Annotated in this window: 34 protein-coding genes and 3 pseudogenes (2 of these 37 cut by a window edge); 20 read left to right on the top strand and 17 right to left on the bottom strand. The window is 71.3% G+C overall.

Annotated features, from left to right (window positions below; translation table 11 throughout):
* Window positions 1–4,464 (bottom strand): annotated as a pseudogene (locus OHA11_RS47370) (beta-ketoacyl synthase N-terminal-like domain-containing protein) (its annotated part extends 3,759 nt beyond the left edge of the window); the annotation flags it as partial.
* Window positions 4,465–4,636: 172 nt separating this feature from the next.
* Between OHA11_RS47370 and OHA11_RS47365 the strand changes: the two are divergent.
* From OHA11_RS47365 to OHA11_RS47350, 4 genes are read left to right on the top strand one after another with little or no spacing between them, the layout of a single operon-like run.
* A complete protein-coding gene (locus OHA11_RS47365) occupies window positions 4,637–5,614 on the top strand; it encodes an FkbO/Hyg5 family chorismatase (protein ID WP_266508793.1) in 978 nt (325 codons plus the stop codon).
* A gap of 11 nt (window positions 5,615–5,625) precedes the next feature.
* Window positions 5,626–10,086, top strand: a complete 4,461-nt coding sequence (locus OHA11_RS47360) for an amino acid adenylation domain-containing protein (RefSeq protein WP_266508792.1) — start codon at window positions 5,626–5,628, stop codon at window positions 10,084–10,086.
* Window position 10,087: 1 nt separating this feature from the next.
* The gene (locus OHA11_RS47355) at window positions 10,088–18,955 is read left to right on the top strand and encodes a type I polyketide synthase (RefSeq protein WP_266508791.1); all 8,868 of its coding nucleotides are present in this window, start codon (window positions 10,088–10,090) and stop codon (window positions 18,953–18,955) included.
* Window positions 18,952–20,121: a cytochrome P450 gene (locus OHA11_RS47350; RefSeq protein ID WP_266508790.1), complete on the top strand. Its 1,170-nt coding sequence runs from the start codon at window positions 18,952–18,954 to the stop codon at window positions 20,119–20,121. Before OHA11_RS47355 ends, OHA11_RS47350 begins: the two co-directional genes overlap by 4 nt.
* On the opposite strand, the gene OHA11_RS47345 is transcribed toward OHA11_RS47350, so the two are convergent.
* Complete coding sequence (locus tag OHA11_RS47345; protein ID WP_266508789.1) at window positions 20,088–22,982, bottom strand: LuxR family transcriptional regulator; 2,895 nt, start codon at window positions 22,980–22,982, stop codon at window positions 20,088–20,090. The genes OHA11_RS47350 and OHA11_RS47345 overlap by 34 nt on opposite strands.
* A 382-nt stretch (window positions 22,983–23,364) precedes the next feature.
* Here OHA11_RS47345 and ccrA point away from each other — a divergent pair, with 382 nt between their 5' ends.
* Together ccrA and OHA11_RS47335 are read left to right on the top strand one after the other, a co-directional pair.
* Entirely contained in the window at window positions 23,365–24,777 is a 1,413-nt protein-coding gene (gene ccrA / locus OHA11_RS47340) for a crotonyl-CoA carboxylase/reductase (RefSeq protein WP_266508787.1), read from the top strand.
* 361 nt (window positions 24,778–25,138) lie between these two features.
* Entirely contained in the window at window positions 25,139–26,818 is a 1,680-nt protein-coding gene (locus tag OHA11_RS47335) for an ISAzo13 family transposase (RefSeq protein ID WP_266494512.1), read from the top strand.
* Window positions 26,819–26,966: 148 nt separating this feature from the next.
* Here the strand turns inward: OHA11_RS47335 and OHA11_RS47330 are convergent.
* A pseudogene (locus tag OHA11_RS47330) lies at window positions 26,967–27,275 on the bottom strand (IS701 family transposase); the annotation flags it as partial.
* Window positions 27,276–27,520: 245 nt separating this feature from the next.
* On the opposite strand from OHA11_RS47330, the pseudogene OHA11_RS47325 reads away from it, so the two are divergent.
* Window positions 27,521–27,907 (top strand): annotated as a pseudogene (locus OHA11_RS47325) (DNA polymerase III subunit alpha); the annotation flags it as partial.
* Window positions 27,908–28,006: 99 nt separating this feature from the next.
* On the opposite strand, the gene OHA11_RS47320 reads toward OHA11_RS47325, so the two are convergent.
* Window positions 28,007–28,813, bottom strand: a complete 807-nt coding sequence (locus tag OHA11_RS47320; protein WP_266508785.1) for a DeoR/GlpR family DNA-binding transcription regulator — start codon at window positions 28,811–28,813, stop codon at window positions 28,007–28,009.
* A 309-nt stretch (window positions 28,814–29,122) separates the two neighbouring features.
* Between OHA11_RS47320 and OHA11_RS47315 the strand changes: the two genes are divergently transcribed.
* From OHA11_RS47315 to OHA11_RS47285, 7 genes are all read left to right on the top strand, one after another.
* On the top strand, window positions 29,123–30,199 hold the full coding sequence (locus OHA11_RS47315) for a sugar ABC transporter substrate-binding protein (protein WP_266508784.1): 1,077 nt from the start codon (window positions 29,123–29,125) through the stop codon (window positions 30,197–30,199).
* Between the two features lie 32 nt (window positions 30,200–30,231).
* On the top strand, window positions 30,232–31,059 hold the full coding sequence (locus OHA11_RS47310) for an ATP-binding cassette domain-containing protein (RefSeq protein WP_266508782.1): 828 nt from the start codon (window positions 30,232–30,234) through the stop codon (window positions 31,057–31,059).
* 122 nt (window positions 31,060–31,181) lie between these two features.
* A complete protein-coding gene (locus tag OHA11_RS47305; RefSeq protein ID WP_266508808.1) occupies window positions 31,182–32,306 on the top strand; it encodes a sugar ABC transporter permease in 1,125 nt (374 codons plus the stop codon).
* A gap of 5 nt (window positions 32,307–32,311) precedes the next feature.
* Window positions 32,312–33,820 carry an FGGY-family carbohydrate kinase gene (locus tag OHA11_RS47300; protein ID WP_266508781.1) on the top strand — a complete coding sequence of 503 codons (1,509 nt, stop codon included), beginning with the start codon at window positions 32,312–32,314 and terminating at the stop codon, window positions 33,818–33,820.
* Window positions 33,817–35,304, top strand: coding sequence for an FGGY-family carbohydrate kinase (locus OHA11_RS47295; RefSeq protein WP_266508779.1), 1,488 nt, complete (start codon window positions 33,817–33,819; stop codon window positions 35,302–35,304). Before OHA11_RS47300 ends, OHA11_RS47295 begins: the two co-directional genes overlap by 4 nt.
* A complete protein-coding gene (locus OHA11_RS47290; protein ID WP_266508777.1) occupies window positions 35,301–35,924 on the top strand; it encodes a histidine phosphatase family protein in 624 nt (207 codons plus the stop codon). The genes OHA11_RS47295 and OHA11_RS47290 overlap by 4 nt, the downstream gene beginning before the upstream one ends.
* On the top strand, window positions 35,921–36,955 hold the full coding sequence (locus OHA11_RS47285) for a 2-hydroxyacid dehydrogenase (RefSeq protein ID WP_266508775.1): 1,035 nt from the start codon (window positions 35,921–35,923) through the stop codon (window positions 36,953–36,955). Before OHA11_RS47290 ends, OHA11_RS47285 begins: the two co-directional genes overlap by 4 nt.
* Before the next feature lie 168 nt (window positions 36,956–37,123).
* Here the strand turns inward: OHA11_RS47285 and OHA11_RS47280 are convergent, their stop codons facing one another.
* Window positions 37,124–39,349, bottom strand: a complete 2,226-nt coding sequence (locus tag OHA11_RS47280) for an MMPL family transporter (RefSeq protein WP_266508774.1) — start codon at window positions 39,347–39,349, stop codon at window positions 37,124–37,126.
* Window positions 39,350–39,944: 595 nt separating this feature from the next.
* Window positions 39,945–40,082: a hypothetical protein gene (locus tag OHA11_RS47275; protein ID WP_266508772.1), complete on the bottom strand. Its 138-nt coding sequence runs from the start codon at window positions 40,080–40,082 to the stop codon at window positions 39,945–39,947.
* A 235-nt stretch (window positions 40,083–40,317) separates the two neighbouring features.
* Between OHA11_RS47275 and OHA11_RS47270 the strand changes: the two genes are divergently transcribed.
* Window positions 40,318–41,079, top strand: a complete 762-nt coding sequence (locus tag OHA11_RS47270; RefSeq protein ID WP_266508770.1) for a MerR family transcriptional regulator — start codon at window positions 40,318–40,320, stop codon at window positions 41,077–41,079.
* A complete protein-coding gene (locus tag OHA11_RS47265; protein ID WP_266508769.1) occupies window positions 41,076–41,723 on the top strand; it encodes a hypothetical protein in 648 nt (215 codons plus the stop codon). Before OHA11_RS47270 ends, OHA11_RS47265 begins: the two co-directional genes overlap by 4 nt.
* Before the next feature lie 105 nt (window positions 41,724–41,828).
* On the opposite strand, the gene OHA11_RS47260 is transcribed toward OHA11_RS47265, so the two are convergent.
* The 4 genes from OHA11_RS47260 to OHA11_RS47245 form a co-directional block, all read right to left on the bottom strand.
* Window positions 41,829–42,830: a serine/threonine-protein kinase gene (locus OHA11_RS47260; RefSeq protein WP_266508767.1), complete on the bottom strand. Its 1,002-nt coding sequence runs from the start codon at window positions 42,828–42,830 to the stop codon at window positions 41,829–41,831.
* The gene (locus tag OHA11_RS47255) at window positions 42,830–43,591 is read right to left on the bottom strand and encodes a hypothetical protein (protein ID WP_266508763.1); all 762 of its coding nucleotides are present in this window, start codon (window positions 43,589–43,591) and stop codon (window positions 42,830–42,832) included. The genes OHA11_RS47260 and OHA11_RS47255 overlap by 1 nt, the downstream gene beginning before the upstream one ends.
* Before the next feature lie 19 nt (window positions 43,592–43,610).
* On the bottom strand, window positions 43,611–45,947 hold the full coding sequence (locus OHA11_RS47250) for an FHA domain-containing protein (protein ID WP_266508761.1): 2,337 nt from the start codon (window positions 45,945–45,947) through the stop codon (window positions 43,611–43,613).
* Window positions 45,948–46,044: 97 nt separating this feature from the next.
* Window positions 46,045–46,455, bottom strand: a complete 411-nt coding sequence (locus tag OHA11_RS47245) for a hypothetical protein (RefSeq protein WP_266508760.1) — start codon at window positions 46,453–46,455, stop codon at window positions 46,045–46,047.
* 395 nt (window positions 46,456–46,850) lie between these two features.
* Here OHA11_RS47245 and OHA11_RS47240 point away from each other — a divergent pair, with 395 nt between their 5' ends.
* Complete coding sequence (locus tag OHA11_RS47240) at window positions 46,851–47,138, top strand: DUF1905 domain-containing protein (RefSeq protein ID WP_266508759.1); 288 nt, start codon at window positions 46,851–46,853, stop codon at window positions 47,136–47,138.
* Between the two features lie 40 nt (window positions 47,139–47,178).
* Here OHA11_RS47240 and mgrA read toward each other — a convergent pair whose 3' ends face one another.
* A complete protein-coding gene (mgrA, locus tag OHA11_RS47235) occupies window positions 47,179–48,183 on the bottom strand; it encodes an L-glyceraldehyde 3-phosphate reductase (RefSeq protein WP_323186806.1) in 1,005 nt (334 codons plus the stop codon).
* A 112-nt stretch (window positions 48,184–48,295) separates the two neighbouring features.
* Here mgrA and OHA11_RS47230 point away from each other — a divergent pair, with 112 nt between their 5' ends.
* Together OHA11_RS47230 and OHA11_RS47225 are read left to right on the top strand one after the other, a co-directional pair.
* Window positions 48,296–49,207: a LysR family transcriptional regulator gene (locus tag OHA11_RS47230; protein WP_266508755.1), complete on the top strand. Its 912-nt coding sequence runs from the start codon at window positions 48,296–48,298 to the stop codon at window positions 49,205–49,207.
* A 68-nt stretch (window positions 49,208–49,275) separates the two neighbouring features.
* A complete protein-coding gene (locus OHA11_RS47225; RefSeq protein WP_266508754.1) occupies window positions 49,276–50,772 on the top strand; it encodes a carotenoid oxygenase family protein in 1,497 nt (498 codons plus the stop codon).
* 54 nt (window positions 50,773–50,826) lie between these two features.
* Here the strand turns inward: OHA11_RS47225 and OHA11_RS47220 are convergent, their stop codons facing one another.
* On the bottom strand, window positions 50,827–51,891 hold the full coding sequence (locus OHA11_RS47220; protein ID WP_266508806.1) for an adenosine deaminase: 1,065 nt from the start codon (window positions 51,889–51,891) through the stop codon (window positions 50,827–50,829).
* Window positions 51,892–51,947: 56 nt separating this feature from the next.
* Window positions 51,948–52,379 carry a VOC family protein gene (locus OHA11_RS47215; protein ID WP_266508753.1) on the bottom strand — a complete coding sequence of 144 codons (432 nt, stop codon included), beginning with the start codon at window positions 52,377–52,379 and terminating at the stop codon, window positions 51,948–51,950.
* A gap of 192 nt (window positions 52,380–52,571) precedes the next feature.
* Here OHA11_RS47215 and OHA11_RS47210 point away from each other — a divergent pair, with 192 nt between their 5' ends.
* On the top strand, window positions 52,572–53,282 hold the full coding sequence (locus OHA11_RS47210; protein WP_266508752.1) for a dienelactone hydrolase family protein: 711 nt from the start codon (window positions 52,572–52,574) through the stop codon (window positions 53,280–53,282).
* 96 nt (window positions 53,283–53,378) lie between these two features.
* Here OHA11_RS47210 and OHA11_RS47205 read toward each other — a convergent pair whose 3' ends face one another.
* From OHA11_RS47205 to OHA11_RS47190, 4 genes are all read right to left on the bottom strand, one after another.
* Window positions 53,379–54,743, bottom strand: coding sequence for an RICIN domain-containing protein (locus OHA11_RS47205; protein WP_266508751.1), 1,365 nt, complete (start codon window positions 54,741–54,743; stop codon window positions 53,379–53,381).
* A 178-nt stretch (window positions 54,744–54,921) separates the two neighbouring features.
* Complete coding sequence (locus OHA11_RS47200) at window positions 54,922–55,815, bottom strand: glycoside hydrolase family 19 protein (protein ID WP_266508750.1); 894 nt, start codon at window positions 55,813–55,815, stop codon at window positions 54,922–54,924.
* A gap of 195 nt (window positions 55,816–56,010) precedes the next feature.
* Window positions 56,011–57,411 (bottom strand): aldehyde dehydrogenase family protein, encoded by a 1,401-nt coding sequence (locus tag OHA11_RS47195; RefSeq protein ID WP_266508748.1) that lies wholly within the window; start codon window positions 57,409–57,411, stop codon window positions 56,011–56,013.
* A gap of 102 nt (window positions 57,412–57,513) precedes the next feature.
* A protein-coding gene (locus OHA11_RS47190) for a MarR family winged helix-turn-helix transcriptional regulator (RefSeq protein ID WP_266508746.1) crosses the window boundary here: on the bottom strand, window positions 57,514–57,671 show its final stretch. Its footprint extends 253 nt past the window's final position; 158 of the gene's 411 nt are visible here — the last part of the coding sequence; the start codon falls outside the window, past its right edge — the gene reads right to left on this strand; its stop codon occupies window positions 57,514–57,516.

Raw genomic sequence — 57,671 nt, 5'->3', positions numbered from 1 at the left:
CGAATGCCCGATCACCGCGGACGGCTGCACACCCGCCGCCTGCCACACCGCCGCCAGCGACACCATCACCGCCCACGACGCCGGCTGCAACCACTCCACCCGGTCGGGGGCATCGATCGCCTCCCAGAGGTCGAGGTAGGGCGACAAAGCGTCGGCGCACTCGTTCATCCGCGCCGCGAACACCGGCGACACGTCCAGCAACGCACGCCCCATCCCCGCCCACTGCGTCCCCTGACCCGGAAACACAAACACCACGTCGGGATCGGCCGAGGCGACTCCCGTCACGGTGGTGTCGCCGACGCGGACCGCCCGGTGGTCCAGCAACGCTCGCGTCGTGGCCAGGGCGAAGGCCACGTCCGTACCGGACTCCGCACGGGCTTGCAGCACGGCGAGGGCCTCGGGGTCCTTCGCGGAGAACACCAGGGGCACGGGCCCGGACACCACGGGAGTGAACGGCACCGCGGCCGGAACCTCCACGGCCGGCGCCTCCTCCACGATCACGTGCGCGTTCGTGCCGCTGATCCCGAACGCGGACACCGCCGCACGCCGGGTCCCGTCCGTCCACGGCCGGTTACCGGTCAGCAGCTCGACCCGGCCCGATGCCCAGTCGACCAGCGGGGACGGTTCTGTGACGTGCAACGTTCGCGGCATGACGCCGTACCGCATGGCCTGCACCACCTTGATCAGGCTCGCGCTGCCGGCGGCCGCCTGGGTGTGGCCGATGTTCGACTTCAGCGACCCCAGCCGCACGGGTTCCCCGCCCGCCCGGCTGCCGTAGGTCGCCAGCAGCGCCTGAGCCTCGATCGGGTCGCCCAGCGCGGTGCCCGTGCCGTGCGCCTCGACCAGGTCGACGTCGGCGACGGACAGCCCGGAGTTGGCCAGTGCCTGCCGGATCACGCCTTGCTGCGAAGGGCCGTTGGGGGCGGTGAGCCCGTTCGAGGCGCCGTCCTGGTTGACCGCCGACCCGCGCACCACGGCCAGGACGCGGTGGCCGTTGCGCCGGGCGTCGGAGAGTCGTTCGACCAGCACCACACCGGCGCCCTCGGACCAGCCGGTCCCGTCGGCGTCGGCGGAGAACGCCTTGCAGCGGCCGTCCGGGGCGAGCCCGCGCTGCCGGGAGAACTCCAGGAACAGCCCCGGCGAGGACATCACGGTGACGCCGCCGACCAGGGCCAGCGACGATTCGCCGTCGCGCAGCGACTGGGCGGCCAGGTGCAGGGCGACCAGGGAGGACGAGCAGGCGGTGTCGACAGTGACCGCGGGTCCCTCAAGCCCGTAGAAGTAGGACAGGCGGCCGGAGAGAATGCTGGCGGCACGGCCGGTCACCTGGTAGCCGCCCGCCTCGGCGGGGCCCACGCCCATCTCGGCGATGTAGTCCTGGCCGCTGAACCCCGCGAACACCCCGACGTCCCGGCCGCGCAGGCTCCCCGGGTCGATGCCCGCGTGCTCGAACGCCTCCCACGAGGTCTCCAGCAGCAGCCGGTGCTGCGGGTCCATCGCCTGTGCCTCGCGCGGGCTGATGCCGAAGAAGGCCGCGTCGAAGTCGGCGGCGCCCGGCAAGAAGCCACCCGACCGGGTGTACGTGCTGCCCGGAGCGTCCGGGTCAGGGTCGTACAGGCCGTCGGCGTCCCAGCCGCGGTCGCCGGGGAACGGGCCGATCGCGTCACCGCCGCCGACGACCAGCCGCCACAGGTCCTCGGCCGAAGCCACCCCGCCGGGCAACCGGCAGGCCATGCCGACGATGGCCAGCGGCTCGTCGGACCGGCCGGGCGTGCCGGCACGCTCCGGCTCCGGCTCGGACTCGGCGCCGATGAGGATCCGCCCCAGCTCCTGGGCGAGCGCCCGGGGCGTGGGGAAGTCGAAGACGACGGTGGCGCTGAGCCGTACGCCGGTCGCGGCCACCAGGCGGTTGCGCAGCTGCACCGAGGTCAGCGAGTCGAACCCGAGCTCCTGGAACGCGCTGTCGGGCGGGCCCGGGACGGTGTCCGCGCCGAGCGTGGCCGCCAGAGCGTCCCGCACCAGTTCGAGGAGGGCCTGGTCCCGGGCCCGGCGGGGCAGCGCGACCAGCCGCCGGACGAGATCCCGCCGCACGGCCGCGTCCGGATCGGGCGCCTCGCCGGTGTCCACCAGCGCGCGGAACGCGGCGGACAGTCGCCCGGCCGTGGCCAGCGCTCGCAGCCCGGCCGAGTTACGGCGGGCCACGACGTAGGACCCGCCCGCCTCCAGCCGGTCGAGCACCTCGGGAAGCAGCACGGCGGCTTCGACCCCGGGCAGGCCGAGCCCGACGGCCACACCGCCGGGGATCCGGCGTACGAGCGCGTCGGCGGTGGCCGGGGTGTCCTCGGCGCACACGACGAACGCGGCCCGGTCCGGGTTGTCCGTTCGCTCCGCCAGGTCCGCCAGCCCGCTCGTGCCGCCCAGGTGCACGACCGCGTGCAGCGGCCGGGCGTCGGGGTCGCCGGTGACGGTGACGCCCCGGGCGCTCAGGTGCCGGGCGACGCGCTCGGTGTGCGTCCCCGTGACGAGCACCGTGCCGTCGAGCCGCAGCGGTGTGCCGGGCTCCTCGTCCGTCGGCGTCAGGCGCGGGACCAGCACCACGTCCTCGCGGATGGCCACCTGCGGCTCGCCAGTCGCGAGCGCCGCGCCGAGGCCGCCGGGCACTCCGTCGGTGTCGACCAGCACATGCCGGCCGGGATTCCGGGCCTGGGCAGCGGTGACGAGATCCCAGGCCGCGGCCGCGGCCTCGGACGGCTGCTCCGCCGGGGAGGTCCGCACGGCCCACGCCGTGACGACGACCAGCGGCCGGTCCCCGTCGAGCAGGCTCGCCAGGGCGGGCTCGCTGTCGGCGTGCACGACGAGCCGCCCGTCGAGACTCACCGGGTCGAGCACGTCGACCGGCGTCCACCTCGTACGCAGCAGGGTCTCGCCACCACCGGCCGTGGCCAGCAGCTCGGCCGGTCCCGCCACCAGCTCGCGCCGCTTGATCTTGCCGGACGGGGTCCGGGGCACGGCCGCGACCCGATAGACCTCCTCGGGCACCTTGAACGACGACAGCCGCTCCCGGCAGATGGTGAACAGCGCGGCCGGGTCCAGCTCGGCGTCGCTCACCACGTACGCGGCAGGCACCTCGCCGAGCACGGCGTGGGACCGGCTGGCGACCGCCGCGTCGGCCACTCCGGGCACGGCGGTCAGCACGGCCTCGATCTCCCGGGGGTGGATGTTCTCCCCGCCCCGGATGATCAGTTCCTTGACCCGTCCGGTGATCGTGAAGTGCCCGGTCTCGGCGCGGACGGCCAGGTCCCCGGTGCGGTACCAGCCGTCGGAGAGCGCCTCGGCGGTCGCTTCCGGCTGCCTGTGGTAGCCGAGCATGAGGCTGGGGCTCGACGCCCAGATCTCGCCCTCGCCGCCGTCGGGCACGTCCTCGCCGGTACGCGGGTCGACCAGGCGCAGCTCCAGGCCCGGCACGGCGGTGCCGCACGACCCGGGCACGCTCGGGCCGTCCAACCGGTTGATGGTCAGCGAGCCGGTCGTCTCCGTGCACCCGTAGGTGTCCAGCAGCGGCGCCCCGAACCGCCGGCCGAACGCGGTGATCAGCGACGCCGGGGTAACGGCACCGGCGACCACGGCCCGGCGCAGCGCCGGCGCCTCGACCTGGCCGTCACCGGCCGCCCCGAGCAGGTAGTGGTACATGGTCGGCACACCGGCGAGCAGCGTGCAGCCCTCCTCGCGCAGCTCCCGCAGCACCTCGTCGGCGGCGAACCCACTCATGATCCGCACGGTCGCACCGCTCACCGTCGCGGCGAGCACGGCCAGGTGGTGGGCGAGGCTGTGGAACAGCGGCGCCGGCCACAGCAGCACGTCGGAGGACGTCAGCTCCAACGCCGGGACGTCACAGTGGTACGCCGACCAGAGCCCGCTGCCCAGGGTGGAGAGCACGCCCTTCGGCGCTCCCGTGGTGCCCGAGGTGTAGAGCATCCACGCGAGCTCGTCCAGGCCCAGGTCGTCCCGGGCCGGCCGGTCGGGTTCGGTGTCGGCCAGCGCCGCCAGCTCGGAGATCGTGATCAGTCGCAGGGCCGGCGCGACGCGGCGTACCTGCTCGGTGTGCTCGTCGTCGGCGAGCACGGCCACGGCCTCGCTGTCGGTCAGGAAATGCGCCAGCTCGGCGTCGCTGGCCTGCGGGTTCAGCGGTACGGCGACGGCCGCCGCGCGCGCCACGGCCAGGTACCCCTCCACCATCTCCACGCGGTTGCCGAGCAGCAGCGCGACCCGGTCACCGCGGGCGGCGACCCCGGCCAGGTGCCCGGCGATCCGGCGGGTGCGTGTCTCCAGCTCGGCGTGCCCGACGGTACGGCGCGCGTCCGCGTACGCCGGCTTGTCGCCCAGACGCGCGGCATTGTCGAGCAGCAACTCGGGCAGCGGCCGTACGTCGTGCGCAGGCGTCACAGAACACACCTCTCGTCGCATCGGGAAAACCGATCGTGACACCGGGAATCGGCTCCGATCCCCCCTGACCATCCCCCTGACCACGCCTCTCTCCACCCCCCTGACCCGGCCCGGTGCGGAACTGGGGTGGTGGCGTCCAGCGGGGGCGTGTTTCGTGATCGGGGATCCGTCGGTGTCGTCGATTGGGGGCCAGGTGCCAGCTATCGCGCCGTTCTGCACATTCGAGAAGATTGGCGCGCCGCGCCCGGTGGACGCGCCCGTCCTGGGCGTCGTCGAGCACACCGTCCGGCAGGCCGACCCGTGCCTCACCGAGGGGCATCCCCTGCTGGCCGTGCACACCGCCACCGATACCGATCAGGAGTTCGCCGAGGTGTGGCGCGCCCGTGGTCCGGTGCGCACCGGCGCCCGCGACGGGATCGCCTTCGGTCACGACGGGCAGCACCTGTTCGGCGCGGCCCGGATCCCCTCCGCCGGCACCTACGCGGAGGCCACCGAGCGGCTGTACGCGGCGGTGTTCGCGCTGGTGCGGGCCGAGGGCTATCCGACGGTGTTCCGGTTCTGGGCGTACATCAACCACATCAACGCGCCGAACGCCGAGGGCCTGGAGACCTACCGCGACTTCTGCGTGGGCCGGGCGCGGGCGGTGCACGCGAACGGGGTGGACCCGGCTACGATGCCGGCCGCGACGGGCATCGGCACCCACGGCGGCGGCATCGTCTGCTACTTCCTGGCCGCACGGGACGGGACCCGGGTCAACCTGGACAACCCGCGGATGGCCACCGCGCACGCCTACCCGGCCGACTACGGACCCCGGCCACCCATCTTCGCCCGCGCGACCGCCCTGGGCGGCCGGCTGTACGTGTCCGCGACGGCGAGCATCCGCGGCCACGAGACCGCCCACCGCGGCGACGTCGCCGCGCAGTGCCGGGTGGCCCTGGAGAACATCGCCGCCGTGATCGGCCGCGACAACCTGGCCCGGCACGGCCTGTCGGCGGGCCACACGCTGGCCGACCTGGACGCCGTGAAGGTATACGTCCGCCACCGCGAGGACCTGGAGCCGGTGCGCCGCATGTGCGTGGCGGCCCTGTCCCCGGCGGCCGGGCTGGGCGTGCTGCAGACCGACATCGCTCGCGAGGACCTGCTCGTCGAGATCGAGGCAATCGTGCCCTGAAGGGGTGGGACATGGAGGAAACGGCCGCGGCCCGGCTGCGGCGGCTGCGTCGGGGCGGTGGCTCCGGGATCCGCCCGGTGGGCCGCGACGGGCCGCTGCCGTTGTCGTTCGCGCAGCGCCGACTGTGGTTCCTGGATCAGCTCGACCCGGCCGGCAGCGCGTACACGATCCCGTTCGCGCAGCGCCTGCGAGGGCCGCTGGACCCGCACCGGCTCGCGAGCGCCCTGACCGAGGTGGTGCGCCGGCACGAGTCGCTGCGAACCGTCTTCACGGCCGGCGACGACACCCCCGCGCAGAAGATCCTCGACCCGTTCCCGGTCGACGTGCCGGTCCTCGACGCTGACCTTGAGCAAGCCCGTGAGCTGGTACGCGCGGAGTTCGCGAGCCCCTTCGACCTGGCCGACGGACCGCTCCTCCGGGCCCTGGTCGTGCGGCTGGCCCCCGACGACCACGTGTTCGCGCTGTCCCTGCACCACATCTGCGGTGACGCCTGGTCGCACGGCGTGCTGCTGCGCGAGATCTCCGCCCGGTACGCCGGCTACGACCTCCCGCGCCTGCCCGTCCAGTACGCCGACTTCGCGGCCTGGGAACGTGGCCTGCCGTTGCGTACCCGCCTGCGCTGGTGGGAGGAACAGCTGCGCGGCGCCCCGGCCGTGCTCGAACTGCCCGCCGACCGGCCACGCCCCGCCACGGCCACCTCGGATGCCGGCCGAGTGCGCTGGGACATCCCCGCCGACCTGGCCGACGCGACCCGGGCGCTGGCCCGCTCGCACGGCGCGACGCTCTACATGGCGCTGCTGGCCGTCCTGCACATCGTGCTCGGCCGCTACGCCCGCACCACCGACGTGCCGGTCGGCACGCCCGTGGCCAACCGCAACCGGGCGGAGCTGGAGGGCCTGATCGGGCTGTTCGTGAACACCGTCGTGCTGCGTGGCGACCTCTCCGGCGACCCGTCGTTCGCCGAACTGCTGACCCGCACCCGCGACACCGCGCTCGACGCGTTCGCCCACGGCGACGTGCCGTTCGACTACCTCACCGAACGCCTCGCCCCGGACCGTGACCTGGCCACCAACCCGCTGGTCCAGGTGCTGTTCCAGGTGCTCGACGGTACGGCCGCCACAGCGGCGCTGCCGGGCGTCACCGCGGCCACGTTCGAGACCGGTCACTTCGACACCCGCATGGACCTCGAGGTGCACGTGTTCGAGCAGCCGGACGGGCTGAGCGGGCATCTGCTGTTCAACCACGCGCTCTTCGACGGCGAGCGCATCGAGCGGCTGGCCCGGCACCTCACGGTCGTGCTGCGCGCGGTCGTCGCCGACCCGGCGCTGCGCCTGTCCCAGGTCCCGCTGCTGGACGAGGCGGAGTTGCGGCAGGTCACCGCCGGCTTCAACGACACCGCGCGCGAGATGACGGCACGGTCGCTGCCCGCGATGCTGGCCGACCGGGCGCGCCGGCATCCGGATCGGCTCGCGGTCGAGGACGACATGGTCTCCCTGACGTACGCGGAACTGCACCGCCGGGCCAACCGGATCGCCCATCGGCTGATCGCCCTCGGGGTGGGCACCGGCGAGCTGGTCGGTCTCTGCCTGGACCGGGGCGCCGACCTGATCGTGGCGATGGTCGGCATCCTGAACGCGGGCGCCGCCTACGTCCCGATCGACCCGGAGCACCCGGCCGAGCGCGTCCGGTTCGTGCTTGAGGACACGCGGCTCCGCACGGTCGTCACGCAGGCGGAGCATCGGCCGCTGTTCGGGGGCGTGGAGCACGTCGTGGAAGCTCCCTTCGACGACGAGCCCGGCGTCATCGCCCCGGACGTGGATCCCGGGCCCGAGGACCTCGCCTACGCGATCTACACGTCCGGGTCGACCGGCCGGCCCAAGGCCGTTCTCATGCCGCACGCCGGCCCGGTCAACCTGCTGCTCTGGCAGGAACGCACGATGCCGCACGAGCCGGAGAGCCGCACCCTGCAGTTCGTGTCGGCCACGTTCGACTACTCGGTCCAGGAGATCCTCTCCACGCTGATGGGCGGCACCCTGGTCGTCCCGCCCGACGGCGTCCGGCTCGATCTGGCCGGGCTCGCCGCCTGGATGGACGAGCACCGGATCACCCGCATCTTCGCGCCGACGACCGTGCTGCGCGGGCTGCTGGAGCACGTCGACCCGGCCGGCCCGCTGTTGCACGGGCTGCGCCGGCTCTGCCAGGGCGGCGAGGCGCTCGTGCTGGACGAACGGCTCCGGTCGTTCTGCCGGCACCGGCCGCGAGTGCGCGTCCACAACCACTACGGGCCCGCCGAGACGCAGCTGGTCACCGGCTGGAGGCTGCCCGAGCGGGTGGACGACTGGCCGGGCACGGCGTCGCCGCTCGGCCCGCCGATCGACAACATCCGGTTGTACGTGCTGGACGACGCGTTGCGGCCGGTGCCGATCGGCGTGCCGGGTCAGCTGTGCATCAGCGGCGTCGGTGTCTCACGCGGCTACCTCGGCCGGCCGGGCATGACCGCACAGCGCCTCGTCAACGCGCCGGTCGAGCCCGAGGGCCGCACGTACCTCAGCGGTGACCTGTGCCGCTGGACCGTCGACGGCAACCTGGAGTTCCTCGGCCGGATCGACCACCAGGTCAAGATCCGGGGGGTGCGGGTCGAGCCCGGCGAGGTGGAGACCGTACTCGCCGGGCATCCGGCCGTCACGCAGACGGTCGTCGTGGCCCGCGAGGACCGACCGGCGGGCCGCCGCCTGGTCGCCTACGTCGTGGCGCCCGGCGCCGGTACCGAACTCGACGCCGAGTTGCGCCGGCTCGCCGAGTCCCGGCTGCCCGCACCGGCCGTGCCCGCCTTGTTTGTCGTGCTGCCCGAACTGCCCCGCAACACCAGCGGCAAGGTGGACCGGCATGCCCTGCCCGCCCCCGGTCGGCGGACCGTCCCCACCGCCGGGGCGCCGCCGCGGGACGCCACCGAGGCCGCCGTGTGCCGGATCTTCGCGGAGGCGCTCGACCTGCCCGGCGTCGGCATCCACGACGACTTCTTCGCGCTCGGCGGACACTCCCTGCTCGCCACCCGGATCACCTCCCGGCTCCGCGCCGAGCTGGGCGTGGACGTCCCGCTGCGGGAGCTGTTCCAGGGGCGCACCCCCGAGACACTTGCCCGCGCCGTGCACGGCGCCTCCCGCGCGGTGCCGCTGACCGCCCGGTCCCGGGACGCCACGGCGCCGCTCTCGCTCGCGCAGGAGCAGATGCTGCTCTGGTACGGCTCGCTGCTCGACGCTTCGACATGGAGCATTCCGCTGGCGTACCGGCTGCGCGGGCCGCTGGACGTGCCCGCGCTGGAGCGCGCGCTGACCGCCGTCGTCGCCCGGCACGAGGCTCTGCGTACGGGCTTCACGCCGGACGGCGGGACCGTTGTCCGTGCTCCATCGGCCGTCCCGGTGCCGGTGGACGATGCGACGCCCGATGACGTCCCGCGACTGACCCGCGAAGAGGTCGCCCGGCCCTTCGACCTGGCCCGCGACGTGCTCGTCCGCCCGCACCTGTGGCGCCTCGGCACGGACGATCACCTGCTCCTGCTGACCAGTCACCACCTGGCCTCTGACGGATGGTCCCTGCGCGTCCTGGCCGACGAGGTGTCCCTCCTGTACGCGGGCGCCGCGCCGCCGCCTCTCGCCGTGCAGTACGCCGACCACGCCCTCTGGGAACGTGACCGTCCCCTGGCCACGGAACACGCCTACTGGCGCGAGCGGCTCGCGGGCTACCGCCCGCTGGAGCTGCCCGCCGGTCGACCCCGGCGCCCCGGCCCCGCCGCGACGCTGCGCTGGACGCTGCCCGCCCCGGCCGCCGACGCGGCCCGCAAGCTGGCCCGGACCGAACGGGCCACCCTGTACGAGACGCTGCTGACCGCCTTCTGCACGGTCGCCGCCGGGCTCACCGGCAACCGTGACGTCACCGTCGCCGCGCCGTTCGCCAACCGCTCCCGGGCCGAGACGGAGCCACTGATCGGCTACTTCGCCAAGATCATCGCGCTGCGGACGGACCTGAGCGGGGAGCCCGGCTTCCGGGAGGCGCTGCGGCGGGTGCACGCCACCATGGTGGCCGCGCACGCCCACCAGGATCTGCCCTTCTACCACGCGCTGGCCCCCGGCCCGCCGCCGCTGAACGTCTCGTTCCAGCTGATCAGCGCGCTGCAGCCGGTGCTCGACCTACCCGGGGTGACGGCCTCGCCGGTGGACGTGAGCGTCGACCAGACCGTGGACATGCCGAGCGAGCTGGCCGTGCATCTGATCGAGAGCGCGGACGGGGCGCTCAGCGGGCTGGCCTCGTACAACGCGGCGACCTTCGACCGGGCCACGATCGAGGCGCTGCTCGCCGCAGTGGGGGACGTGCTCGACCGGGCGATGGACGACCCGGACCGGACGATCGGCGACCTCGCCGCCGGAGTGCTCGATCGGGGCACGGCGGCGTACGAGGCGAGAGGGACGAGCTGACATGGCCGACGAGAAGATCGTCGAATACCTGCGCTGGACCACCGCCGAACTGCACGAGACCCGTCGGCGCCTGGCCGAGACCACCGCCCGCACCGGCGAACCGCTGGCCGTCGTGGGCATGGCCTGCCGCTATCCGGGCGGGGTGGCCTCGGCGGACGACCTGTGGCGGCTGGTCGTCGGCGGCGGTGACGCGATCGGCCCGTTCCCCGGTGACCGCGGCTGGGAGCTGGAGACCCTGGTCGACCCCGACCCGGACGCGGTGGGCCGCTCCACCACCGGGCAGGGCGGTTTCCTGACCGACGCGGCCGGGTTCGACGCGGCGTTCTTCGGGATAAGCCCGCGGGAGGCCACCGCCATGGACCCACAGCAGCGGCTCCTGCTGGAGGTCTCCTGGGAGGCCCTCGAACACGCGGGCCTGCGCGCCGACGAGCTGCGCGGCAGCGCCACCGGCGTCTTCATGGGCAGCAACGGCCAGGACTACGCGGGGCTCCTGGCCGGCGAACCCGACCTGGAAGGCTGGATCGGCACGGGGGTCTCCGCGAGCGTCGTCTCCGGCCGCCTGTCCTACTTCTACGGGCTTGAGGGACCCGCGGTCACCGTCGACACCGCCTGCTCTTCCTCCCTGGTCGCCCTGCACCTGGCCGCCCAGTCGCTGCGCACCGGCGAGTCGTCGCTGGCCCTGGTCGGCGGCGTCACCGTCATGACGTCCCCCACGGTCTTCCGATCGTTCTCGCGGCAGCGCGGGCTCGCCGCGGACGGCCGCTGCAAGGCGTTCGCGGCGTCGGCGGACGGGACGGGCTGGTCCGAGGGCGTCGGCGTGCTCGTGGTCGAACGACTCTCCGACGCCCGGCGCAACGGCCACCCCGTCCTGGCCGTGGTCCGCGGGTCGGCGGTCAACCAGGACGGCGCCTCCAACGGGCTCACCGCCCCCAACGGACCCTCCCAGCAACGCGTCATCCGCGCCGCGCTCGCCGACGCCCGCCTCACCACCGCCGACATCGACCTCGTCGAGGCACACGGCACCGGAACCACCCTCGGCGACCCCATCGAGGCCCAGGGCGTGCTGGCCACGTACGGCGAACGGACCGCCGACGAGCCGGTGCGCCTGGGTTCGGTGAAGTCGAACCTCGGGCACACCCAGGCGGCCGCCGGAGTCGCCGGGGTGATCAAGATGATCCAGGCGATGCGGCACGAGACCATGCCGCGGAGCCTGCACATCGACGCGCCCTCGCCGCACGTGGACTGGACGTCCGGCACGGTCGAGCTGCTGACCTCGAACGTGCCGTGGCCCGGCTCCCCGGGTCGGCCCCGGCGTGCGGCCGTCTCGTCGTTCGGCGTCAGCGGCACGAACGCGCACGTGATCGTGGAGGAGGCGCCGGCCGTGGAGGTTCCGGCCGCGGTGCCGTTCACTCCCGTGGTGTCCGGGCCCGTGCCCCTGGTGTTCTCCGCGAAGGACCCCGAGGCCCTCGCCGTGCTGCAAGCCCGTGCGGAGTCCGGTACGGACGTGGCCTTCGCCCTGGCCACGACGCGAGCGTTGCTGGACCACCGGGCGGTCCGCGTCGGCGACACCACCGTGACGGGAGTCGCCTCGGCCGATCCCGACGTCGTGTTCGTGTTTCCGGGTCAGGGGACGCAGTGGGCGGGGATGGGGCGTGCGTTGCTGGATGCCTCTCCGGTGTTCGCGGCGCGGATGAGTGAGTGTGCGGAGGCGTTGTCGCCGTATCTGGATCTGTGGGAGGCGGTTGATGCTCCGGATCGGGTGGAGTGGTTGCAGCCGGCGTCGTGGGCGGTGATGGTGTCGCTGGCGGCGGTGTGGCAGGCGGCGGGTGTGCAGCCGTCCGCGGTGATCGGGCATTCGCAGGGTGAGATCGCGGCAGCCTGTGTCGCGGGTGCGGTGTCGCTGGCTGATGCGGCGAAGGTGGTGGCGCTGCGCAGTCAGGCGATTGCTTCGACGCTGGCGGGCAAGGGGGCGATGGCGTCGATTCCGTTGCCTGCCGACGGTATCGAGTTGCCTGACGGGGTGTGGGTGGCGGCGTTGAACGGGCCGTCCTCGACGGTCGTGGCGGGTGTGCCGGACGCGGTGGAGGCGGTTCGTGCTCGTTATGGCGGGCGGCGGATCGCGGTGGACTACGCGTCGCACACCCCGCATGTCGAGGCGTTGCGCGGTGCGGTGGTGTCGGTGCCGTCGCAGGCACCGGTGATCCCGTGGCTGTCGACCGTGGACGAGGCGTGGGTCACCGGTGCGCTGGACGATGAGTACTGGTTCCGGAATCTGCGGCAGCAGGTCCGGTTCGCCCCGGCGGCGGCGGGTTTCGACGACGCGGTGTTCATCGAGGTGAGTGCGAGGCCGGTGCTGATCCCCGCCCTCGACGACGCGGTCACCGTCCCCACCCTGCGGCGTGAGGACGGCGGCGGAGAGCGGATGCTGGCGTCGCTGGCGCAGGCGTTCGTGGCCGGTGTGCCGGTCGACTGGACCACGATCATTCCGCCCGCGCCCTTCGCGGAACTACCCACCTATCCCTTCCAGCACCAGCGCCACTGGATCGACGGCGGCGGCAGCGCCGGGGGCACCCTCAAGCACCCCTTCCTGCACACCGCGGTCGAGCTGCCGGGCGACACGACCGTGCTGCTCGGGCGCGTGCGGCCACACGGATGGCTGACGGACCACGCGGTCAACGGCACCGTCCTGTTCCCGGGCACAGCCTTCGTCGAGCTTGCCCTGCACGCCGCCGACGAGGTGGGCGCCGCCGGCGTCGCCGAGCTCGTCATCGAGTCGCCGTTGGCGCTCACGGCCGCCGTCGACCTCCTGATCTCGATCGACCGTACGGCCCTGACCGCGACGATCCACTCGGGGCAGCCGGGCGCCTGGACGCGGCACGCCTCGGTGCTGCTCGCCGCCGAGGGCCCGGCCACGCCGCCCGCGCCGGTCGCGGTGCCCGACGACGCGGAGCCGGTGGACCTGACCGGCTTCTACCCCGCTCTGGAAGCGGCGGGTTACGGCTACGGTCCGTCCTTCCGGGGTCTCAGCACCGCATGGCGTTCCGGCGCCGACGTCTACGCCGAGATCGTCCTGCCGGGCGACGCCGCGGGCTTCGGCGCCCATCCGGCGTTGACCGACGCCGTGCTGCACGCCGCCACCCTGGTGGCCGCCCCGGGCACCGGCGTACACCTGCCGTTCGCATTCGACCAGGTGCACCTGCACGCGGTCGCCGCCACACGTCTGCTGGCCCGGGTCACACCCACCACCGGGCACGGCTTCACGGTCACCGCCGTGGACCCGGCCGGGCGACCGGTGCTGACCATCGCCGGCGTCACCACCCGCCCGCACACCGCGCGGACGGCGGTCCCGGCGCACTCGGTGTTCCGCACCGTGTGGGCACCGGTCGCCCTGCCGGAGGCCAGACCGGACACCGTGCGGGTGATCGGCAGTCCACCGGCCGGTCCGGACCCCGACGCCTGCCGCTCGACCCTGCGCTCGCTGCTCACCGAACTGCGAACCGTTCTCGCCGACGACCTCACGGCACCGGTCCTCGTCACCGCCCGGGCCGACAGCCCCGCCTGGGCCATGGCCGCCGTCGCCCAGAACGAGCACCCCGGCCAGTTCGTGCTGGCCGACACCGACGACACCCTCGCCCCGGCCGTCCTGCTCGCCGCCGGAGAACCTCAACTGCGCTGTCGTGACCGACAGTTGAGCGCGCCGCGCCTGCGACCGGGCACCGATCCCACCGCCCTCACGCCGCCGGCCACCGGCAACTGGCGGCTGGCCGTGCCCGACCCCGGCACCTTCACCAACCTCACTCTCACCCCGGCCGAACCCGAACCGTGCCCGCCGGGACACGTCCGCGTCGCCGTCCACGCCGCCGGGCTCAACTTCCGCGACATCATGCTGGCCCTCGGCCTGACCGCCCACGGCCAGCAGCTGGGCAGCGAAGCCTCCGGCACGATCACCGAGGTCGGCGACGGCGTCACCGGATTCGCCGTCGGCGACCGCGTGCACGGCCTGTTCACCGGTGCCTTCTCCCCCAGCGCCGTCACCGACGCCCGCCTCGTCCACCACATCCCCGACCGGTGGAGCCACGACACCGCCGCGACCGTCCCCATCGCGTACGCCACCGCCCACTACGCCCTCACCCATCTGTCCGGTGTCCAGCCCGGGCAACGGCTGCTCGTCCACGCCGCCACCGGCGGCGTCGGCATGGCCGCCGTCCAACTCGCGAGGCATCTCGGCGCGGACCTCTACACCACCGCCCACCCGTCGAAATGGCCGCTGCTGCGCGCCCTGGGCATCCCCGACGACCACATCGCCTCGTCCCGCGACGCCCGCTTCGCTGAGGTGTTCCCGCCGATGGACGTGGTCCTCAACTCGCTGACCGGCGAGCTGATCGACGCCTCGTACGCGCTGCTCAAGCCCGGCGGCCGGTTCCTGGAGATGGGCAAGACCGACATCCGCGACGCCGCCGACGCGTTCGACCTCATCGACGCCGGCCCCGACCGCCTGCACGACATCCTCGCCGAGTTGCACACCCTGTTCGCCGACGGCGCGCTCACTCCCCTGCCCGTCACCGTCTTCGACGTCCGCCACGCCAAGGACGCCTTCTCGTACATGAGCCAGGCCCGGCATACCGGCAAGATCGCCCTCGCCGTCCCGCAGGCCCTGGACCGCCACGACACCGTGCTGATCACCGGCGGATCGGGCACCCTGGCCGGCATCCTCGCCCGCCACCTGCACGACGCCCACGGCGTGACCGACCTGCTGCTGCTCTCCCGCAGCGGCGCCGTCCCCGACGGGGTCGACGCCACCGGCATCGCCTGCGACCTCACCGACCACGACGCCCTCGGCCGGGTCTTCGCCGACCATCCCGGGATCACCGTCATCGTCAACACCGCCGGGGTCCTGTCCGACGCCACGATCCAGACCTTGACGCCCGACCAGCTCGACGCCGTCCTCGCACCCAAGGTCGACGGCGCCCACCACCTGCACCGCCACGCCGCGACGCTGACGAACCTGAAGCACATCACCCACTACGGCAGCGCCGCCACCACGCTCGCCAATCCGGGCCAGGCCGCCTACGCCGCCGCCAACAATTTCCTCACCCAGCTGGCCTACCACCATCCCCGCACCCGGACGCTCCACTGGGGACTGTGGCAGGACACCAGCACGATGACCGCCGGCATGGCCGGCGACAACCGCTTCGACCGGATCTCCGCCGAGCAGGGCATGGCCCTGCTGGATCTCGCCCTCGCCGCCGCCGACCGGTCCCTCGTGCTGGCCACGATCGATCCCGCCAGGCTGGCCCGTACCGACCCGCCGCCGCTGCTCCGCGAGCTGGCGCCGAGGGCGCGGCGGGCGACACCGCAGGCCGCCACGACCGCGTCCCTGACCACGCGGGTGGGCGCCGCGTCCGGCGCCGAGCGGCTCCGGCTCCTGCTGGAGGTCGTCCTCGCGGAGACCGCCACCGTGCTCGGGCACACCGGCGCGGAGGCGATCCGGCCCGACCGCCCCTTTCAGGAGCTGGGCTTCGACTCGCTGACCTCGGTGGAGCTGCGCAACCGCCTCGCCACGGCCTCCGGGCTCACCCTGCCGAGCACGCTGGTGTTCAACCATCCGACCCCGGAGGCACTGGCGACCCACCTGCTGTCGCTGCTGATCACGGATCACGTGGCGGAGCCGGCGGTGGAGGCCTCCGCCGACAAGGACGAGCCGATCGCGATCGTGGGCATGGCCTGCCGGCTGCCCGGCGACATCAGCTCGCCCGAGGAGCTGTGGCGCCTGGTCGCCGAGGGGCGCGACGCCGTGGGCCCGTTCCCAGCGGACCGGGGCTGGGATCTCGACTCGCTCTTCGACGACGACCCCGACGCGCCCGGGCGCTCGTACGTCAGAGAAGGTGGTTTTCTCTCCGGCGCGGCCCGCTTCGACGCGGCGTTCTTCGGAATCAGCCCGCGGGAGGCGCTGGGCATGGATCCGCAGCAGCGGATCCTGCTGGAGATCGCCTGGGAGGCGCTCGAACGCGCGCGGATCGCGCCGGGCAATCTGCGCGGCAGCGAGACCGGCGTGTACGTGGGCGCCGCGGCCCAGGGGTACGGCGTGGACGCCGCGGTCGAGGGCAACCTGCTGACCGGCGGCTCGACCAGCGCCATGTCGGGCCGGGTCGCGTACTCCCTCGGACTGCACGGACCGGCGGTCACCGTCGACACCGCGTGCTCGTCCTCGCTCGTGGCGCTGCACCTCGCTGCGCAGGCGCTCCGGCACGGCGAGTGCTCGCTGGCCCTCGCCGGTGGCGTCGCGGTGATGGCGTCGCCGGTGCTGTTCACCGAGTTCTCCCGGCAGCGCGGGCTGGCCGCCGACGGCCGGTGCAAGTCGTTCGCCGCGGCCTCCGACGGGACGGGCTGGTCCGAGGGCGCCGGGCTGGTGGTACTGGAACGGCTGTCCGACGCGGAACGCCACGGTCACCGGGTGCTGGCGGTGATCCGGGGCAGCGCCGTCAACTCCGACGGCGCCTCCAACGGGCTCACCGCACCGAACGGCACGGCGCAGCAGCGGGTGATCCGATCCGCCCTGCGGGCCGCCGGACTGGCGACCGGTGACGTCGACGTGGTGGAGGCGCACGGCACCGGCACCACGCTCGGCGACCCGGTCGAGGCGGACGCGCTGATCGCCACCTACGGGCAACGCCCGGACGGGCCGCCGGTCCGCATCGGCTCGCTGAAGTCGAACATCGGGCACACCGTCGCGGCCGCCGGGGTCGCCGGTGTGATCAAGATGGTCGAGGCGATGCGGCACGGCACGATGCCACGGACGCTGCACGTGGACGAGCCGACCCCACACGTCGACTGGTCGGCGGGCGCGGTCGAGCTGCTGACCGGCGAACAGCCATGGCCCCGCGGTGATCGCCCGCGGCGGGCCGCGGTGTCCGCCTTCGGGCTCAGCGGCACGAACGCGCATCTGATCCTTGAGGACGCCGCCGCACCGGCCGAACCGCCCGGCGACGGCGACGGCGACGGCGACGGCGACGGCGACGGCGACGAAACAGTGCCGCTGCTGCTGTCGGCCGACGACCTGCCCTCGCTGCGGGAACAGGCCGGCCGACTCCGCGCCCACCTGCTCGCCCGCCCGGAGCAGAAGATGCGCGATGTGGCGTACGCGCTGGCGACCACGCGCACCCCGCTGCCGCGGCGGGCCGCCGTGATGGCGGCCGAACACGAAGGGCTGCTGCGGGAGCTCTCCCTGCTGGCGACCGGTGACCAGGGGCCGGGGACGCAGCTGGGCGAGGCCGTTCCCCACCGGCGGGTCGCGTTCCTGTTCGACGGCCAGGGCACCCAGAGGCACGGCATGGGCCAGGCCCTGTACCGGCGCCATCCCGTGTTCGCCAAGGCGTGGGACGAGGTGTGCGCGGCGCTCGACCCGTATCTGGAGCACGGCGTCGCGCACGTGTACTTCACCGAGGCCGGGCGGGAGCTGACCGACGACACGCTCTACACCCAGGCCGGGCTGTTCGCGCTGGAGGTGGCGCTCCACCGGCTGCTGGCCTCGTGGGGTCTGACGCCCGACGCGGTCGCCGGACACTCCATCGGCGAGGTTGCCGCCGCCCACGTGGCGGGCGTGCTGTCGCTGTCCGACGCGGCGTCGCTGGTGGCCGCGCGCGGTGCCGCGCTGCGGGACCTGCCACCCGGCGCGATGGCGGCGGTACGGGCGTCCGAGAGCGAGACCCGTGCCGTCCTTCCCCCGGACCTGGACGTGGCCGCGGTCAACGGTCCCGAGATGACGGTGGTGTCCGGGCCGGAGGAGGCCGTGGACAGGTTCGTCGGCGGGCAGGCCGCCGCCGGCCGCCAGGCGCGCCGCCTGCAGGTCGGCCGGGCCTTCCACTCCCGCGATGTCGACGCCGTACTGGAGGGGTTCCGCGCGGTGCTCGAAACCCTCACCTTCCGCGAGCCGTCCCTGCCGGTCGTGTCCACGGTGACCGGCGAGCCGGCCGGTCCGGGCGACCTCACCACGCCGGACTACTGGCTGCGGCACGCCCGCCGGCCGGTTCGTTTCGGCGCCGCGCTGACCGCGCTGACCGGCCTCGGGGTGGACACGTTCGTCGAGGTGGGGCCGTCCGGCTCGCTGAGCGCGATGGCGGGCGAGACCGTCGAGGGCACGTTCCATCCGCTGCTCACCCGGCGGGTGCCCGACGAGATCGGCATCCTCGCCGCGGCCGGGGAACTGTTCACCGCCGGGGTGGACCTGCGGTGGCCGGCCGTCCTGGCCGGTGGGCGCCCGGTCGACCTGCCCGTCTACGCGTTCCGCCGGGAGACCTATTGGCTCGCGTCCACCGGCCAGGTCGGCGCCTCGCCGGCCGCGGTGACGCCGGCGCCGGACCCGGAAAGGCAGCGCTACGACCTGATGGCCGCCGCGGCGCGCCGGGACGCGCTGCTCGACCTGGTACGCGTCCAGGTCGCCCTGCTGCTCGGCCGGGCCGACACGATCGGCGTGCGCGACAACACCTCCTTCCTGGAGCTGGGGCTGGACTCGCTGGGCGCCTCCCGGCTGCGCAACCGGCTGACCGCGGCGACGGGCCTGGCCCTCGCGGGCGGCGTGGCGTTCGACCACCCGACGCCGGCCCGGCTCGCCGATCACCTGACCAGCCTGTTCGCGGCCACGACGCCGGAGGAGACGCCGTCGTCCCCGTCTGACGTGCCTTCGCCGTACGCGCCTTCGCCGGACCCCGCGGAGGACGACGAGGACGAGGTCGACACGGTGCTGGCCGTGCTCGGCGACCTGGACGCACTCGACGGCCCGATCCTGGGGCTGCGCCGCGGCAGCCCGGAGCACGAGGCCATCACCGGCCTGCTCGCTCGCATAGCCACGAAATGGGGAGTGAAAGCATGACCGACATCAGTGAGACCCCAGCCGCCGCGCCGCCCCGGCGGTGCCCGTTCGACCCTCAGGACGCCCACCTCGGGCTCCTGCACAGCGGCATGGTCGCGCCGTTCGAGCTGTTCGGCGTACAGCACTGGATGGTGTCGCGCGCAGAGGACGTCAAGGCCGTGACCACGGATCCGCGGTACTCCTCCGCGCTGTCCATCTTCCCGGACGCCCCCGAGGTGCCGCCGGGCTGGTTCTCCGGTATGGACCGCCCCGAGCACACCCGCTACCGGCGGCTGCTCGCCGACGACTTCTCCCTGCGGGCGGCGCGTGCCGCCGAGCCGACCATCACCGAGCTGGCCGACCGGCTGCTCGACGACGTGGTCGCGGCGGGGCCGGGCGCCGACCTCGTCGAGGCGTACGCGAACAAGCTGCCGTCGCTGGTCATCCAGGCGCTCTACGACCTGCCCGACCAGCTTTACGCCGACCTCGACCACGCGGTCTCCACGCTGGTCGCGGCGCAGGACCTGACCACCGCGGCCACGGCACGGCAGACCATCTGGGAGATCTCCGCGCGGATCGCCGCCGACAAGCGCTCGGCGCCCGGCGACGACCCGATCTCCCGCCTGGTCTCCGCCGACCGGGCTGACGCGCTGACCGCCGAGGAGGCCACGGGCGCGATCGCCACGCTGGCCATCGCCGGGCACGAGGCGGTGGACCGGCTGATCGCGTACGGCATCCATGCCTTCCTCGTGTACCCGGAGCAACTGGCGGCCACGCGGTCGGGACCGGCCGGCTGGGACGGGGCTGTCGAGGAGCTGCTGCGGTACCTCCCGGTGAACCAGGGCGGCATCCTCCGCGTGGCGGCCGAGGACATCGAGCTGCGCGGGCAGCGCATCGCGGCCGGCGACCGGGTGCTCCCCTTGTTCTCGACGGCGAACCGGGACCCCGAGCGGTACGCCGAGCCCGACCGGTTCGACGTCACCCGCGACGCGAGCGGCAACTTCGCGTTCGGCGGCGGCGTGCACAAGTGCCTCGGGCAGCACCTGGCCCGCGTCGAGATGAAGGTCGCCTACTCGCGGCTCTTGGACCGGCTTCCCGGGCTGCGGCTCGCGGACCCGGACGCCACCGTGCCGATGGCCGAGACGATCGGCTTCTACAGCCCCGCCCGCCTGATCGTCACCTGGTAGCCGGCGGCGAGATCGGTCGGCAGGTCACGCCGGTTGCGGACGCCGAGCTTGCGGAAGATCTTCGTGAGGTGCTGCTCGACGGTGCTCGCCGTGACGAACAACCGCATGGCGATCTCGCGGTTCGTGCAGCCCGCCGCCGCCAGCGAGGCCACCCTGGCCTCGGCGTCGGTCAGCGCGGCCACGCGCTGCGCCGGGGAGCCGTCGGCTTCGGCGGCTTCGGCGGCTTCGGCGCCGAGCCGGTTGAGCAGCGGCACGGCGCCGCATGCCTGGGCCAGCAGGCGGGCGCTACCGAACGCCTGCCGGGCCCTGACGTGCTGCTTCAGCAAGGTGTAGGTGTCGCCCAGGTCGGCATGGGCGCGGGCCCGGGCGTACCGGTCACCGGCCAGCAACTCCACGGCCTGCTCCAGCAGTTCGACGCGTCTGCCGATCGCGCTGTAGCCGGCCATCGCGAGCAGGGCAAGCCCCCGTACCCGGCCGGTGGGCGCCCGGTCCAGCTCCTCACGCAGCAGCCGCCGGCCTTCCATGCACGGACCGTCCTGCGCCAGCAGGGTCTCGGCGACCCCGACCCGCCACGTCAGCAGGTCGGACACGTCCATGCGCCAGCGCTGCATCCGCTCGCCGCAGATGCGCAGATCCGTGTACGCGGCGTGCGCGTGGCCCGTCGCCAGGTGGTACTGCCCGCGCGCCCACAACTGGTGCAGGCCGAAGACGCTCCGATCGGTCGCCTCCGGCACCGCCTCCTCCAGGTAACGTGCCGCCTCGTCGTACCGGCCGATCCTGGTGTGTGCCACGACGAGGCAGCTCAGGGGCAGGCTGGCGACGACGCCCCAGCTCGGCAGGCTCAACGTGCTCAGCGCGGCCCGGCCGGCCTCGACGGCGGCCGGGAAGTCACCGCGCCGCACGGCGAGTTCCGCGCGTACGGCAGCCAGCGCCGCTTCGGCGGAGGCCGATCCCTGGGCGTCAGCGGTGGCGGTGAGCTTCTCGCACCAGAGCTGCGTGCAGTCGGCGTCACCCGCGTACACCAGGGAGAACAGCGCGGTGACGCCGATCGCGGCGTCACCGCCGGGGCAGTGGCTGGAGTCGATCAGGCGCAGCACCTGCTCGGCCTCCTCCACGGCCCGGGCCGAGCGGCCGCGCAGAGCATGGGCGTACGCAGTGACGACCCGCGCCCACGACTCGGCAGACACCGGCAGCGCGACCAGTTCCCCCAGTGCGGTCCCGTCGGACCCGTCGGCTCGGCCGTCCTGCTCCGCTCGGTCGGCTTGGCCGGTCCGCTCGGCTCGGTCGTCCCGGTCGGCCAGATCGCATTGGTCGGCGATGGAGAGCTCCGGATAGAGCACCGACAGCGCCCGGGTCCAGGTGCGCACCTCGACCCGGGCCTGTGCGGGGAACCGGCAGCGCTGGAGCACGGGCAGGGCTTCACGGATCCGGCCGGCCAGCAACAGCCAGGAGGCCAGCAGCACGGCGTGCCAGGGCGGCAGCAGCCCGGCGGCGGACGCGGCAGCGAGTTCGGGAACGTGCCGGGCGACCAGCCCCGGGTCGCGTCGCCACTCGCTCATCGCGAGCCGAAAACGCAGGGCGGCCCGCGACTCGGCGTCCTCGGCCGCGACGTACGCCTCTTCCAGGCGTTCCGCCGCCACGTCGAGCTCGCCGCGGCGGCAGGCCAGGGTGGCCGCGGCGGCGTAGACCTCGGCCGCCCCGGGGCCGCGGTTGCGGCGCGAGCGGGTCTGGTGCACGGCCAGCACGTCGGCCGGCGCGCTCTGCGCAACGAGGGCGTCCAGGGCCAGCCCGTGCAGCCGACGCCGCTCGGCCGGCGACAGGTCGTCGAGCACGGCGCTGCGCGCCTCCGGATGCGGGAAGCTCAGGCCGCGCAGCAGGCCGGACTCCCCCATCATGCACCGCACCCGGCCTATCTGCCCCGCCGCGACGCCGCTGAGCCGGGAGACGAGGCGGTCGTCGGTCGCGTCCCCGAGTACGGCGGCCGCCCGGGCGACGCCCACCGCGGCGGGCCCGCAGCGATGCAGCGAACCGAGGTAGGCGTGGCGGAAGGCGGCGCCGACTACCACGTCACCGGCGATGGGCCAGCCTTGGGCGTCGGCTGCCGTACGCGTCGTGCGCAGGTCGTTGATCAGGCCGCGGACGAGCAACAAATTGCCGCCCGTGGTCCCGAAGAAGTCGGCGGCGAACCCACCGGCGGCGCCGAGCTGGTCCTCGCCGTCGGCGACGCCGAGCTGTTCGCGAACGAACTCGGCCACGTCGCCGGGGCTGAGCGGGCGCAGCCCGATCTCCTCGTAGTAGGACAGTCCCAGCAGGTCGGCGTGGAACGTGGAATGCGAGGTCGGCGGCAGCGGCTGGCGTAACTCGGTGAAGACGAGCGCGACGCGGGCGGCGCCGACGCGGCGAGCGAGGTGCCGGAGGCTGAGCAGCGACTCCGGGTCGGCGCGGTCGACGTCGTCGACGACGACCATGACCGGCCGCTCGGCGGAGAGCCGCAGCACGGCCCGGGTGAATTGGTTGGCGAGCCGGGCAGCGTCCACGCCGCTGGAGGCGTCGGTGGCACGGGCGCCCGGCAGCGGCACGAAACCCGGGGCACGGCTCGCCACGGTCTCGTGATCGGTGAGCTGGTCGAGCACGCCGTAGGGCAGCACGCTCTCCTCGGCCGAGCACAGCGCTCGCAGGACGAGGAAGCCGGGCAGGTCGGTCAGCGCGTCGAGCAGGCTGGTCTTTCCGCAGGCCACCGGCCCGGTGATGGTGACGACGACGCCCTGTCCGGCCGCCACGTCGCGGAGCCGGGGGCGCAGCCGTCCGAGCGCGTCGTCACGAGAGTTGAGTCCGGCGTCGGGTATCGGGTTGCGATCCATGGGCACCACGGCCTCCGTGCTCGTCGACGAGCACGGACCGGCATGGGAAACCGATCGGCTCGCGCCGGTGGGCTGATCAACTGTACATACAAATGCCCACTCGTCGGTTGTCAGAGCGAAAAAAAGGAAACGTTTCCCGGGGGAGACAGGAAGACGTGCGGACCCCCCTATCCCTCGGCGCGGAGAAGGACAGGATTCCTGGGGAGAGACAGGAAGACGTGCGGCACCCCCCTATGCCTGGGCGCGGAGAAGGACAGGAATCCTGGGGAGAGACAGGAAGACGTGCGGCACCCCCTGAACCTCGGCGCGAATCCGATACAGGGGTTGCGCGGGTCCGGCACACCGCCCGATGCTCGGCGCACATCGCAGGAAAGGCGCGCCCGTGGACGCTGCTTTTGTGGAGACGATCGGCACACCGGGGATCGACGGCCGGGAGGTCGCGGCGTTACCCGTACCCGAGGCATACCGGGCGGCGGTGTTGCTGGCCGAGGAGCAGGAGATGTTCGACGGCATCCCCAACGCCGACCGGATGCCGACCAAGTCGTTGCACGTACGTGAGGTGCCCACGCCGGAGCCGGGGCCGGACGAGGTCCTGGTCGCGGTGATGGCCAGCGCCGTCAACTACAACACCGTGTGGAGTGCGCTGTTCGCCCCGGTGCCGACCTTCGCGTTTCTGCGGCGGTACGGGCGTACCGGCGGACTGGCCGCCCGGCACGACCAACCGTGGCACGTCATCGGCTCCGACCTGGCGGGCGTGGTGCTGCGTACCGGCAGCGGCGTACGCCGGTGGGCGCCGGGCGACCGGGTGGTGGCGCACTGCCTGAACGTGGAGCTGGAGGAGCCGGAGGGGCACGACGACACGATGCTCGACCCGGCCCAGCGGATCTGGGGCTACGAGACCAACTACGGTGGCCTGGCCGAGCTCGCCCTGGTCAAAGCCAACCAGCTGATGCCCAAGGCCGGGCATCTCAGCTGGGAGGAGGCCGCATCGCCGGGGCTCGTCAACTCGACCGCGTACCGCCAGCTGGTGTCGCGCAACGGCGCCGCCATGAAGCAGGGCGACAACGTGCTGATCTGGGGCGCGGCCGGCGGGCTCGGCTCGTACGCCACCCAGTACGTGCTCAACGGCGGCGGCAACCCGATCTGCGTGGTCTCCAATGAGGCGCGCGGCCGGGTCTGCCGGGAGATGGGCGCCGAGGCGATCATCGACCGGGGCGCGGACGGCTACCGCTTCTGGCGCGACGAGTTCACCCAGGACCCCAGGGAGTGGCGCCGCTTCGGCCAGCGCATCCGCGACCTGACCGGCGGCGAGGACCCGGATATCGTATTCGAGCACCCGGGCCAGGAGACCTTCGGGGCCTCGGTGTACGTGGCCCGTCGCGGCGGCACGATCGTCACCTGCGCCTCGACCAGCGGATACACCCACCAGTTCGACAACCGCTACCTGTGGATGAACGTCAAGCGGATCATCGGCTCGCACTTCGCCAACTATCGGGAGGCGTCGCTGGCCAACCGTCTCGTCGTACGGGGAAAGATCCACCCGACCCTCTCCCGCAGTTACCGCCTCGACCTGGTCGGCCGAGCGGTGGAGGACGTGCACCGCAACCGTCACCAGGGCAAGGTCGGGGTGCTCTGCCTGGCACCGGCGGAGGGCCAGGGCGTCGACGACCCGGAGCTACGCGCGCGGCACGAGCCCGCCATCAACCGCTTCCAGGACGACGCCTCGTCCCTTCCTGGACAGCCGGGGCACTCGGAGATCGACGGTGGACCGCGGTCCTCTACCCAGATCCGGTGACCATCGACGACGAGCAACCTCCGCTTCCAGGATCGCCGCGTCCCCGGCCTCGAAGCGCGCATCGGCGAGGCGCACGGCTCCCGACTGCCAGCAGTGTCGCCCTGAGCCGCAGCCGTAGCTTGAGCGCCTCACGGCAGTGCCGGACGACCTTGCCCTGGGGCTGCGGTCGCTGATCGAGCGCACCGCGGGCCAGTACGCCCACCACAACCTCGACTGGCTTGCCATCGAACAGGCAACGGCGGATCGAGATGGCACTCAAGTCGACACGGGTACTCGGAGCCGGGTTAGTACCAATGCCGTGTAGTTAGGGCCCGTAAAGAATCAACACGTTGCTTCACGGTCTCACTGTCGTTGGTGTGGTATGCGCATACCGAGCGAGGTTCGTGACCAACTTGCCCTGAGATTCGGGGTGTTGTTCCCTCATCTGAATGAGCGGCAGCAGCGGCTGGCGCTGGCCGCCGAGGCCCGGCTGCTGGGGCACGGCGGGGTCCGGGCCGTCGCGCGTGCCGCGGGGGTGAGCGAGACGACGGTGCGGAAGGGGGTCTTCGAGCTGGAGGGCGGCGAGGGCCCGTTGCCCGATGGCCGGGTCCGCCGGGACGGCGGCGGTCGCAAGAACGCCGAGGAGCTTGACCCGCTGCTGGTTCCGGCATTGCTGGCGCTGGTCGAGCCGGACGAGCGGGGCGATCCGATGTCGCCGCTACGGTGGACGACGAAGTCGCTGCGGTCTCTGGCCGGGGAGCTCACCCGGCAGGGCCATGCCACGTCGGCGCCGACCGTGGGCAGGCTGCTGCGGGAGAACGGTTTCAGCCTGCAGGCCAATGCCAAGACTCTTGAGGGCGCTCAGCACCCCGACCGGGACACGCAGTTCCGGTACATCAACGACCAGGTCAAGGACCATCAGGCGGGTGGCGAGCCGGTGGTCAGCGTGGACACGAAAAAGAAGGAAGTCGTCGGGGAGTTCAAGAATGCCGGACGCGAGTGGCGGCCGGCCGGTGATCCGGTGCGGGTCGACGTCCATGACTTCCCCGGTGACGCACTGGGCAAGGCCCTGCCTTACGGCATCTACGATCTGGCGGCGAACACCGGCTGGGTCAGCGTCGGTACCGATCATGACACCGCGGCCTTCGCGGTCGAATCGATCCGCCGCTGGTGGAGCGGGCAAGGGCGCTTCGACTACCCGCGGGCCACCCGGCTCCTGATCACCGCCGATGCCGGCGGTTCTAACGGCTACCGCACCCGCGCCTGGAAGACCGAACTCGCATCATTCGCCGCCGAGACGGGCCTGGCCGTCACGGTCTGCCACATGCCTCCGGGCACATCGAAATGGAACCGGATCGAGCACCGGCTGTTCTCCGCGATCACGATGAACTGGCGCGGCCGCCCGCTGACCAGCTACGAAGTCATCGTGCAGACCATCACCGCGACCACCACACACACCGGCCTGAGCGTCCACGCCGAACTGGACCCCGGCAGCTACCCCACCGGGGTGAAGGTCAGCGACGTCGAGCTGAACGCGGTGCCGCTGACCGGCCATGCCTTCCACGGGGAATGGAACTACACCGTGCACCCCCGGACCGCCGAGTCGGCGCACTCCGACAGCCCTGCCGCCGGCCTCGACCGCGGGGCACTGTCGCACCCCGCCCTGACCGGCATGACCAGCACCGCACTGACCGCGCTGGCCGAGGCCCTGGCGACCGAATGGCAGGCGCTGCACGCACCGGACCGCACCACCCGGCGCGACGGCGGCGAACGGCGCCGGGCCCCGGGCGGCGGCCGCAGGGCCAAACTGGACCTGGCCGACCGAGTCCTGGCCACTGTGCTGCAACAGCACCTCGCCCTGCCGCCCACCGTGCTCGCCCGCCTGTTCACCGTCAGCAAGGACACCATCCGCGAGGCCACCGGCGAGATCAGACACCTCATGGACCAGCACGGACACACCCATGGCCCCGCAGCGGCACACCTGACCACCCTCACCGGCCTCTTCGTCTACGCCGCGACACACGGCGCCGCCCTCATACCACAGGCAAAACCCTCACCTTGATTCTTTACGGGCCCTAACTACACGGCATTGGGGTTAGTACTCCAGCAGCGGTTCGTTTCCTGAGCTGCGTTTTCGGTGGTGGCAGCGGCGGGCGATGGCTTGGCGTCGTCTTCTCCAGGCCGACCCCTTCAGTGCGTGGGTGACGGGGTTACGGTCGGCTCGTGGGTGGGGCAGGAGACGTCCAGGAGCCGTCGTGTCTCTGCCACGGTGAGCGGCACGAGGGCTGATCCGTTTCTGCAGCCCCCTTTGCGCCCACGTCGGCCTGAGCTGCGAGCGCGGGGTGGAAGGCGTGGGCGAGCATCGCCAGGGTGATGTGCCGGTGGCAGCCGATGTAGCGGCGGGCCTCGTACTGGTCGAGGCCGCATTCGTTCTTCGCGGCCTGGAAGCACTCCTCGATCGCCCAGCGGGAGCCGGCGATCCGGACCGGCTCGGCCAACTCGATACCGACTGGCGCGTAGGCGACACGCCACCACCCTTGCAACCAGCCAGCTCAACTCCCGCGCCAAACCCTGGGTCTGGGGCAGACCAGCACCACCAACCCGCCTGCTATGGCGCCGAAATGTGTACACCGTTTGAGGAACCCAGCGCTAAGCGCTTGGCCGCAGGTTCGAGTCCTGCCGGGGGCGGCAACAGCATCTGTACGTGCTGTGACCCTCGGAGCTGCTTCTGGCTTCGAAGTGACCGGCATGACGTCTTGCACGCGTGGAGTCCGAGCGGCGCCTGGAGGTGTACGACGCAATCGTCAGACGGTTCGGCACGGAGCGGACCGCGGTCACCGGAATGCCCGAGGCCTACCGGGCCCGGCACGCGCTGAGGGACACCGGGCTCGCCCTCGGGATTTCGCCACAGGTCGTGGGCGAGATCGCCAAGAGCTTTCCGCACATCCGCGTCCGGGACATCCGCAGCGCGTCGGCCGAACTCCCGGAACTGCGGCAACTCGCCGCCAGTTCGGGCCATTTCGGACCGCTGTGGGAGCTGGCCGAGGGCCTGGGCGCGCTGCCGCGCGGCTACGACATGCACCCGTGTGGGGTGATCCTGTCGAACGCGTCGCTGCTGGACCGGCTTCCGGTGCAGCCGGCACCGGTCGGCAATCGCAGCCATGAGCTGCACAGACGGCACCGCGAAAGAGCCCGCGCACGACGCCGGTAGCGGCCGCGGGCCGCTCCGCCACCGCACGCGAACCGGCTTTCACTCCGAGTCGGCGACAAGAACTTCCACGCCGCCGGCCTGCAGCGTGTCGAGCTGTGACGCCGATATGCCGGCGTCGACGATGACGAGGTCGAACGCGGTGACGGGTGCGAGCTGGTAGAGCCCGCGGCGTTGGAACTTGGTGTGGTCGACCAGCAGGATCTTGCGGTCGCAGGCTTCCATCAGGGCTCGTTTCACTCCCACGGTCTCTTGGGACTGGTGGTAGCAGTGGCCGCGGGTGATGGCGGTCGTCGAGGCGAACAGCGTGTCGGCACGCAGGCTGTTGACCGCGTCGATGGTCCGGATGCCGAGGAACGCGTCGTAGGCCGGGTAGTACGCGCCGCCGAGTGAGATGAGCTCGATCCCCGGACCGCCGGCGAGAACCTGGATCACGGGTACGAAGTTGGTGATGACCGTCAGCGGTGCGCGCTGCGAGAGCAGTCCCGCGAGCGCGAGGGCGGTGGTGCTGTCGTCGACAATGAGGGACTGCCCGGGCTTGACGAGGGGAAGTGCCGCACGGGCGAGTGCACTCTTCGCCGCCGCCATGGACTGGGTGCGGTGCCGGATGTCGCCGTGGAACGCCGTCGACGGTTGTGCGGTGGCCCCGCCGCGGACTTTTCTCAACCACCCCTTGCCTTGCAGGTAATCGAGATCGCGACGGATGGTCATCGGTGTCACGCCCAGCTCGTCGGCGAGCCGCTCGATGCGGACGAAGCCTTCGTCGACGACACGGCTCTTGATCCGCTCCCGCCTCTCCCGCGGCCCTCGCCCGCCCTCGTCGGTGGCCGGATCTTTGCCTTCCGCCATGAAGCCCCCTTGTTCCCTTCCTGTTAACAGAACACATACGGGCTGTGTCGGGCTTTCGCCTCGTCCGTTGCGCTCTCTCCGCCTGCTACGAGCGTGTTACAGCTCGGTTTGTGACGCGCTCCCCGAAGCAGCATGGCACACCGATGTTCACCCATGCCAGGAGAACGAACAGGAAGGATGATCAAAGAATCAGACTTCGGTGTTCAGTTCTCAGGATCCGTTGACACCCATGAGCGCCAAGAGTTTCTTGTGCGTTACGTCATGGCGGCCGGCCCGGCAGCTACACGGTCTTGGATCAAGGAGTCGAACATGAGAAGACTGGCCAGTGGTGCTCTCGCCGGCATCCTCGCCCTGGGTGCCCTCACCGCATGCGCTCAGGAACCGAGTGCCGGGAACTCCGGGACCGCCAAGGCGGACGGAGGGTCGGGCAAGGTCGCGTTCCTCATGCCCGACCTGGCCTCCACCCGCTACGAGCAGTACGACGCTCCGCTGTTCAAGAAGCGCATGGCCAAGCTGTGCCCGGACTGCGAGGTGATCTACCAGAACGCCAACAGCGACGCCTCGCTTCAGCAGCAGCAGGCGAATTCCGCGATGGCCCAGGGAGCCAAGGTGATCGTGATCGACCCGGTGGACTCCGCCGGGGCGGCCACGATCGTGCAGACCGCCCAGTCCCAGGGCGTCAAGGTGGTCGCCTACGACCGGCCCATCCCGGACAAGCCCGCGGACTTCTATGTGTCGTTCGACAACGAGGCGATCGGCGAGTCCATCGCCCAGTCGCTGGTCGATCACCTGAAGGAGACCAAGGCCAAGGGGGGTGTGCTCCAGATCAACGGGTCGCCCACCGACGCCGCCGCCGGGCTGATCAAGAAGGGCGTCCACAACGCCGTCGACGACAGCGGGTTCAAACTGCTCGCCGAGTACGACACACCAGGCTGGTCACCGGAGAAGGCCCAGCAGTGGGCGAGCGGGCAGATCGCCCAGTACCGCGGCAGGATCGCCGGCGTGGTGGCGGCCAACGACGGCACCGGCGGCGGAGCGATCGCGGCGTTCAAGGCAGCGGATGTGAAGGTCCCGCCGATCACCGGCAACGACGCGGAGCTGGCGGCGATCCAGCGCATCATCGCGGGAGATCAGTACAACACCATCTCCAAGCCGATCAAGATCGTTGCCGAGGCGGCCGCGGATGTCGCCCAGCAGTTGCTGCAGGGCAAGGAGCCCAAGGCGGACAAGAAGCTGTTCAACACCCCGTCGCAGCTGTTCGAGCCGACCGTCGTGACACAGGAGAACCTCAAGGAGGTCGTCTTCGGCTCCGATGGAGTGCTCAAGGCGAAGGACGTGTGCACCGCTCAGTACGCCGCCGACTGCGGGCGCCTGGGCATCAAGTAGCGGTCCGAGGTCTCTGAGGAACGAGGGTCACCATGACAGGCACCGCGGTTACCGGTGCGGGCACGGACACCGTGTTGTCGCTCAGCGGAATCTGCAAGAACTTCGGCGCGGTCGCCGCGCTGACCGATATCGAGCTCGACGTGGCGGCCGGTGAGGTGGTCGCCATCGTCGGGGACAACGGCGCCGGCAAGTCCACCCTGGTGAAGATCCTGTCCGGGGTGTACACGCCCGACGCGGGAGAAATCTTCTTTCACGGCGAGAAGGTGTCTCTGGGCTCACCGGCCCTTGCCCATGCGATGGGCATAGCCACGGTGTTCCAGGACCTGGCCCTGTGCGAGAACCTCGACGTCAAGGCGAACCTGTTCCTGGGTCAGGAACTCCGTCCCTGGATGCTGGACGACGTCGCCATGGAAAAGCGCTCCTGGGAGTTGCTGCGACAGCTGTCGGCAAAGATCCCCACACTCGGCGTCCCGGTGGCCGCCCTCTCGGGGGGCCAGCGGCAGACGGTCGCGATCGCCCGGTCACTGCTGAGCAACCCGAAGATCGTCCTGCTCGACGAGCCGACGGCCGCCCTGGGTGTCGCGCAGACAGCCGAGGTCCTCAACCTGGTCGAGCGGCTCAAGCACAACGGACTCGGCGTGGTGATGATCAGCCACAACATGGAGGACGTCCGGGCGGTAGCCGACCGCGTCGCGGTGTTGAGGCTGGGCCGCAACAACGGTGTGTACAACGCCAAGGACGTCTCCTCCCAGGAGATCGTCGCCGCGATCACCGGCGCGACCGACAACGTGGTCTCGCGGCGAGCCGCAGGCCGGCTGACTTCCCCGCAGGAAAAGCAGGAAGAGAAGGAACAGCTGTGACCATCACCGAAAACTCGGTGGCAACGGCCACCGACCTACAGGATGAGCGTCTTGTGACGCCGCAAGGCATCACCGACAGCATCAGGGCCACGATCCGCCGTGTGCGGGGCGGAGACCTGGGCATGCTGCCTGTCGTCGGCGGCATCGTGGTGATCTGGACGATCTTCCAGCTGCTGAATCCGACCTTCCTGTCCAGCACCAACCTGGTGAACCTGTCCTTCGACATGGTTCCGGTGGGCGTCCTCGCGCTGGGGATCGTGTGCGTCCTGCTGGCCGGCCAGATCGACCTCTCCGTGGGATCGGTGAGCGGTGTGTCGGCCGCGATCACGGCCGTCGTCATGGTCAAGAACGAGCAGCCCACGTGGCTGGCGGTCCTCGCGGCCGTGGCCGCCGGCTGCCTGATCGGCTGGCTCTACGGCCAGGTGCTCAACCGCTTCGGTGTACCCAGCTTCGTGGTCACGCTGGGAGGGCTGCTGGCCTTCCTCGGCGTACAACTGTGGCTGCTTCGAGGCCAGAACGCGATCAACCTGCCCTACGACTCCAGCCTGGTGAAGTTCGCACAGCTGTGGTTCGTTCCCCACTGGATGGCCTACGCACTGGCCGTGGTGGCCGCGGGCGGATTCCTGGCCACCGGGTGGGTGCGGGCCCGGACCCGCCGCCGCGCCGGGCTGTCGTCCTCGTCGCCGCAGTGGCTTGTCATGCAGTCGCTTCTGCTGCTGGCCGGACTGCTGCTCGTCGTCTTCTACCTGAACCGCACCCGCGGCGTCGCCTGGATGTTCGTGTTCTTCGTCGCCCTGGTGCTGGTGACGCACTACGTGCTCGGCCGCACCAAGTTCGGACGATCCATCTACGCGGTCGGCGGCAACGCCGAGGCGTCCCGCAGGGCCGGCATCAACGTACGGCGCGTATACACCTCGGCGTTCGTCCTGTGTTCCGGCCTGGCCGCGGTCGGCGGCATCCTGGCCGCGTCGCGACTGGCCGCGGCGAACCAGAGCACCGGTACCGGAGACGTCAACCTCAACGCCATCGCCGCGGCGGTGATCGGCGGAACCAGCCTGTTCGGCGGCCGCGGCTCGGCCATCGCCGCCCTGCTCGGCGTCCTGGTCATCCAGTCGATCTCCAGCGGTCTCACGCTGCTGAACCTCGACTCCTCCTACCGGTTCATGATCACCGGTGCGGTCCTGCTCATCGCCGTCGGCCTGGACTCCGTCGCCCGTCGCTCGCGCCAGGCGCACGGTCGGGGGTGAAGCAGATGACTGCGATCGCCATCGACGCGGGCACCACCACCATCAAGGTGGTCGGATACGCCGACGACGGAAAGGAGTTGGCGGTGAGCCGCCGGCCGACCCAGGTGACGCGACCCCGTCCCGGGTGGGCCGAGCAGGACATGACCGAAGTCTGGACCGCGGTTGCCGACGCCGTCCGGGAAGTCGTCGAGGCGCTCCCCGGCGCACCCGGCATGGTCGCCGTCACCGCCCAGGGCGACGGCGCCTGGCTGGTCGACGGCCAGGGGCGTCCCACCGGGCCCGCCGTGCTGTGGAACGACGGACGAGCCACCGCCCAGATCACCGCGTGGGAGCGCGACGGGGTGGCGCGGGAGGCTTTCCGGATCAGCGGGTCGCGGCTGTCCACCGGCATGCCCAACGCCGTACTGGCCTGGTTGCGCGAGAACGATCCCGACCGGGTGGCCCGATCGAGCCATCTGCTGACCTGCGGTGGCTGGCTCCACCTGAAGCTGACGGGCGAGCCCGCCGTCGACGAGTCGGACGCATCGGCACCGTTCATGGACATCAGGCAGCGCGACTGGTCCGACCGGCTGTTCGAGCTCTACGGCCTGCAGTGGGCTCGGCGACTCCTGCCCGAGCTTCGCGACGACGACCACCGAGTCACGACGATCAGCACATCGGCAGCCGCGGAGACCGGCCTGCCCGCGGGTATCCCGGTGGTGCTGGCGCCGTACGACATCTGCGCCACCGCCATCGGCGCCGGCGCGGTGACCGCCGGCCAGGCGTGCTGCATCCTCGGCACCACCCTGTCCACCGAGGTCATCACGGACACGGTGGTCACCGACGAGCCCGTGGGCATCACCGTGACGCTCGGGGTCCCCGGTCGCTATCTTCGCGCCTTCCCCACCATGAGCGGCGGCGACGTCCTGGACTGGGGGGCAGGACTGCTCGGACTGACCTCTGTCACCGATCTGATGGCGCTGGCCGCACAGGGCAGACGCGACACAGCCGGGGTGCGGTTCATCCCCTACCTCTCCCCCGCGGGAGAGCGGGCTCCCTTCTTCGACACCACGGCGCGTGGCTCCCTGTCCGGCCTGTCCCTGGAGGCCGGCCGCGAAGACATGGCCCGTGCGCTGGTGGAAGGAGTCACCATGACCATCCGCGACTGCCTGACCGCGGCCCCCGGCTCCCCGGACCGGCTGGCGCTCTGCGGCGGCGGCACCAGAAGCGACTTCTGGATGCGACTGATCGCCGATGTCACCGGCCTCCCCGTGACCATTCCCGCCTCCGCCGAGGTCGGGGCCCGCGGCGCCTGGCTGACCGGCCTGGTCGCCACCGGCCGTGAGCCGGACTTTCCGACCGCGGCCGCCCGGCACGTGGAGGTCGCCGCCACATACCAGCCCGATCCGAAGGCGTTCGACGACTTCAGCGACCAGTACGCCGACTTCTTGCGGCTGCGGGAGCTGAACCAGCCGCTGTGGACACGCGACCGCGGACAGCCACGTCCGGCCCCGCCCGGTGGAGACGGCGCATGACCGCCGGCGGAAGCGATGCCTGGCTGGGCATCGACCTGGGGACTCAGGGCGTACGGGTGGTCGTCGCCGCGTCCGACGGCAGTCTGCTGGGCGAGGGCTCGTGCCCACTGACCAGCCGCCGGGAGGGCGATCGCCATGAGCAGCACCCCGAGCAGTGGTGGCGCGCCGTCCGCACGGCGATCGGCCGGGCAGGCGCCGCGGGTGCCGACCTGCGCCGGGTCCAAGGCGTGGCCGTCGACGCGACCTCGGGCACCATCACCATGCTGGACCGCCGTGGCCTGTCTGTGACACCGGCGCTGATGTACGACGACGGGCGCGCCGCGGCGGAGGCGGAGCAGGTCAACGCCGCCGGGGAACAGCAGTGGGCCAAGGCCGGCTACCAGCGGATGCAGCGATCCTGGGCGCTGCCCAAGCTCCGCTGGCTGCTCGACCACTATCCCCGGGCTGCTGAGAACGGTTGGCGCCTGGCGCATCAGAACGATGTCATCAACAGCAAGCTCGTCGGGCACGAGGTTCCCACCGACACCAGCAACGCGCTCAAGACCGGTGCCGACGCCGCGCAGGTGACCTGGCCCGAGCCCGTACTCGCCGCGTTGGAGATTCCCCGCGCGATGCTGCCCGACCTGGTACTGCCCGGCACGGTCATCGGCCAGGTCTGTGCCGCGGCCGCTGCCGAGACCGGGCTCACCGAAGGCACCGCCGTCGTCGCCGGGATGACCGACGGCTGCGCGGCGCAACTGGGCTCCGGCGCGACCGCCGTCGGCAGTTGGAACTCGGTCATGGGCACCACCCTGGTACTCAAGGGCGTCACCAAAGACCTCATCCGTGATCCGCACGGGGTCGTCTACTCCCACCGGTCGCCCTCCGGCCACTGGCTGCCCGGCGGAGCCTCCAGCGTCGGAGCCGGCCTGGTCGCACGGGAATTCGCGGACGCCGACCTGAACCGGCTCACCCGCGAGGCCGCGGCACTGCTGCCCACCGACCTGTTGCGCTATCCGCTGGTCTCCCCGGGCGAACGGTTCCCCTTCGTCGCCGCGGACGCCCGCGCGTTCGGCAACCGCGAGCCGGCCACCCGCGCCGAGTCGTTCGCCTCACTGCTGCAGGGCGCCGCATACGTCGAACGGCTCTGCTTCGACTACGTGGACCTGCTCGGCGCGCCGACCGACGGTGCGGTCGTCCTCACCGGCGGGGCCACCCGCAACCCCTTGTGGAACCAGTTGCGGGCCGATGTGCTGCAACGCCCGGTGACCCTGCCGCGCAACGCGCAACCGGCGCTCGGCATGGCGGTGCTGGCCGCATCGAGCAGTGAGGCTCTGGAGAGCGTCGCCGCCTCGATGGTGCGACTCGACCGGACTCTCGAACCACGCCGTTCAGAGAGAAACCCGCACGACGAGGGCTACCTCCGGCTGCTCGATCTGCTTGTCCAACGCGGCTGGCTCCCCGGCGTCGTCGCAACCCACGCACGAGAAAGGACGGCGCCTTGAGCCTCCATGTCATCTTCGTCCGACACGGGGAGACCATGTGGCACGCCGAGAACCGGTACGCCGGCGGCACCGACATCGCGCTCACCGAGCACGGCCACGCGCAATCACGCGCGCTCGCGGACTGGGCGGAGCAGGCGGACCTGACCGATATCTTCGCCTCCCCGCTGACGCGATCGCAGGAGACCGCACGCGACAGCGCGGTGCGCACCGGACTGCCGGTGAGCGTGGACGAACGGCTGCGCGAGCTCGACTTCGGCATCGCCGAGGGCCTCACCCGCGCCGAGATGCACCAGCGGTTTCCCGACCACCTGGCCGCCTTCAAGACCGACCCGGTGACGAACCACTTCCCCAAGGGGGAGAACCCCCTCGACGCGAGCGACCGCTATCTGGCGTTCCTCACCGACCTCCAGGCCGATCACCACGAAGGCCGCGTCCTCGTCGTGGGCCACTCCACCGCGATCCGGCTCGCGCTCTGCCGCCTACTCGGCCTGCCTCTGCGCCAGTACCGCCGGACCTTCCCGTTCCTGGCCAACTGCGCCCTGAACGAACTGGTCCTGCGTGACGGCGTGCCGTCGCTGCTGACGCTGAACCGCCCCGTGACCCCAGGAGAACTCAAGTGACCACCATCCTCACCGCCGGTGACCACTTCGTCCTCAACTCCCTGTTCCTCGACAAGCTCCGGCCGGCCGCACCCACCGCGACCTTCCGCGAACTCACCCTGCCCTGGCCGGTCGAGCCCTTCGGGGAGGTGGCCGAGGTACGGGAGGCCTCCGGCACCGAGGACCAGCTGATCAAGGCCCTCAGCGGGGTGGACATCTGCGTCACCCAGATGGCTCCGCTCACCGAACGGATCCTGGACGCCAGCCCCGATCTGCGCCTGTTCTGCGTCAGCCGGGGCGGCCCCGTCAACGCCAACCTCGAGGCAGCCACCCGGCACGGCGTCGCGGTCTCCTTCGCCCCTGGACGCAACGCCACCGCCACCGCCGAGCACACGGTCGCCCTCATGATGGCCGCGGCCCGACGCGTCCCCGCCACCCACGCGGACCTCGCCGCAGGCACCTGGCGAGGTGACTACTACATGTTCGAAAAGGTCGGGCCGGAGCTGGCGGGCAGCACCGTCGGCATCGTGGGATACGGAGCCATCGGGTCCCGGGTCGCCCGGATCCTCCGCGGATTCGGCGCACAGGTACTCGTCGCCGACCCCTTTGTCCGTGCGGACGACGTGTCACCGGCCGAGGTCACCGACCTGGTGGACCTCATGCGACGCTCCACGTTCGTCACCGTCCATGCCCGCGCGACTCCGGAAACCGAGGGCTTGATCTCCCGGCGGATGATCGACCTGATGCCGTCCGGCGGCGTGCTGGTCAACTGTGCCCGCGGGTCGCTCGTCGACTACGACGCCGTGTGCGACGCCCTGGACGCCGGCAAGCTCTTCGGCGCCGCCTTCGACGTCTTCCCCCGCGAGCCGATCCCCGCCGACTCACGCCTGCTGACGACCCCCAATATCGTCATGACGCCACATCTGGCCGGCGCCAGCAGACAGACCGCCTTCAATGCCGCCTCCATCGTGGCCTCGGAGGTAGCCGCATTCCTGGCAGGCCGGCCACTCGCGCACTGCGCGAATCCGCAGGTTCTGGCCCACCTTCACTGAACTCCCCGGAAGCCGTTGTCAGCGCGTTCGCCGCGCCGGGTTCGGACACCGTGGTAGCCGACTTTGGGATGTCGCACACCTGGCCGATCGACTTGGCAGGAGGTGCGCATCGCGGGCTGCCCGGGTGAACCGATTCGGTTCACCCGGGCAGCCCGTGATGCGGAGCGGTCAGATGCCGGCCGGGGCCGGAGTGCGCTCCTGCGGGGCGGAGACGTCGGCGCCGTCGAGCTGCTTGTGCAGCTTTTCGCCCTCGACGTCCACGTCGGGCAGGACGTAGTCGAGCCACTTGGGCAGCCACCAGGCCTTCTCGTCAAAGAGGGCGAGGACCGCGGGCACGATGGCCATGCGGACCACGAAGGCGTCGAAGAGGACCGCGATCGCAAGGCCGAATCCCATCATCTTGATCATTTGGTCGTCTTCCATGATGAAGCCGGAGAAGACGCTGATCATGATGATCGCGGCTGCCGCGACGACCCGTCCGCCGTGGGTGAAGCCAGTGGTGACGGCCTCCGCGGGCGATGCGCCCTGGACGTATGCCTCGCGCATCCGCGTGACGAGGAAGACCTCGTAGTCCATGGCCAGGCCGAATACCACGCCGATCAGGAAGATCGGCATCATGCTCATGATCGGGCCTGGCTGGTCGACGCCCAGCAGGTCGGCGAGCCAGCCCCATTGGAAGACCGCGACGACGGCGCCGAGGGCGGCGGCCACCGAGAGCAGGAAGCCGAGCGCCGCTTTCAGCGGGACCAGCACGGAACGGAAGACGAGCATGAGGAGGAGGAAGGCGAGTCCGACCACCAGGGCCAGGTACGGCAGCAGCGCGTTGTCCAGGGTCTGCGAGAAGTCGATGGTCATCGCGGTCATGCCGGTGACCAGCATGGTCGCGCCGGTGTCGGCCCTGATGTCGCCGGAGAGCGAGCGGATTGACTTCACCAGTTCCTCGGTGGCGTGGTCGCTGGGCCCGGTCTTGGGCACGACCGTGAGGACGGCGGTGTCGCCTGCCTCGTTGAAGGTTGCCGGGGTGACGGCGGCCGCCTTGCCGAGGTCGGTGATTTCCCCGACGACCTGCTCCGCGGCACCCTTCGGATCCTTGACGCCCTTGGTGTCGGCGGTGACCGTCAGCGGGCCGTTGAAGCCGGCGCCGAAGGACTCCGACAGCATGTCGTAGGCCTTGCGCTGGGTGGATGCGGGTGCCGAGCTGCCCTCGTCGGGCAGGCCGAGCTGCAGGCTGGTGGTCGGGAGGGCGATCACCCCGAGGCTGAGGACGGCCGTGATCAGCACGGGCAGGGGTCGACGCAGCACGAACTGGGCCCAGCGGGTGCCGAGCTTCGGCTTGGTACCCGCAGTCTGCCGGGCGGCGGCGACCGGATTCTTACGATCCTTGCGGCGCAGCGCCTTCTTTCCGGCGAAGCCGAGCAGCGCCGGGGTCATGGTGAGCGCGATCAGGACGGCGACGGCGACCGTGGCCGCGGCGGCCAGGCCCATCTTGGTGAGCACCGGGAGGTTGACGACCGCGAGGCCGGACAGCGCGACGATCACGGTGAGGCCGGCGAACACGACGGCGGAGCCCGCGGTTCCGACCGCACGGCCTGCAGCTTCCTCGGGCCCGCGCCCCTCGGCTATCTCCGTGCGATAGCGGGACACGATGAAGAGTGCGTAGTCGATGGCGACCGCGAGGCCGATCATCATGGCCAGCGTCGAGGTCGTGGCGGACAGATCGAGTGCGGCGCCGAGAGCCGCGATGCCGGAGGTTCCGATGCCCACACCGATGATCGCGGAGAGCAGCGGCATACCGGCGGCCACCATCGAGCCGAAGGTCAGGACCAGCACGACCGCGGCCACTCCGATGCCGATCATCTCGGCAGAGCCGTCCATCTCCTGCTTGGCCATCAGCGCGTCGCCGCCGGCCTCGACTGTGTAGCCCGCGTGCCGGGCGGTGTCGGTGGCCCTGGTGAGCGCGTCACGGGCCTTGTCGGTCAGCTCCATCGAGTCGACCTTGTAGGTGACGGAGGCGTAGGCGGTCGTGCCGTCGTCGCTCACCGAGTCCGCCTTGAACGGGTCTGTGACACTGGCGACCTGCGGGCTCGTGCCCAGGGCCTCGACCAGCTTCTCGACCTCGGCCCTGCCTTCGGTGCCGGATATCTTCTCGCCCTGCGGGGCACGGATGACGACGCGTGCCTGCGCGCCCTCCGCGCTTGCCTCGGGGAATCTCTCGTCGAGCAGGTCGAAGGCCTTCTGGGACTCGGTTCCGGGCATCGAGAACGAGTCGGCGGGCGGCGCGGGTGCGGTCGACGCCGCGACACCGACGCCCATCAGCACAGCCACCCAGAGCAGGGCGACGAGTCGGCGGCGCCGGAACGCGCGCCGCCCGAGGCGATAGAGGAATGTAGCCATGTGGAACCTCGATTCCATAGGAGATTGGGCGGGACGAAGCCGCGGCGGGGAGCCCGTCACTCAGTGAGGGCCGCGGACCGCACCGGGGCCTGGGTCACGGGTACGGATCGTGATCGATCTCTGCGCCGGTCACGGTTGCGTGAGGGCCGGTCGACATGCCAAGCACGGCCTCGACCAATCCGTCGGTCACGCCTGCCCGGTGGGGCTGGGTGCGCACGGCGTCGCCGGTGATCCGAGGGGGAGGATCACCTGGAGGGTGTCCGCCCGTTGGGCGTAGATCTGAAGTTCGGGATTGGTGAAGCAGTGGCGGCAGCGGAGGTGGGTGACGTCGACGCCGATGTCACCCAGCGCAGTTTCGGTGTGTGCCAGGCCGTCGATCCCGCCGCCACCGTGCCGTTTCCCGGCGCCGACGCTGCCGGTTGGGGTAGGCGGTAGACCTCGGCGCTGCGGTACGCGACCGTCCGGCCCGTCGCCTCGAACCTCCTGGAGAGTGCCCAGGTGGGTCCCGGAAGTTGACCAGCGCCGTGACCTTGTCGCCGACGCCGAAGATGTCCTGGATGTCGATCGTCAGCTCGGGGAAGGCGTCCAGCATGATCTAGCTGCCCTTGCGCCACACCTCCCGGCCGTGCAGCGGCTCGGCCACGACGGGGACGTTCGCGATGACGTTCTCCGTCAGCAGCTCCTGCGCCGTGGCGAGGTCGCGGTTCTCCAGGCACTGGTACGCCCTGCGCATGAGGGCCACTTTCTTGTCGATGTGGTCGTCATCTCGATGTCCTTCCGAAGGCGGAGGCCCGCCAACGGTGATCGCCCGGGCCGATGTCCTCCACTGAAGACCATGACGTCGCGGCAAGGTCAACACGGTCTGTCCGAAGCTGCCCCGCGACCGGCGTGACGCGCGCCGTGATGGTCGGCCGACCCCGCAGAATCCTCCTTGACCTTGCCGCGACGTCATGGTTTCCACTGGCCTCATGCGAATCGGCGAAGTCGCCGCCCTGGTCGGGGTCACCCCGCGGGCAGTGCGGCACTACCACCAGCTCGGGCTGCTACCCGAACCCCTACGGCGCAGCAACGGGTACCGCACCTACGGCGTGCGGGAAGCAGTCCTGCTGGCCCGCATCCGGCGGCTGACCGAGCTCGGACTCGGACTCGACGAGGTACGGGACGCCCTCGCGGACACCGAAGGCCACGACCTCGCCGAGGTCTTGAGGGAACTCGACGCCGACCTGGCGCGGCAGGAGGTGGTGACCCGGCAGCGCCGGACGCGGCTGGCCCCGCTGCTGGACCAGGCTCAGGGCGGATCCCTGGCCCTTACGGGACCGGTGTCGCCTGAGCTCACCGGCCTGCTGGCCGCTCTCGGGGACGTCGGCGGCTCACCGATGGCCGTGAAGGACCGCGAGCACCTGGCCTTCCTCGACGCCGCGACGCCCCGTGGAAGGCGGGGTGCGCTGATGGCGGCGCTGCAGGGCATGCGGCAGCACGCCGCCGAGGTCTACGGCCTGCTCGACGGCCTCGTCGGCCAGGAGCCGGACGACCCGCAGGTGCCCCGTGCCGCCTCGGCGCTGGAGGCCCTCCTTCCCGACGCCCTCGCGACACACGTCCCCGGCACCAGCACCGACGGCCTGGCCGTCGGCCTGGCCGACGCCCTCTACGAGGACCTGGACCCGGCCCAGGCCGCGGCCGTGCGCCGCGCACTCGAACTCGTCAAGCGACGACAGGAAGAACAGGCATGACCACCACATCCCCCGCCGCACCGAAGCGCGCCTCCTCACCCGCCCTGCGGTTCCTCGCCCACGAGGGCCGGATCATGGAAAGCCTCATCCGGTGGATCACCCGCCGCCCGCACGGCACCGACCAGGCGGACGCGGTCTTCACCCACGGCCGGGACCAGGCCGCCATGATGTACGGCCTCACCTTCGCCTGTGTGATCGAGACCGTCGCCCTGACCTACCTTCTTGCCGACTGGCCCGTCGTCCACACCATCATGCTGGTCGTAGACGTCTACACCGTCCTGTTCGTCCTCGGCCTGCACGCCGCCTCCCGCACCCGGCCGCACACCCTGGCCGGTCGCACCCTGCGTATCCGGCAGGGTGCCAACGTCGACATCCGCATCCCCCTCGACAAGATCGCCTCCATCCGCCGCGAGACCCGCTTCACCCACAAGAAGACGGACGGCGAACTGAACCTCCCCATCGGCTCCCAGACCTCCCTCACCCTCCACCTCACCGAACCCGTCGACGCACCGACATTCCTCGGCGCGGCCCGCCTCGTCACCCTGATCAGACTGCACGCAGACGACCCGAAGGCCCTCCACGACGCCCTCGCACGAGCACGGACCACACCCGAGCCCACCCCGGAAACAACCCCGCAGTCCTGACACAACACGGAACCGCGCCTCGTAGCGCCGTCCCGCCCAGGGCCGCGGGGAACTGCGCGACCAGCCCAACTCAACCCGCACGAACCCACCGTCCCAGGCGGAACCTCACCAAGCCGAGCCAGGAAACACGGGCCGGGCCCACCCCGGCGGTTCAGGCGGCGGCCCCGGGTGCTGAGGGGCGTCCGCGACACGCAGGTCCACCTGAGTCGGAGCGTGCCCCACTCCCCCGGCCCCCGCCGCAGCGGCACGCAGCGCGGTGACAAAGGCAAGACACGACTCGTACCGGTCGTCGGGGCTCTTGGCGAGGGCCTTCGCCAGGACCCCGTCGACGGGCTCGGCGAGGTCGGGGCGCTGCGAGGTCACCGCGGGCGGCTGGTCGTACTGGTGCGCCCACAACAGCGCCATGTCGTCGTCCCGTTGGAAGGGCGGACGCCCGGTCAGGGTCTCGTGGACCACGCAGGCGAGGCTGTAGACGTCACAGCGGCCGTCGACCGGACGGCCGGAGATCTGCTCGGGCGCCACGTAGTCGAGCGTGCCGACGAACTGGCCGACGGATGTGAAGCCGGTCAGGGACAGCGACTTCTTCGTCAGGCCGAAGTCGGTGAGGTAGACGTGCTCGGGGTGGTCGCTGTCCGTGCCCGCCGCCACCAGGATGTTGCCCGGTTTGACGTCCCGGTGGACCAGGCCGTGGTCGTGGGCGGCGTCGAGTGCGGACGCCACCTGGAGGGCGATGCGGGTGGCCACCGCGATCGCCAACGGGCCCTCGCGGTCGAGGAGATGGCGCAGGTCGCGGCCTGCGACGTACCGCATGGCGATGTAGAGGACGCCGTCGGTCTCGCCTGCCTCGAAGACCGGCACGATGTGCGGGTGGTCGATCGCGGCGGCCACCCGCGACTCGTGTGTGAAGCGTTTGCGGAAGGTGTCGTTGCGGGCCAGTTCCGGGGCGAGCAGTTTCAGGGCGACCGTGCGGTCGAGGCGCAGGTCCTTGGCGCGGTAGACGACGGCCATGCCGCCGCGGCCGACCTCGCGCTCGATCCGGTAGCCGGCGATCTGTTTGCCGATCAGGTCGGAGGGCCGTCCCGAGTACAGGCTCGTGTCGTGCGGCATCAGCCGTCACCGTCGCCAGTGACGAGCCGGGTCGGGGCCTGGGCGCTGTCTTCTTCGGGCCGAGGCGACTTCGAATCCTTGTCCCCCACAGCCTGCGTCGGTTCCGGACCCGTGTCCCCCACAGCCTGCGTCGGTTCCGGACCCGTGTCCCCCACAACCTGCGTCGGTTCCGGACCCGTGTCCCCCACAACCTGCGTCGGTTCGGGCCCGATGCCCGGCACAACTTGAGTGGGCTCGGGGCCGGCCTCGTCATGGGGCTCCGGTCCGTCGACGACCGGCGGCTCCGGTGTCGCGTACGTGCTCAGGCGGGTGCCGTCGCAGTACACCCACCGCTCGTGCTCGGCCTCGTACAGCCACACGGCCTCCCCGTCGACGACGATCCCGACCCGCATCCCCCGGGTACGGCGCTGGAACTCCTCCCCGTCGAGGCGGCCGGACGCCAGTTCCTCGACGCTCTGCCGGTAGCGGCCGAGTGTGTCCTCGACGCGGGCGAGCAGGGGGCGCGGGTCGGCGGTGCGGGCGAGCGGCTGTCCGGCGGCGGGCGGCATCTGCGGTACGGCGAGCAGCAGGCGGCCGTCGACCCAGGCCGACCAGCCGTTGGCGCACAGGACGTGCCCCCAGTCACCGCGCCGCTCGACGAGCCGGACCGGCAGGAGGGCGTCGAGCGGCACGGTGGGCCGGGTCGGGTCGGGGGCCTCCCAGGCGGGCAGGCCGTCCCGCGGGACCACGTGGGTGGGGCGGAAGTCCTCGGTCGTCGTCATCGCGCCTGCTTCCTGCGGGCTACTTCCGCATGACTTCGGGTTCGTGCCGCCTCAGCAGCCGGGCGACCAGGTAGCCGAAGACGGCCGAGAGGACGACGAGCATGCCCATGTTGAGCAGCCACACGCCCACCGAGTGCTTGAACAGCGGGTCGGCGGTCAGGTCGCCCGGGACGAGCCGGGCCAGACCGATGGTGCCCGCCATCGCGCCGAGGGCCCACCGGGACGGCACCAGCCAGGACAGTTGCTCGATGCCGGGGACGCCGTCGAGCTTCAGCAGCGCGCCGCAGAACACGACCTGGACGATGGCGAGGAGCACGAGCAGGGGCATCGTGACCTCCTCCTTGCGCACCAGCGCGGAGACGAGGAGGCCGAGCATCATCGCGGTGAAGGAGAGCAGCGCGACGGCGACGGTGATCTCGACGAGGGGCGGCATGAGCACGCCCTCGCCGCCGGGTGCGTTCAGGTCGACGCCGAGCAGTGCCACCAGGGTCAGGACGACGGCCTGGAGGACGGTGATCGTGCCGAGGACGACGACCTTGGACATCAGGTACGCCGATCTGGACAGGCCGACGGCCCGTTCTCGCTGGTAGATCACCCGTTCCTTGACGAGTTCGCGCACGGCGTTGGCCGCGCCGGTGAGGACTCCGCCGACGCAGAGGATGAGCAGCGCGTTCATCGCCGTCTCCTGCGTCAGCTTGCTGCCTGCCAGGGCCCGCGCCATGGCGCCCATGACGAACGGCAGGGCGATCATGATGGCGAGGAAGGTCCGGTCGGCGCTGAGCGCGGCCGCATAGCGGCGCACGAGTGTGCCCAATTGGGAGCCCCAGCTCTGCGCCTTCGACGGGCGGGGAACCGTGCCGGGGGCCGGGGCGGCCTGACCGAGGTGCGGCTGGGCGGTGGACTTGACGATGTACTGGCGGTGCTGGAGCGACGCCAGGTAATCACCGGCCCAGTCCCGTTCGCGGTCCCGTTCGAAGGCCTCGAACGCCTCGGGCCACTGCTGGTAGCCGAAGAAGGCGAGGGTCTCCTCGGGCGGCCCGTAGTAGGCGACCTTGCCGCCGGGTGCGAGGACGAGCAGCCGGTCGCAGACGTCGAGGCTGAGAACGCTGTGGGTGACCACGATGACGGTCCGCCCGTCGTCGGCGAGGCCGCGCAGCATGTGCATCACGGAGCGGTCCATGCCGGGGTCGAGGCCGGAGGTCGGCTCGTCGAGGAAGAGCAGCGAGGGCTTGGTGAGCAGTTCGAGGGCGACGCTGACGCGTTTGCGCTGGCCGCCGGAGAGGCTGTGGATGGGCTGCCCGACGCGCTGTTCCAGGCCGAGCTCGCGTACGACCTCGTCGACCCGGGACCGGCGCTCGGCCTTCGCCGTGTCCTGCGGGAAGCGCAGCTGGGCGGCGTAGGTGAGGGCGCGCCGCACGGTCAGCTGGGCGTGCAGGATGTCGTCCTGCGGTACGAGTCCGATGCGCTGGCGCAGCTCGGCGTAGTCGCGGTACAGGTCGCGGCCGTCGTACAGGACCGTGCCACGGTCGGCGGGGCGCTGGCCGGTCAGGGCGTTGAGCAGCGTGGACTTTCCGGCGCCGCTGGGCCCGACGACGGCGAGCAGGCATTTCTCGCCGACGGGAAAGGAGACCCGGTCCAGGAGCGTCTTGCGGCCCCGGTCGACGGCGACCGACAGGTCCTGCACGTCGAGGGAGACCTCGCCGGTGTCGACGTACTCCTGAAGCTGGTCGCCGACCAGGCAGAACGCCGAGTGGCCGATGCCGACGATGTCGCCCTCGTCGATGCGGGCCCGGTCGACGGGCTGCCCGTTGAGGAACGTGCCGTTGTGGCTGCCCAGGTCGACGATCTCGTACGTCCCGTCCGGCAGGGCGCGCAGCTCCGCGTGCCGTCGGGACACGATCAGGTCGTCGATGACCAGGTCGTTGTCGCCGCCGCGGCCGATGCCGACCATACGGGCGGGCAGCGGGCGCACCGTCGTCGGCCGCCGGAAGGTGCCGGTCGCGCCCGGCACGGAGACCATGGAGGGGCGCTCGGGGGTGGGCGGGGGCCGGCCGGTGAGCACGGCGCACGGGCCGTCGGCGGGGTTGCCGAAGCGGATGACGCTGCCGGGGCCGACGTCCCACTCGCGGACACGGCGGCCGTCGGCGTACGTGCCGTTCGTGCTGTTCTCGTCCTGGAGCGTCCAGTGGTCGGTGTTCGGGCGCAGGACCGCGTGGTGCCAGGAGACGCGGGCGTCGTCGATGACGATGTCGCTGAGCGGGTCGCGGCCGACGCGATAGACGTGGTCCGGGGTCATCACCAGGGTGCCCGTCTCGGTTTCGAGGACGAGTTCGGGCGCCGCTGACCGCTCTCCCATGCCTGAATTCTAGCTATTCGTCCACATGTGCGCCTGCTGCACCCGGTCCACGAAGGCGGCCCGAGCAGCCTTCGAGCGGCTCCGCCCGGATCGGGGATCAGGCGGCCGGCACGGTCAGGAGGGGCAGCGTGCGCTGCATGCGCAGGGCGTCGACCGACTCCGCGAGCAGCTCGTACTCGGTGGTGTCGTCACTCGTGGCGATCCGGACGAGATATCCCGCGGCCAGCTGTTCCGCCGCCAGCTCCTGTTGAGCGTCGTCGCCGCACCACGCGCGCAGCACGCCGGGCACGTCGGGGGCCGTGTCCGCGACGGGCATCATCGAGTTCGGCGGGAAGTACGGGGCGTCGGGGCTCGGGTCGAGGCGCTCGGCCATCCATGACGCCCGGTCCCGTAACCACCACATGGCCAGTGCCAGGGTGGGTGCCCGGTAGGTGCCGAGCGGTACGCCGACCCACATGCCTCCGCACACTCCGTACGCGGTGACATGGCAAAGGAATTCGTCGTGCACGATCGCTCCCCCATCGCATCCGCTTACTGCGGGTCCGGCCTCGCTTTCCTGCGGCTCGCTGGTTGTGCACGATGGCGCTGTTCTTCGGTCGGTTCGCCGGGCGGTCCCGTGGCGCTCCCGATCCGTTCTCCGGGCATTGAATAGCCCTAGCATTCAAGTATCGCCACTCCTGACACTCTGTCACCATGCCATTCCAGCCAGTCTCTTGGCATATTCACGGTGCCGACTGGCCGAAATGACGCGGCCGCGAGATCCAGCTCCTCCGGAGGTATTCCCCGAAGGGCGATCGGCAGGCCCGGCGAGGCCCCGCACGGCTGCCGCGATGAGTTTTGCCGCTCCCGGTGGTCTCGTAGAGGAGAGACCACCGGGACGACAGAGGACATACGGAGGACAGCATGAGCACGGGCACCGAATTGGATCAGCAATTCACCGCGGTACTGCGAAAGAGCCCCGAGATCGGCGGCTGGACCTATCTCGTCTGGCCCGGGTCGGTCGCGATCTTCGGCACGCGCGGCCTGGTCAAGGTCCGCGGGACGATCGACGGCCATCCCTTCCGGAGTTCGTTCATGGCCCTCGGCGACGGCACCCACAAACTTCCCGTGAAGGCCGACGTCCGCAAGGCGATCGGCAAGGAGGCAGGCGACACGGTGACCGTACGCCTGGAGGAACGCGTCACGGACTGACCCCTCGTCCACGGCTCGGGGGTCAGTCCGCAGCTGGTACTCAGGCCTGGGCCGCCCGCCGCACGATCTCGTCGATCCGGGTAAGCTCGTCCTCCGAGAAGTCCAGGTTGCCCGTGGCCGCCACGCTGTCCTCCAGCTGCTGCGGGCTGCTCGCGCCGATCAGTGCGGAGGTGACCCGGCCGCCGCGCAGTACCCAGGCCAGCGCCATCTGGGCCAGGGACTGGCCGCGGGACTTGGCGATGTCGTCCAGGGCGCGCAGCTGGCCGACGAGGTCCTCGGTCACGGTGTCGGCGCTCAGGAAGGGGCTGTCGCTCGCGGCCCGCGAACCCTCCGGGATCCCGTCGAGATAGCGGCCGGTGAGCAGGCCCTGCTCCAGCGGCGAGTAGGCGATGGAGCCGACCTTGAGCTCGTCGAGGGTGTCCAGGAGCCCCTGCTCCTCGGGACGGCGGTCGAGCATCGAGTAGCGCGGCTGGTGGATGAGGAGCGGGGAACCCAGCTCGCCCAGGATGCGGGCGGCCTCCCGGGTCTGCTCCGGCGAGTAGTTGGAGACACCGACGTACAGCGCCTTGCCCTGCTGGACCGCCGAGTGCAGCGCGCCCATCGTCTCCTCCAGCGGAGTCTCCGGGTCGGGGCGGTGCGAGTAGAAGATGTCGACGTAGTCGAGGCCCATCCGGCCCAGGCTCTGGTCGAGCGACGACAGCAGGTACTTGCGGGAGCCCCATTCGCCGTACGGGCCCGGCCACATCAGGTATCCGGCCTTGGTGGAGATGACCAGCTCGTCACGGTACGGCGCGAGGTCCGCCCTGAGCGCGTCACCGAGGGCGGACTCGGCGGCGCCGGGCGGCGGTCCGTAGTTGTTGGCCAGGTCGAAGTGGGTGACGCCCAGGTCGAACGCGCGGCGCAGGATCGCACGCTGGGTGTCCACCGGCCGGTCGGGGCCGAAGTTGTGCCACAGGCCGAGGGAGAGCGCGGGAAGGTTCAGGCCGCTGCGTCCCGTGCGCCGGTAGGGCATGTCCGCGTAACGGTCGGTGTGTGCGGTGTACAACACGTTCTCCAGAGGGGTCGGACGGAGTGGACCGGTATCCACTCTCGCCTGCCCCGTCGACAGCGGTCCAACAGGAGAATCGGATGAGATTCAGCGGATAAGCTTCTCAATCATGGAATTGCGCCACCTACAGCACTTCGTCGCGGTCGCCGAGGACCAGCATTTCACCCGGGCGGCGGAGCGGCTCATGGTGTCGCAGTCCGGCCTGTCCGCCTCCATCCGCGCGCTGGAGCGGGAACTGCGGGCCCCGCTCTTCGTCCGCACCACCCGCCGCGTCACGCTCACGGAGGCCGGCCGGGCCCTGCTGACCGAGGCGGAGCGGATCCTCGCCCAGGTCCGCGCGGCCCAGGACGCGGTGGCCGCCGTACAGGGCGTGCTGCGCGGCACGCTCTCTGTGGGCACCGAGCAGTGCATCGCCGGGGTGCCCGTGGCCCCGTTGCTGGCCTCGTTCCGCAGGCAGCATCCGGACGTGGAGATCCGGCTGCGGCAGGCCGGCTCGGGCGCGCTGGCCGAGGACGTCGCCGCGGGCCGGCTGGACCTGGCCTTCGCCGTGACGACCCGCGCCGACACGGAACAGCTCCGCTGCCTGCCCCTGACCAGCGAACCGATGACCGTGCTCTGCCATCCCTCGCACCGCCTGGCGACCAGAGGGCCTGTCACCCCGGACGAACTCGGCGGCGAGGCCTTCGTCGACTTCCACCCCGACTGGGGTCCGCGCCGCACCACCGACGCGGCCTTCGCGGCGGCGGGCGTGCACCGTACGGTCGCCCTGGAGGTCAACGACGTGCACAGCCTCCTCGACCTCGTCGAGGAGGGCCTCGGAATCGCCGTCGTACCGCGCCACTTCGCCCACAAGCGGCGGGCTCTTCCCGCACTCCCCCTCAAGGCCGACACCGAGACGCCGTACGAGACCGTGGCGATGCTGCCACCCCCGGAGGCGACCAGTCCGGCCGCCCGGGCCCTGATGTCTCTACTCGAAACAGGGGGCCTGGCACCACCCCGGTTGGGCATCCAGCACTCCTGACCCGGCCCCGTCCCCCGCAGCAGAATCGTGCACATCGATCACGACAACTGCGGGACAGGGGTGCGGAGATGACTGAGCACAGCCGGCGGAACGTGCTGCGCGGGGCGGCGGCCATCGCGGCGGCGGGCGGACTCGTGGGGTCGACAGGGGGACTCGCGGCAGGTGCTTCCGCCACCACGAAGGAGCGCCACCACCCGTTCCTGGAAGGGGCGTTCGCACCGGTCACCGAGGAGCTGACCGCCTTCGACCTCCCGGTCACCGGACGCATCCCGCGTGAACTCAACGGCCGCTACCTGAGGAACGGGCCGAACGTCCTCGGCCTGGAGGATCCCCGCGCGCACCATTGGATGCAGGGCGACGGCATGGTGCACGGCGTCCGGCTGCGGGACGGCCGCGCCGAGTGGTACCGCAACCGCTGGGTCCGCTCCTCCCGCGTCGCCGAGAAGCTCGGCGAGCCCTACCCGGGGCCGGTGCCGCCGGACGACTTCCCGTGCAACACCCACGTGATCGGGCACCGCGGACGGGTCCTGGCCCTCCAGGAGAGCGGCCCGCTGCCGTACGAACTCGACTACGAGCTCAACACGGTGGGCACGTACGACTTCCGCGGCACTCTGGAGGGCGCGTTCACCGCGCACACCAAGCTCGACGCGAAGACGGGCGAGCTGCACGCGATCACGTACTACCCGACCTGGAACCACATCCGGCATCTGGTGGTGAACGCCGCGGGGCAGGTCGTACGGACCACGCGGATCCCGGTGTCGGACAGCCCGATGATCCACGACTTCGCGCTCACCGAGAAGCACGTCGTCATCTTCGACATGCCGGTCACCTTCGATCCGGCGGGGGCGGAGCGGGGCGACCTGGTGCCGTACGTGTGGAACCACCGGCATCCCTCGCGGGTCGGTGTCCTGCCGCGGGCCGGCGGGCCTGTCCGCTGGTTCGAGGTGGAGCCGACGTACTACTCGCACACCCTCAACGCGTACGACGAGGGGTCGTCGGTGGTCGTCGACTTCACGGCCTATCCGGCGCCCTTCTTCGTCGCGGGACGTGGCTCCGGCGGGCCCTACGGGGCAGGGACCGTCCGGCTGCACCGCTGGACCATCGACCGCGACCGGGGCCGCGTCCACACCAAGGTCCTGGACGACCGGCCGCAGGAGTTCCCGCGCGTCAACGAGGCGCTGGTCGCGCGCAGGCACCGGTACGGGTACACGACGGCCGCCGCCGAGATGTCGCTGGCGTATGTGACGGCCGACGGGACCCCGCCCGACCGGGCCTTCAGCAGCGAGCTGGTCAAGCAGGACCTGTTCCGCGGTACCTCGCAGGTGCACCGGCTGCCCCGGAACGCGGCGGTGGGCGAGGCGGTGTTCGTGGCCTCGGATCCGACGGCCGCGCGGGCCGCGGAGGACGACGGCTACACGCTGGCGTACGTGCACAATCCCGACCGGGGCGCCGCCGATCTGCTGATCCTGTCGGCTCAGGACTTCACGGGTGAGCCGGTCGCCCGGGTCCATCTGCCGGGGCGGGTGCCGCTGGGCTTCCACGGGAGCTGGGTGCCGGACGCGTGAGAGCCCCTGGGGGCCGACCGGAACCGCCGCACGGTCCGGCCGGCCCCGGGGTGCTCAGAGCTCGTAGCCCGGCAGGACGACGTCCCGGATCAGGGCGGCCCGCTCGTCGAACGGGATGAAGGCGCTCTTCAGGGCGTTGACCGTGACCGTGCGCAGGTCGTCGAGGGTCCAGCCCGCCTCGTCGACGAGCAGGGACATCTCGCGGGTCATGGTCGTACCGGACACCAGACGGTTGTCGGTGTTGAGGGTCACGCGGAAGCCCAGGTCACGCAGGTGCGTGATCGGGTGGTCGGCGATCGACGTGGCCGCGCCCGTCTGGAGGTTCGAGGTGGGGCACATCTCCAGGGCGATCCGGCGGTCGCGCACCCAGCCCGCGACGCGGCCGAGCTTGCCGTCCACGATGTCCTCGGTGATGCGGACGCCGTGACCGATGCGCTGGGCTCCGCAGACCTGGAGGGCCTGGTGGATGCTGGGCAGGCCGTGGGCCTCACCGGCGTGGATGGTGAACGGGACGTTCTCGACGCGCAGGTGCTCGAAGGCGGCGAGGTGGTCGGCGGGCGGGAAGCCGTCCTCGGCGCCCGCGATGTCGAAGCCGACGACGCCCGCGTCCCGGAACGTCACCGCCAGGTCCGCGATCTCGCGGCTGCGGTCGAACATCCGCATCCCGCACAGCAGGGTGCCGACCCGGACCGGGGTACCGGCGGCCGCCGCCTTCGCCATACCGGCGGCCAGACCCTCCTGGACGGTCTCGACGACCTCGGGCAGGGCGAGCCCGCCGTTCAGCATCAGCTCGGGGGCGTAGCGCACCTCGCCGTAGACGACACCGTCCTCGGCCAGGTCGAGCACGTACTCCTCGGCGGTCCGCAGCAGTCCCTCGCGGGTCTGCAGCACGGCGAGGGTGTGCTCGAAGGTGCCTATGTAGCGGACCAGGTCGCCGGAGCCGGCCGCCTCGAAGTACCAGGCGGCGAGCGCGTCCGGGTCGGTGGTGGGGAGCGTGTGGCCGACCGCGTCGGCGAGTTCGACGAGCGTCGCGGGCCGCAGCCCGCCGTCGAGGTGGTCGTGCAGGACGGCCTTGGGGAGCCGGCGGATGGTGTCGATGTCGATACGGGACGCGGTCATGCGCTGTTTCCTCGGCAGGTTGTCGGTGGGTGTCATCTGTGGATGGGAAGTGCTGATCACTGGGTGGTTGCGTCGGGAGCGGCGGGTTGCGGGTCGTGGGCGGCGGGCTGCAACAGGTCCCACCGGTTGCCGTACAGGTCCTGGAAGACGGCGACCGAGCCGTACGTCTCGTGGCGCGGCTCCTCCAGGAAGGTCACGCCCGCCGCGGTCATCCGTGCGTGGTCGCGCGCGAAGTCGTCGGTGTGCAGGAAGAAGCCCACGCGTCCGCCGGTCTGGTCGCCGACCCGGCCGCGCTGTGCCTCGCCCTTGGCACGGGCCAGCAGGAGCCCGGTGCCGGGCCCGCCGGTGTCCGGCTCCACGACGACCCAGCGGGAGCCGTCGGGGCGCGGGGTGTCCTCGGCGAGCCGGAATCCGAGGGCCTCGGTGTAGAAGCGGATCGCCTCGTCGTAGTCGTCGACGACGAGGGTGACCAGGGCAACGCGTGTCATCGGGGCCTCTCGGGGAGTGAAGGGGAGTGAAGGGAAGTGAAGGGACAGGACATGAGCTGGGTTATACGTAACACGCGAGGATACGGCATGGGGAGGAATGTCGGGCTCCCTGCCGGTGGAGGGGCCGCGTGCCGTCGCCGTATCCGCCTCCTGCATGCTGGAGTCAAGATCCAGCGACAGGAGTGACACACCATGTCCGAGACGCCCAGGTCGACCGGAGCCCCCGCCCACCAGAACGTCACTTTCCCGAGCGGCGGCACCACCGCACACGGTTATCTGGCGCTGCCGCCCTCCGGACAGGGCCCCGGCGTCATCGTGATCCAGGAGTGGTGGGGCCTGACCGACCACATCGCGGACGTCACCGAGCGCCTGGCGAAGGAGGGCTTCGTGGCGCTGGCTCCCGACCTGTACGGCGGCAATGTCGCCCACGACGGGGCCGAGGCGTTGCGCATGATGCAGGACCTGCCGGTGTCGCGCGGCGTCGAGCTGCTCTCCGGCGCCGTCGACCACCTGCTCGCGATGCCCGAGGTCACGTCCGCGGCCGTCGGCTCGGTCGGCTTCTGCATGGGCGGCGGCTTCGTCCTGTACCAGGCCGCCACCGACTCGCGTGTCCACGCCGCCGTTCCCTTCTACGGCGTCATCCAGGGCGAGACCCCTGACTTCTCGGGCCTGAAGGCCCAGATCCTCGGCCACTACGGCGAACGCGACGGGGCCATTCCGGTCGACTCCCTCCCCCCGCTCAGCGACACGATCCGCGAGCAGTCCGGCATCACCCCGGACTTCCGCGTGTACCCCGCCGACCATGCCTTCTTCAACGACGGCCGCCCCGAGGTCCACGACCCCGAGTCGTCGAGCAAGGCCTGGCGGAGCACGGTGGACTTCCTGCACGCGCAACTGGGCTGATCGGGAGCCGGGGAGGCAGAACGGCAGCGCCCGCCGCCGCGCGAACGCGGCGACGGGCGCACCCGGCGAGAAGCGTCAGTACGTGGACGCGAACCGTCAGTACGTGTAGGTGTTCAGCGTCGACACCGCGGACGCCGGGTTTCCGAGGTCGTACCGGTCCACCGCGAGGAAGTTGGGCTTCTTGCGGGCCGCGGGCTGGCAGAAGCGCTGGGCCCGGTCGAGGAGTTTGGTGTTGTCGGTGGTGGCCGTGGAGGCGATCGCCGCGTCGCGGAAGTGGTTCATGACGAACAGCGGCCGGAAGGGCGGCGCCGTGGCCGTGAGGGGGACGTTGCTGTTGGCGTCGTACCACCGGCTGTAGCAGGACCAGTCGGAGCCGCCGAGTCCCGAACCCATGGACCAGTAGTTCTCGACGGTCCACTCGCGCTGGTACATGACGCCGAAGCTGTCGCGGGTGAGACCGGCGGACTGGTCGGCGGAGCGGCTGTGGTCGGTGAAGATGAGGAGGCGGTCGTTGGCGGCGATGAGTTCCGACATCTTCGGCCAGCCGTTGGTGCGGACACCGGTCTGGTCGGGGCGGTAGAGGACGTCGGACAGGCCGTTGACTCGGGCCAGTTCGCTGCGCAGGACGCCCGGGTCGACGTAGTCCTCCAGGAAGACGGTGACGAACTCGTTCGGGTTCGCCCTCAGGTAGTCGACCATGCGCTGGATGTCCACCCACAGTGCGACCGGGCTGCTGACGAGGGTGCAGCTGTTGTGGCAGAGGATCGCGCCGTCGGAGGTCTGGTGGATGTCCAGCATGAAACCGCGTACGCCGTCGGTGAGTTGCTGGTTGATTCCCCGGCTCTGGTTCGGGACGAGGTTCACGAAGGGTGGCGCGAATCCGCCGTCGACGCCGTTCGCGTAGGCGTTGTGGGACGTGAGGAACGTGACCTGGTCCAGGGTGCGTTGGTCCGTGGACGGCATCGGGGAGGTCGGGGACGACGTGGGAGTGAGGTACCAGGCGGCCAGGTCCCCGGCCGAACCCAGGGTCAGCTGGGCGGGGTAGTTGGAGCCGGACGGCTTCGCGGCGACCGTCAAGTACTGGTCGGCGCCCGGGACTTTGAGCCGGTAGCGGTCGGTTCCCGTCGAGGTGATCTCCCACGGGGCGTCGCCGCTCGCGCAGGCCACGGTTCTCGCCTGGCCGCCTGAGCGGCCGAGGCAGCTGCCCGCGGTGTCGGTGCTCTCCAGTACGTACGACGCGCCGCTCGTCCGGAGCGTCCACTGCTGGCGGTCCTCGTTGCCCTTGGGGTTGCGCTGGACGACCGCTCCCCCGCTGTCGGCGGCGTTCAGGCCGGTGACCGCGCTCTGCACATAGAACACACCTCCCGTCGGCATGGCCGCCGCCTGGGCGGGAGCGGCGAGGGCGGTGGTGAGTGCCGCTCCGGCGGCGGTGAGGGCAAGCAGGGGGCGATGCATCCGCATGACGGTCGGGGTCCCTTTCGGCAGCACGGCGACGCCGGAAGCGGCGGGCCGGAAAATGGGGGGTCTGCGCGGGACACTCAATCGGGTTGGTATGGACTGGTCAAGAGCATGACAGGCCGGAAAGGGCGGCGGCACCAGGCCGCCGCCCTCAGGCTGCCAGAGGTATCCGAGCGGTACCTCAGCAGTACAGGTTGTTGCCCGTCGTCGTGCCGAGGATCTGGGTGAACCGCGTGTAGTTGTTCACCCGGCTCTGCACCTGCGCCGGGTTCTTCCCGTCGCACTCCAGGGAGCCGTTGATGGAGCGGATCGTCTGGCCGAAGCCGGCCTGGTTGACCATGGCGTTGTGCGGGGTCATCGTGCCGGGGCCGTTCTGCGTGTTCCAGTACCAGAGGCCCGTCTTCCAGGCCACGGCGGAGTCGTTCTGTACGAGCCAGGGGTTGTTGAGGAGGTCGATGCCGAGCGCGTCGCCCGCGGCCTTGTAGTTGAAGTTCCAGCTGAGCTGGATCGGTCCGCGGCCGTAGTAGGCGGCCTGGCCGGCCGGGCAGCCGTACGGCTGGCTCCAGTCGCAGTAGTGGGGGTAGTTGGCGGTGTTCTGCTCGACGATGTGGACGAGACCGCCGGTCTCGTGGCTGACGTTGGCGAGGAAGGCCGCGGCCTCCTGCTTCTTCACGGTGTCGCTGCCGGTGTTCGCGAAGCCGGGGTAGGCGCTCAGCGCGGCCGTCAGCCCGCTGTACGTGTAGAAGGAATTCCGGTTCGGGAACATCTGGTTGAACTGCGCCTCGCTCACGACGAAGCCGGACGGGCTGGGGGGTGTGGTGCCTCCGTCACAGGCGTACGGCTCCCAGAACCAGGTGCTGATGATGGGGTCGTAGCCCGGGTTGTCGTGCTCGGCTATGTATGCCTTGCCGTCGGTGTAGCGGACGATGTTGCCGGTGACGTACGACTGGCCGGCCACCCAGTTCGGGTAGCTCGAACAGGCCGCCGCGGACGCGCTGGATGCCGGCAGGAGCACCGGCGCGGCGCTTGCGAGCACGAGCGCGGCCACGAACGCGGAGATACGACGCCTCGACACAGGACCAACTCCTTCGCGGAGCACGGCCGCACCCGTACGGGGGCAGAGCGAAGCGGAACCTTGTGCGCGCAGGCCGGTGTGACCGGCCACGGCGTAAGGGGCGGCCGTGGTGGGGGGTGTGGAGGCATACTCAACTCCTTTGGTCTGGACCAGTCAAGGGTGTAGACCAGTCAACTCGCCCCGGGGCCGCCCCGTTCAGCTCAGCGGCTTCTCCAGCACCGCCTTGCGGTGGCTGAATGTCTCGATCGAATAGCGGCCGTGGTAACTGCCCATGCCGCTCGCGCCGACGCCGCCGAAGGGCAGGTCGGAGACGGTGAGATGGGCGAGAGGCAGGCCGAATCCGAGGGCTCCGGAGGAGGTTTCGGCGGCGAGCCGTTCCCGCGTGATGTCGGACTCGGTGAAGACGTACAACGCCAGGGGCTTGTCGCGGTCGTTGATGAAGTCGACGGCCTGGTCCAGACCGGAGACGGTCACGATCGGCAGGACCGGACCAAAGATCTCCTCGCGCATGACGGGCGCGTCGGGGTCGACGTCGGCCAGGACGGTCGGCGCGATGTACCTGGTGGCGCGGTCACTGTCACCGCCGACGACGACACGCCCGGAGTCGAGCAGTCCGGTGAGGCGGTCGAAGTGCCGCTCGTTGATGATCCGGCCGTACTCGGTGGAGGCGGCGGGGTCGGATCCGTACAGGCCCTCGACCGCCTTGGCCAGAACCGGTTCCAGGGCGCGGGCCGTCTCCGGGTCGGTGAGTACGTAGTCGGGCGCGACGCAGGTCTGCCCGGCGTTGAGGAACTTGCCGCGGGCGAGGCGCTCGGCGACGACGGTCAGGTCGGCGTCCCGGTCGACGAACGCCGGGGACTTGCCGCCGAGTTCGAGGGTGACCGGGGTGAGGTGCCGGGCGGCGGCGGTCATGACGATGCGGCCGACGGTGCCGTTGCCGGTGTAGAAGATGTGGTCGAAGCGCTCTGCGAGCAGGGCCGTGGTCTCGGGGATGCCGCCCTCGACGACGGCGACCGCATCGGTGTCGAGGTACTCCGGCAGGAGCCGGGCCAGGACGCCGGAGGTGGCCGGGGCGAGTTCACTGGGCTTGACGACGACCGCGTTGCCGGCGGCGAGCGCGCCGGCCATCGGCGCGAGCAACAGCTGCGCCGGGTAGTTCCAGGGGGCGATGACCAGGACGACGCCGAGTGGGTCGTATCGCGTCCAGGCCGTGGCGTCCGCGCCGAGGTGCGCGGGGACGGGGGCGGACTCGGGGCGCAGCCACCCGTCGAGGTGCTCCAGGGTGTGGTCGATCTCCCGTACGACGAAGTTGATCTCCGTGCGGAAGGCCTCGGTGGAGCTCTTGCCCAGGTCCGCGTGGAGGGCCCCGGCCAGGTCCTCACCGTGCGAGGTGAGCATCTCGCGCAGTCGGCGCAGCTGGGTGGTGCGCCAGGCGACGGGCTTGGTGCGGCCGGTGCGGAACGTGGCGCGCAGCCGGGCCACGGTGTCGGCGGGCCGCTCGGGGGTGGACTGGTTCACGGTGCCTCGCTGGTCGGGGCGGGCTGGTCGCCCGCGCGCGTGGGATCGAGCGGCAAGCTCGATGTATACGCCAACCATTTATACGGCATCGAGCATTCCACCTCACGCGATGCAACTGTCCGAAGGCGTCACAGATCACACCGGGGGCCCAACGGCCACACGCGAAGGGTTCTCGGGCGCCTACACCGAGGACTCGGCGGCCGCCCCGTCGAGCGTGTCCGCCAGCCGGTGCAGCAGCCCCCGCAACAGTTCGTCGTCGCTGTCACTCAGGACGGGCCACTGGTCGCGGACCTCCCGGTCGACGCGCCGCCAGTACGTCTCACCGCGCGGGGTCAGGT

The organism is Streptomyces sp. NBC_00878 (assembly GCF_026341515.1).
Taxonomy (GTDB): domain Bacteria; phylum Actinomycetota; class Actinomycetes; order Streptomycetales; family Streptomycetaceae; genus Streptomyces.
The sequence above is the reverse complement of the archived record's forward strand: the minus strand, read 5'-3'. Positions and strand labels throughout refer to the sequence as shown.

Bases quoted from the DNA above. Each gene is read 5' to 3' on its own strand.
- OHA11_RS47255 (WP_266508763.1), bottom strand. From the start codon at position 43,591: ATGACGACGACCGAGGACTTCCGCCCCACCCACGTGGTCCCGCGGGAC.
- OHA11_RS47335 (WP_266494512.1), top strand. From the start codon at position 25,139: ATGCGCATACCGAGCGAGGTTCGTGACCAACTTGCCCTGAGATTCGGG.
- OHA11_RS47300 (WP_266508781.1), top strand. From the start codon at position 32,312: ATGACTGCGATCGCCATCGACGCGGGCACCACCACCATCAAGGTGGTC.
- OHA11_RS47280 (WP_266508774.1), bottom strand. From the start codon at position 39,349: ATGGCTACATTCCTCTATCGCCTCGGGCGGCGCGCGTTCCGGCGCCGC.
- OHA11_RS47265 (WP_266508769.1), top strand. From the start codon at position 41,076: ATGACCACCACATCCCCCGCCGCACCGAAGCGCGCCTCCTCACCCGCC.
- OHA11_RS47220 (WP_266508806.1), bottom strand. From the start codon at position 51,891: ATGACCGCGTCCCGTATCGACATCGACACCATCCGCCGGCTCCCCAAG.
- OHA11_RS47315 (WP_266508784.1), top strand. From the start codon at position 29,123: ATGAGAAGACTGGCCAGTGGTGCTCTCGCCGGCATCCTCGCCCTGGGT.
- OHA11_RS47270 (WP_266508770.1), top strand. From the start codon at position 40,318: ATGCGAATCGGCGAAGTCGCCGCCCTGGTCGGGGTCACCCCGCGGGCA.
- OHA11_RS47205 (WP_266508751.1), bottom strand. From the start codon at position 54,743: ATGCGGATGCATCGCCCCCTGCTTGCCCTCACCGCCGCCGGAGCGGCA.
- OHA11_RS47260 (WP_266508767.1), bottom strand. From the start codon at position 42,830: ATGCCGCACGACACGAGCCTGTACTCGGGACGGCCCTCCGACCTGATC.
- OHA11_RS47240 (WP_266508759.1), top strand. From the start codon at position 46,851: ATGAGCACGGGCACCGAATTGGATCAGCAATTCACCGCGGTACTGCGA.
- OHA11_RS47250 (WP_266508761.1), bottom strand. From the start codon at position 45,947: ATGGGAGAGCGGTCAGCGGCGCCCGAACTCGTCCTCGAAACCGAGACG.
- OHA11_RS47230 (WP_266508755.1), top strand. From the start codon at position 48,296: ATGGAATTGCGCCACCTACAGCACTTCGTCGCGGTCGCCGAGGACCAG.
- OHA11_RS47360 (WP_266508792.1), top strand. From the start codon at position 5,626: ATGGAGGAAACGGCCGCGGCCCGGCTGCGGCGGCTGCGTCGGGGCGGT.
- OHA11_RS47320 (WP_266508785.1), bottom strand. From the start codon at position 28,813: ATGGCGGAAGGCAAAGATCCGGCCACCGACGAGGGCGGGCGAGGGCCG.
- OHA11_RS47310 (WP_266508782.1), top strand. From the start codon at position 30,232: ATGACAGGCACCGCGGTTACCGGTGCGGGCACGGACACCGTGTTGTCG.
- OHA11_RS47210 (WP_266508752.1), top strand. From the start codon at position 52,572: ATGTCCGAGACGCCCAGGTCGACCGGAGCCCCCGCCCACCAGAACGTC.
- OHA11_RS47295 (WP_266508779.1), top strand. From the start codon at position 33,817: ATGACCGCCGGCGGAAGCGATGCCTGGCTGGGCATCGACCTGGGGACT.
- OHA11_RS47215 (WP_266508753.1), bottom strand. From the start codon at position 52,379: ATGACACGCGTTGCCCTGGTCACCCTCGTCGTCGACGACTACGACGAG.
- OHA11_RS47350 (WP_266508790.1), top strand. From the start codon at position 18,952: ATGACCGACATCAGTGAGACCCCAGCCGCCGCGCCGCCCCGGCGGTGC.
- OHA11_RS47195 (WP_266508748.1), bottom strand. From the start codon at position 57,411: ATGGTTGGCGTATACATCGAGCTTGCCGCTCGATCCCACGCGCGCGGG.
- OHA11_RS47355 (WP_266508791.1), top strand. From the start codon at position 10,088: ATGGCCGACGAGAAGATCGTCGAATACCTGCGCTGGACCACCGCCGAA.
- OHA11_RS47225 (WP_266508754.1), top strand. From the start codon at position 49,276: ATGACTGAGCACAGCCGGCGGAACGTGCTGCGCGGGGCGGCGGCCATC.
- OHA11_RS47345 (WP_266508789.1), bottom strand. From the start codon at position 22,982: ATGGATCGCAACCCGATACCCGACGCCGGACTCAACTCTCGTGACGAC.
- OHA11_RS47305 (WP_266508808.1), top strand. From the start codon at position 31,182: ATGCTGCCTGTCGTCGGCGGCATCGTGGTGATCTGGACGATCTTCCAG.
- OHA11_RS47275 (WP_266508772.1), bottom strand. From the start codon at position 40,082: ATGCGCAGGGCGTACCAGTGCCTGGAGAACCGCGACCTCGCCACGGCG.